The sequence below is a fragment of the Methylosinus sp. is20ea genome (genome assembly GCF_059718135.1).
This window is the reverse complement of record NZ_AP046088.1, coordinates 1,976,635-2,030,427: the sequence shown is the minus strand read 5'-3', so window position 1 is coordinate 2,030,427 and position 53,793 is coordinate 1,976,635. Positions and strand designations below refer to the sequence as shown.

Annotated in this window: 57 protein-coding genes, 1 tRNA gene and 1 other RNA gene (2 of these 59 cut by a window edge); 32 read left to right on the top strand and 27 right to left on the bottom strand. The window is 65.7% G+C overall.

All coding sequences use genetic code 11. The features are described 5' to 3' along the window. Window positions 1-59 carry the end of a glycosyltransferase family protein gene (locus AC6IY7_RS09290; protein ID WP_497778675.1) on the top strand. It extends 640 nt beyond the left edge of the window, so only the last 59 of its 699 coding nucleotides appear in the window; the start codon falls outside the window, past its left edge; its stop codon occupies window positions 57-59. Window positions 60-86: 27 nt separating this feature from the next. Here AC6IY7_RS09290 and AC6IY7_RS09285 read toward each other — a convergent pair whose 3' ends face one another. After that, window positions 87-395: a carboxymuconolactone decarboxylase family protein gene (locus AC6IY7_RS09285; protein WP_497778674.1), complete on the bottom strand. Its 309-nt coding sequence runs from the start codon at window positions 393-395 to the stop codon at window positions 87-89. A gap of 114 nt (window positions 396-509) precedes the next feature. Here AC6IY7_RS09285 and AC6IY7_RS09280 point away from each other — a divergent pair, with 114 nt between their 5' ends. Then, entirely contained in the window at window positions 510-1,061 is a 552-nt protein-coding gene (locus AC6IY7_RS09280) for a TetR/AcrR family transcriptional regulator (RefSeq protein ID WP_497778673.1), read from the top strand. Here AC6IY7_RS09280 and cobU read toward each other — a convergent pair. The 6 genes from cobU to ccrA all read right to left on the bottom strand — a co-directional run bounded on the left by cobU (window position 1,040) and on the right by ccrA (window position 8,372). Further along, window positions 1,040-1,555: a bifunctional adenosylcobinamide kinase/adenosylcobinamide-phosphate guanylyltransferase gene (gene cobU / locus AC6IY7_RS09275; protein WP_497778672.1), complete on the bottom strand. Its 516-nt coding sequence runs from the start codon at window positions 1,553-1,555 to the stop codon at window positions 1,040-1,042. The two genes, AC6IY7_RS09280 and cobU, sit on opposite strands and share 22 nt — an antisense overlap. Before the next feature lie 66 nt (window positions 1,556-1,621). Further along, window positions 1,622-3,088 (bottom strand): DUF3526 domain-containing protein, encoded by a 1,467-nt coding sequence (locus tag AC6IY7_RS09270; protein ID WP_497778671.1) that lies wholly within the window; start codon window positions 3,086-3,088, stop codon window positions 1,622-1,624. Window positions 3,089-3,096: 8 nt separating this feature from the next. Next, window positions 3,097-4,578, bottom strand: coding sequence for an ABC transporter permease subunit (locus AC6IY7_RS09265; RefSeq protein ID WP_497778670.1), 1,482 nt, complete (start codon window positions 4,576-4,578; stop codon window positions 3,097-3,099). Further along, on the bottom strand, window positions 4,575-5,297 hold the full coding sequence (locus tag AC6IY7_RS09260) for an ABC transporter ATP-binding protein (protein WP_497778669.1): 723 nt from the start codon (window positions 5,295-5,297) through the stop codon (window positions 4,575-4,577). Before AC6IY7_RS09260 ends, AC6IY7_RS09265 begins: the two co-directional genes overlap by 4 nt. 235 nt (window positions 5,298-5,532) lie before the next feature. Further along, a complete protein-coding gene (locus tag AC6IY7_RS09255; protein ID WP_497778668.1) occupies window positions 5,533-7,032 on the bottom strand; it encodes an ATP-binding protein in 1,500 nt (499 codons plus the stop codon). Between the two features lie 83 nt (window positions 7,033-7,115). Continuing rightward, window positions 7,116-8,372: a crotonyl-CoA carboxylase/reductase gene (ccrA, locus tag AC6IY7_RS09250; protein WP_497778667.1), complete on the bottom strand. Its 1,257-nt coding sequence runs from the start codon at window positions 8,370-8,372 to the stop codon at window positions 7,116-7,118. A 221-nt stretch (window positions 8,373-8,593) separates the two neighbouring features. Between ccrA and AC6IY7_RS09245 the strand changes: the two genes are divergently transcribed. The 4 genes from AC6IY7_RS09245 to AC6IY7_RS09230 all read left to right on the top strand — a co-directional run bounded on the left by AC6IY7_RS09245 (window position 8,594) and on the right by AC6IY7_RS09230 (window position 11,986). Then, complete coding sequence (locus tag AC6IY7_RS09245; RefSeq protein WP_497778666.1) at window positions 8,594-8,836, top strand: type II toxin-antitoxin system Phd/YefM family antitoxin; 243 nt, start codon at window positions 8,594-8,596, stop codon at window positions 8,834-8,836. Beyond that, window positions 8,833-9,255, top strand: a complete 423-nt coding sequence (locus AC6IY7_RS09240; protein WP_497778665.1) for a type II toxin-antitoxin system VapC family toxin — start codon at window positions 8,833-8,835, stop codon at window positions 9,253-9,255. Before AC6IY7_RS09245 ends, AC6IY7_RS09240 begins: the two co-directional genes overlap by 4 nt. Before the next feature lie 70 nt (window positions 9,256-9,325). Next, window positions 9,326-11,308 (top strand): protein meaA, encoded by a 1,983-nt coding sequence (locus tag AC6IY7_RS09235; RefSeq protein WP_497778664.1) that lies wholly within the window; start codon window positions 9,326-9,328, stop codon window positions 11,306-11,308. Window positions 11,309-11,722: 414 nt separating this feature from the next. Then, window positions 11,723-11,986: a hypothetical protein gene (locus tag AC6IY7_RS09230; RefSeq protein WP_497782815.1), complete on the top strand. Its 264-nt coding sequence runs from the start codon at window positions 11,723-11,725 to the stop codon at window positions 11,984-11,986. An 18-nt stretch (window positions 11,987-12,004) separates the two neighbouring features. Here the strand turns inward: AC6IY7_RS09230 and lysA are convergent, their stop codons facing one another. The 3 genes from lysA to argH all read right to left on the bottom strand — a co-directional run bounded on the left by lysA (window position 12,005) and on the right by argH (window position 15,209). Then, on the bottom strand, window positions 12,005-13,279 hold the full coding sequence (lysA, locus tag AC6IY7_RS09225; RefSeq protein WP_497782749.1) for a diaminopimelate decarboxylase: 1,275 nt from the start codon (window positions 13,277-13,279) through the stop codon (window positions 12,005-12,007). A gap of 10 nt (window positions 13,280-13,289) precedes the next feature. Next, window positions 13,290-13,559 carry an LPS translocon maturation chaperone LptM gene (lptM, locus tag AC6IY7_RS09220; protein ID WP_497782748.1) on the bottom strand — a complete coding sequence of 90 codons (270 nt, stop codon included), beginning with the start codon at window positions 13,557-13,559 and terminating at the stop codon, window positions 13,290-13,292. 264 nt (window positions 13,560-13,823) lie between these two features. Next, on the bottom strand, window positions 13,824-15,209 hold the full coding sequence (gene argH / locus AC6IY7_RS09215; RefSeq protein ID WP_497782747.1) for an argininosuccinate lyase: 1,386 nt from the start codon (window positions 15,207-15,209) through the stop codon (window positions 13,824-13,826). 22 nt (window positions 15,210-15,231) lie between these two features. On the opposite strand from argH, the gene tlpA reads away from it, so the two are divergent. Both tlpA and AC6IY7_RS09205 read left to right on the top strand, forming a co-directional pair. Beyond that, window positions 15,232-15,906: a thiol:disulfide interchange protein TlpA gene (gene tlpA, locus AC6IY7_RS09210; RefSeq protein WP_497782746.1), complete on the top strand. Its 675-nt coding sequence runs from the start codon at window positions 15,232-15,234 to the stop codon at window positions 15,904-15,906. 22 nt (window positions 15,907-15,928) lie between these two features. Continuing rightward, window positions 15,929-16,501: an NUDIX hydrolase gene (locus AC6IY7_RS09205; protein WP_497782745.1), complete on the top strand. Its 573-nt coding sequence runs from the start codon at window positions 15,929-15,931 to the stop codon at window positions 16,499-16,501. 181 nt (window positions 16,502-16,682) lie between these two features. Here the strand turns inward: AC6IY7_RS09205 and grxD are convergent, their stop codons facing one another. The 3 genes from grxD to purL form a co-directional block, all read right to left on the bottom strand. Beyond that, window positions 16,683-17,027: a Grx4 family monothiol glutaredoxin gene (grxD, locus tag AC6IY7_RS09200; protein ID WP_497782744.1), complete on the bottom strand. Its 345-nt coding sequence runs from the start codon at window positions 17,025-17,027 to the stop codon at window positions 16,683-16,685. Window positions 17,028-17,102: 75 nt separating this feature from the next. After that, window positions 17,103-17,333, bottom strand: a complete 231-nt coding sequence (locus AC6IY7_RS09195) for a BolA/IbaG family iron-sulfur metabolism protein (protein ID WP_497782743.1) — start codon at window positions 17,331-17,333, stop codon at window positions 17,103-17,105. Then, window positions 17,314-19,551: a phosphoribosylformylglycinamidine synthase subunit PurL gene (gene purL, locus AC6IY7_RS09190; RefSeq protein WP_497782742.1), complete on the bottom strand. Its 2,238-nt coding sequence runs from the start codon at window positions 19,549-19,551 to the stop codon at window positions 17,314-17,316. Before purL ends, AC6IY7_RS09195 begins: the two co-directional genes overlap by 20 nt. A 366-nt stretch (window positions 19,552-19,917) precedes the next feature. Here purL and AC6IY7_RS09185 point away from each other — a divergent pair, with 366 nt between their 5' ends. Together AC6IY7_RS09185 and AC6IY7_RS09180 are read left to right on the top strand one after the other, a co-directional pair. After that, window positions 19,918-21,639 (top strand): OmpW family outer membrane protein, encoded by a 1,722-nt coding sequence (locus tag AC6IY7_RS09185; protein WP_497782741.1) that lies wholly within the window; start codon window positions 19,918-19,920, stop codon window positions 21,637-21,639. A gap of 183 nt (window positions 21,640-21,822) precedes the next feature. Next, entirely contained in the window at window positions 21,823-22,929 is a 1,107-nt protein-coding gene (locus AC6IY7_RS09180) for a DGQHR domain-containing protein (RefSeq protein WP_497782740.1), read from the top strand. A 72-nt stretch (window positions 22,930-23,001) separates the two neighbouring features. Here AC6IY7_RS09180 and AC6IY7_RS09175 read toward each other — a convergent pair whose 3' ends face one another. From AC6IY7_RS09175 to AC6IY7_RS09145, 7 genes are all read right to left on the bottom strand, one after another. Continuing rightward, entirely contained in the window at window positions 23,002-23,202 is a 201-nt protein-coding gene (locus AC6IY7_RS09175; protein ID WP_497782739.1) for a DUF4169 family protein, read from the bottom strand. 6 nt (window positions 23,203-23,208) lie between these two features. Further along, window positions 23,209-23,766, bottom strand: a complete 558-nt coding sequence (locus tag AC6IY7_RS09170) for an SspB family protein (protein WP_497782738.1) — start codon at window positions 23,764-23,766, stop codon at window positions 23,209-23,211. 45 nt (window positions 23,767-23,811) lie between these two features. Next, window positions 23,812-24,188, bottom strand: a transfer-messenger RNA (tmRNA) gene (gene ssrA / locus AC6IY7_RS09165). Between the two features lie 118 nt (window positions 24,189-24,306). Beyond that, window positions 24,307-24,639, bottom strand: coding sequence for a ComEA family DNA-binding protein (locus AC6IY7_RS09160; protein WP_497782737.1), 333 nt, complete (start codon window positions 24,637-24,639; stop codon window positions 24,307-24,309). A 160-nt stretch (window positions 24,640-24,799) separates the two neighbouring features. Continuing rightward, on the bottom strand, window positions 24,800-25,018 hold the full coding sequence (locus tag AC6IY7_RS09155) for a hypothetical protein (protein WP_497782736.1): 219 nt from the start codon (window positions 25,016-25,018) through the stop codon (window positions 24,800-24,802). Continuing rightward, window positions 25,015-25,620, bottom strand: coding sequence for an aminoacyl-tRNA hydrolase (pth, locus tag AC6IY7_RS09150; RefSeq protein ID WP_497782735.1), 606 nt, complete (start codon window positions 25,618-25,620; stop codon window positions 25,015-25,017). The genes AC6IY7_RS09155 and pth overlap by 4 nt, the downstream gene beginning before the upstream one ends. A 60-nt stretch (window positions 25,621-25,680) precedes the next feature. Continuing rightward, window positions 25,681-26,370 (bottom strand): 50S ribosomal protein L25/general stress protein Ctc, encoded by a 690-nt coding sequence (locus AC6IY7_RS09145; protein ID WP_497782734.1) that lies wholly within the window; start codon window positions 26,368-26,370, stop codon window positions 25,681-25,683. A 244-nt stretch (window positions 26,371-26,614) separates the two neighbouring features. Between AC6IY7_RS09145 and AC6IY7_RS09140 the strand changes: the two genes are divergently transcribed. The 7 genes from AC6IY7_RS09140 (at window position 26,615) to AC6IY7_RS09110 (ending at window position 30,880) form a co-directional block, all read left to right on the top strand. Continuing rightward, window positions 26,615-26,959, top strand: coding sequence for an ArsR/SmtB family transcription factor (locus AC6IY7_RS09140; protein ID WP_497782733.1), 345 nt, complete (start codon window positions 26,615-26,617; stop codon window positions 26,957-26,959). Next, window positions 26,943-27,845, top strand: a complete 903-nt coding sequence (locus tag AC6IY7_RS09135; protein WP_497782732.1) for an SRPBCC family protein — start codon at window positions 26,943-26,945, stop codon at window positions 27,843-27,845. Before AC6IY7_RS09140 ends, AC6IY7_RS09135 begins: the two co-directional genes overlap by 17 nt. Before the next feature lie 9 nt (window positions 27,846-27,854). Further along, window positions 27,855-28,820, top strand: coding sequence for an SRPBCC family protein (locus AC6IY7_RS09130; RefSeq protein WP_497782731.1), 966 nt, complete (start codon window positions 27,855-27,857; stop codon window positions 28,818-28,820). Window positions 28,821-28,856: 36 nt separating this feature from the next. Beyond that, a complete protein-coding gene (locus AC6IY7_RS09125; protein WP_497782730.1) occupies window positions 28,857-29,270 on the top strand; it encodes a VOC family protein in 414 nt (137 codons plus the stop codon). Between the two features lie 114 nt (window positions 29,271-29,384). Further along, entirely contained in the window at window positions 29,385-29,798 is a 414-nt protein-coding gene (locus tag AC6IY7_RS09120) for a VOC family protein (RefSeq protein WP_497782729.1), read from the top strand. Window positions 29,799-29,855: 57 nt separating this feature from the next. Beyond that, window positions 29,856-30,401 carry an SRPBCC family protein gene (locus tag AC6IY7_RS09115; protein ID WP_497782728.1) on the top strand — a complete coding sequence of 182 codons (546 nt, stop codon included), beginning with the start codon at window positions 29,856-29,858 and terminating at the stop codon, window positions 30,399-30,401. Next, window positions 30,398-30,880 (top strand): VOC family protein, encoded by a 483-nt coding sequence (locus AC6IY7_RS09110; protein ID WP_497782727.1) that lies wholly within the window; start codon window positions 30,398-30,400, stop codon window positions 30,878-30,880. The genes AC6IY7_RS09115 and AC6IY7_RS09110 overlap by 4 nt, the downstream gene beginning before the upstream one ends. Here AC6IY7_RS09110 and AC6IY7_RS09105 read toward each other — a convergent pair. Next, entirely contained in the window at window positions 30,865-32,271 is a 1,407-nt protein-coding gene (locus AC6IY7_RS09105) for a cytochrome P450 (protein ID WP_497782726.1), read from the bottom strand. The genes AC6IY7_RS09110 and AC6IY7_RS09105 overlap by 16 nt on opposite strands. A gap of 241 nt (window positions 32,272-32,512) precedes the next feature. On the opposite strand from AC6IY7_RS09105, the gene AC6IY7_RS09100 reads away from it, so the two are divergent. Beyond that, window positions 32,513-34,180 (top strand): acyl-CoA dehydrogenase family protein, encoded by a 1,668-nt coding sequence (locus AC6IY7_RS09100; RefSeq protein ID WP_497782725.1) that lies wholly within the window; start codon window positions 32,513-32,515, stop codon window positions 34,178-34,180. A 628-nt stretch (window positions 34,181-34,808) separates the two neighbouring features. Beyond that, a complete protein-coding gene (locus tag AC6IY7_RS09095; protein ID WP_497782724.1) occupies window positions 34,809-35,168 on the top strand; it encodes a hypothetical protein in 360 nt (119 codons plus the stop codon). A 337-nt stretch (window positions 35,169-35,505) separates the two neighbouring features. Here AC6IY7_RS09095 and AC6IY7_RS09090 read toward each other — a convergent pair whose 3' ends face one another. Next, window positions 35,506-35,709, bottom strand: coding sequence for a helix-turn-helix domain-containing protein (locus tag AC6IY7_RS09090; RefSeq protein ID WP_497782723.1), 204 nt, complete (start codon window positions 35,707-35,709; stop codon window positions 35,506-35,508). A gap of 169 nt (window positions 35,710-35,878) precedes the next feature. Between AC6IY7_RS09090 and AC6IY7_RS09085 the strand changes: the two genes are divergently transcribed. Then, complete coding sequence (locus AC6IY7_RS09085) at window positions 35,879-36,343, top strand: baeRF12 domain-containing protein (protein WP_497782722.1); 465 nt, start codon at window positions 35,879-35,881, stop codon at window positions 36,341-36,343. A 52-nt stretch (window positions 36,344-36,395) separates the two neighbouring features. Here AC6IY7_RS09085 and AC6IY7_RS09080 read toward each other — a convergent pair whose 3' ends face one another. Beyond that, entirely contained in the window at window positions 36,396-37,235 is an 840-nt protein-coding gene (locus AC6IY7_RS09080) for a transporter substrate-binding domain-containing protein (protein WP_497782721.1), read from the bottom strand. Window positions 37,236-37,358: 123 nt separating this feature from the next. Between AC6IY7_RS09080 and AC6IY7_RS09075 the strand changes: the two genes are divergently transcribed. Continuing rightward, complete coding sequence (locus tag AC6IY7_RS09075) at window positions 37,359-39,323, top strand: glycosyltransferase (protein ID WP_497782720.1); 1,965 nt, start codon at window positions 37,359-37,361, stop codon at window positions 39,321-39,323. Next, a complete protein-coding gene (locus AC6IY7_RS09070; RefSeq protein WP_497782719.1) occupies window positions 39,320-39,610 on the top strand; it encodes a ribbon-helix-helix domain-containing protein in 291 nt (96 codons plus the stop codon). Before AC6IY7_RS09075 ends, AC6IY7_RS09070 begins: the two co-directional genes overlap by 4 nt. 145 nt (window positions 39,611-39,755) lie before the next feature. On the opposite strand, the gene AC6IY7_RS09065 is transcribed toward AC6IY7_RS09070, so the two are convergent. Further along, the gene (locus AC6IY7_RS09065) at window positions 39,756-40,691 is read right to left on the bottom strand and encodes an SAM hydrolase/SAM-dependent halogenase family protein (RefSeq protein ID WP_497782718.1); all 936 of its coding nucleotides are present in this window, start codon (window positions 40,689-40,691) and stop codon (window positions 39,756-39,758) included. Between the two features lie 433 nt (window positions 40,692-41,124). Next, window positions 41,125-41,214, bottom strand: a tRNA-Ser gene (locus tag AC6IY7_RS09060). Between the two features lie 632 nt (window positions 41,215-41,846). On the opposite strand from AC6IY7_RS09060, the gene AC6IY7_RS09055 reads away from it, so the two are divergent. The 5 genes from AC6IY7_RS09055 (at window position 41,847) to gor (ending at window position 48,003) form a co-directional block, all read left to right on the top strand. Continuing rightward, window positions 41,847-43,232, top strand: a complete 1,386-nt coding sequence (locus AC6IY7_RS09055) for a M23 family metallopeptidase (protein ID WP_497782717.1) — start codon at window positions 41,847-41,849, stop codon at window positions 43,230-43,232. 97 nt (window positions 43,233-43,329) lie between these two features. Beyond that, window positions 43,330-45,144, top strand: a complete 1,815-nt coding sequence (locus tag AC6IY7_RS09050) for an ABC-F family ATP-binding cassette domain-containing protein (RefSeq protein WP_497782716.1) — start codon at window positions 43,330-43,332, stop codon at window positions 45,142-45,144. A gap of 104 nt (window positions 45,145-45,248) precedes the next feature. Then, complete coding sequence (gene rpiA, locus AC6IY7_RS09045) at window positions 45,249-45,971, top strand: ribose-5-phosphate isomerase RpiA (RefSeq protein WP_497782715.1); 723 nt, start codon at window positions 45,249-45,251, stop codon at window positions 45,969-45,971. A 29-nt stretch (window positions 45,972-46,000) separates the two neighbouring features. Further along, the gene (locus AC6IY7_RS09040; RefSeq protein ID WP_497782714.1) at window positions 46,001-46,558 is read left to right on the top strand and encodes a DUF2059 domain-containing protein; all 558 of its coding nucleotides are present in this window, start codon (window positions 46,001-46,003) and stop codon (window positions 46,556-46,558) included. Window positions 46,559-46,635: 77 nt separating this feature from the next. Next, the gene (gor, locus tag AC6IY7_RS09035) at window positions 46,636-48,003 is read left to right on the top strand and encodes a glutathione-disulfide reductase (protein ID WP_497782713.1); all 1,368 of its coding nucleotides are present in this window, start codon (window positions 46,636-46,638) and stop codon (window positions 48,001-48,003) included. 50 nt (window positions 48,004-48,053) lie between these two features. Here the strand turns inward: gor and AC6IY7_RS09030 are convergent, their stop codons facing one another. Together AC6IY7_RS09030 and AC6IY7_RS09025 are read right to left on the bottom strand one after the other, a co-directional pair. Next, a complete protein-coding gene (locus AC6IY7_RS09030) occupies window positions 48,054-50,573 on the bottom strand; it encodes a TonB-dependent receptor (protein WP_497782712.1) in 2,520 nt (839 codons plus the stop codon). Between the two features lie 80 nt (window positions 50,574-50,653). Further along, a complete protein-coding gene (locus tag AC6IY7_RS09025) occupies window positions 50,654-51,037 on the bottom strand; it encodes a DUF2946 family protein (protein WP_497782711.1) in 384 nt (127 codons plus the stop codon). 139 nt (window positions 51,038-51,176) lie between these two features. Between AC6IY7_RS09025 and AC6IY7_RS09020 the strand changes: the two genes are divergently transcribed. The 5 genes from AC6IY7_RS09020 to AC6IY7_RS09000 all read left to right on the top strand — a co-directional run. Continuing rightward, complete coding sequence (locus AC6IY7_RS09020) at window positions 51,177-51,566, top strand: DUF2946 family protein (protein WP_497782710.1); 390 nt, start codon at window positions 51,177-51,179, stop codon at window positions 51,564-51,566. A 174-nt stretch (window positions 51,567-51,740) separates the two neighbouring features. Further along, entirely contained in the window at window positions 51,741-52,382 is a 642-nt protein-coding gene (locus AC6IY7_RS09015) for a MotA/TolQ/ExbB proton channel family protein (protein WP_497782709.1), read from the top strand. Then, the gene (locus AC6IY7_RS09010; RefSeq protein ID WP_497782708.1) at window positions 52,382-52,885 is read left to right on the top strand and encodes an ExbD/TolR family protein; all 504 of its coding nucleotides are present in this window, start codon (window positions 52,382-52,384) and stop codon (window positions 52,883-52,885) included. Before AC6IY7_RS09015 ends, AC6IY7_RS09010 begins: the two co-directional genes overlap by 1 nt. Continuing rightward, entirely contained in the window at window positions 52,882-53,595 is a 714-nt protein-coding gene (locus tag AC6IY7_RS09005) for a hypothetical protein (RefSeq protein WP_497782707.1), read from the top strand. Before AC6IY7_RS09010 ends, AC6IY7_RS09005 begins: the two co-directional genes overlap by 4 nt. A 180-nt stretch (window positions 53,596-53,775) precedes the next feature. Then, window positions 53,776-53,793, top strand: partial view of an energy transducer TonB gene (locus tag AC6IY7_RS09000; protein WP_497782706.1) — the 5' end (the start) only. Its footprint extends 465 nt past the window's final position; 18 of the gene's 483 nt are visible here — the first part of the coding sequence; it begins with the start codon at window positions 53,776-53,778; its stop codon lies beyond the right edge, outside the window.

Sequence of the window (53,793 nt, the reverse complement as noted above, 5' to 3'; positions counted from 1 at the left end):
GGACGGATTTCACCCTGGCGGAGATACTCGCCGCATCCGATCGGCTCGCAGCGCAGTAACGCAAGCGAAAACAGCCCTAGAAAGCCTCACTCTATTCCGACCACATGCGTCCCGTGGGTGACGGCGGCGCCGGCGCGCAGCGCCGCGGCGATGAAGACAGTCTCGGCGAGTTCGACCTCGGTCGCGCCGGCGGCGAGCGCCTGCTTGCGGTGGATCTCGAGGCAATAGGGGCATTGCGTCGTCAGCGCCACGGCGAGCGCCATCAGCTCCTTGTATTTCTTGGGGATCGCGCCATCGGCCAGCGCCGCGGCGTCGAACTGCTTGAACGCCTCCCAGGCCGAGGGAGCCGCTTCGCCGATCTTCTTCAGCCGCTTCACATTCTCCATATCGTACATGGCCTTGCCTCCTTGCTATGAGAACTTACCTATCAGATGATAGGTTCGACATTGCGCCATTGACGAAGGGCCTGTCAATGGCGCTTCCTCGGGGACCGAGGGGACGGGAACGGAATGACGACGGCGCGACGCGGCGAAGGGACGGCCGCGAAAATTCTCGACAGCGCGGAGGAGCGTCTGTGCCGCTACGGCTATAATGGCGTGAGCTTTCGCGACATCGCCGCCGATGTCGGGGTGAAGAGCGCCAGCGTCCATTATTTTTTCCCCACCAAGCCGGCGCTGGTCGCGGCGGTGGCGCGCCGCTACGCCGATCTCTGCCTCGAGGAGCTCGGCGATCCCGTGAGCCGCGCGCCGGCGGAGGCGATCGGCCTGCTCGCGGAAATGTTCCGCCGCACGGTGGCGGAAAAGAAACGCATGTGCCTCTTCGGCATGCTGGCGGCGGAAATGGGCGGCCTGCCCTCCGAGGTCGGCGCGGAGGCGCGGCGCTTTTTCGCCGAGACTCTTCGCTGGCTGCGCGTCGCTCTGCGCGCGGACGCGGCCTGCGCCGAGGCGATCCTCGCCGCGCTGGAGGGCGGGGTGCTGCTCGCCCGCGCGATGGATGATCCGGCCATGTTGGAGAAGGTGGCGGAGCGCGTGACGGCGCGTCACTTCACCGTGAGCGGATAGCCGGCGACGACGAGATAGACGCGCCCGGCCTGCTTGGCGACTGCCTGATGCAGCTCGCCGGCGGCGTCGCGAAAGCGCCGCGCCAGCGCATTCTCCGGCACGATGGAGAGGCCGACCTCCGAGGAAACCAGCACGGTCGGCGCGCGCCGCGTCGTGAGCGCGGCGAGCAATTCCTCGCGATCGGCGCGCAAATCCGCCTCGGCGAGCAGGCGATTGCTCAGCCAGAGAGTGAGACAGTCGACGAGCAGCGGAAGCTCCGCCGGCGCCTCGCGCGCCGCTTCGGCGAGGCCATGCGGCGCCTCGATCGTGCGCCAATCGCCGGCGCGCCGCTCCTTATGCGCGGCGATGCGACGGCGCATCTCGTCGTCGAAGGCCTGCGCCGTGGCGATGTAGCTCCAGGGGCCGGGCTCGGCGGTCACGAGCCCTTCGGCGAAGGCGCTCTTGCCGGAGCGCGCGCCGCCGAGGACGAAGGTCAGATGCGGATTTTCGGTCATTCCATTCGGATTTCGCGCAGCGCCGGTGGCTCCCACGCCTCGCTGGCGGGGAGTGGGGAACTCCTATCACGCCGCCTTGCAGCGACGAAGCCCACGCCAGGCGAAGACGGCGAGCAGCAGCGCCGGCAGGCCGACGCCGGCCGCGAGCCCGGATGCGACGCCCGCCGGGACGCCCGCCTCGGCCGCCGCAGCGGGGAAGCGCGGCAGAGCGGCGTAATCGGCCTGCGTCAACGGCTGGCCGGCATGGGCGCGCGACCAGAAGAAATCGCGCCATTGGCGATGGAATTCGTCGAGCCGCGCCGAAAATTCCGCGTAGCGGCTGTCGCCCGAGCCGGCGATGTCGGCGACGGAGCGATACATCAGCAGCGCCGGCGAGAGAAAGGACAGTTGATCGGCGAGCGCGCGCTGGCGAGCGAGCTGCGCCTCATGGCGCGCCATCACCTCCTCGACGCGCGCATTGGCCGTCTCCAGCACCGCGAGGCGGCGAATGGTGCGCTCCTCGGCGTCGCCGATCTTCATCTCGGCCGCCTTGGCCTCGGGATGCTCCTCGGCGTAGCGGGCGAGAGCGGCGTCGCGCTCGCGATCGGCGTCGGTCGCAGCGGCGCGCGCGGCGAGCGTCATCTCCGAGCGCGAGGGCGCTGGATAGAGCGCGTCGGCGAGCGTGTTGACCGCGGCGGGCGCGATCATGGTGAAGCCGGCCCAGACGGCGACGAGCGCCAGCGCATTATAGGCGGAGCTTTTCCCGAAGCTGTCGACGACGGCCGCGAGCAGCGCCCAAAAGGCGCCATAGGCGAAGATCGCCGCGACCAGCAGCGCAAAGGCGCGGGACGCGAGCGGCTCGGCGCCGCGCAGCAGGAAGACGCCGGCGCATGTCGCCGCGATCATCGCCAATATCGGCAGGCCCGCCCGCGCCGCGAGCTTGCCGAGCAGAACGGCGGTCGGACTTTCCGCGCTGGCGAGGGTGAGGGCGAGCGTGCCCTTCTCGCGCTCGCCGGCCGCAAGATCGAAGCAGAGCGCGAGAATCGCCAGAGGAAAGACGAAGACCAGCACGAAGGAGAGATCGATCGAGCCGCTGGCGAGATGCGCCGGATTCTCGATCTCATCGGCGAAGAGGAAGGAATCCTTGGTTCCGCTCGTCACTTTGAGCGCCGCCGGAAACAGATCGCTCCGACCCGAGGCCACGATCGCGAGCGGAGCGGGCTCGAGCGCCGCCACCGCCGCCGCCGAGCCGCCGCCGACGAAAACCGCGTTGCGCGGATCGCGAAAGGGCGGCGTCTCGCCCTTGACGCGGCCGGCGGTAAGATCCGCCAGCGCCTTGCGCAGCCCGTCGAGGCGCTGCGTCTCGTCGCGCCGCGCGTCTTCTATCGCGGCCTTTTGCGTCGCGACGCGCTCGGCGCCGTTGAAAAAGGCGAGCGCGCTCATTGTCGTGATCGCCGCGAGCACCGCCCAGGCGGCCGCGTCACGCCGCAGAAGGCGCCATTCGAACCGCCAGGCGGCAAGAAAAGCGGAGAGAGCCGAAGCCGAGAGAGTCATGATGGGCCTCACAGAGGTCTGAGGCGCCGGGCCGCGAAGCCGGCGAGCGCCGCGGTGAGGACGGCCCAGAGGGCGAGCGCGACGAGATCGCCACGCACATGGGAGAAGGCCCAGGAGACGGCCGGCGCGGCATAATCGAAAGAGGGAATGCGGGCCCACATCTGCGGCGAGGCGACATAGCCCGCATCGCCGTAACGCGCATTATTGATCAGGTCCTCGCTCGCTTCCGTCTGAATGCGTCGTCGATGCGCTTCCGCCGCCGTGGCGAAATCATATTGATGCCAGGAGTCCGTTCCCGCGAAGCTCGTCGAGAAAGCCTGCATGGCGAGCATGGGGAAGAGAAATCCCGGCGCGGCGCGCAGCCTGTCCTGCGCATCGAAGGCGGCCTGCAGCGCGCCGAAATGCTTGTCGAAAATGACGAAGCCGTTCTCGTCGTCCTTGCGCAGCGCGAGGCCGCGGAAATTGACCGGCAGATCCTCTATGCGGGTGACGCCATATTGCGTCAGCACGCCGTCGCGAAAGGCGACGAAGGCAGGATGAGATTCGTCATGGCCGAAGGTCTTCTTCTTGTCCGCATCGATGGCGTTGCGGAACTCGAGCGCGGTGGGCAGCGGCGCGGCGCGCTTGGCGACATCGGTCATCACGCGCGGCGCCAGAAAACAATTGGCGAGCCAGAAGGCCAGCAGAGCGACGAGGGCCGTGCGCGTGGATTTGGCGAAAGCCGACACGCCGAGCGCGAGAAAAACGAAGCCACAAAGATAGAAGCCATAGCCGAAAGAGAAGGCGAGAAGACGCTGGAGCTGATCGACGACGGAGAAATCGTGATCGGCGAGAAAGAGCGTCGCCAGAATGGCGAGCGAGAAAGCGGGAATGAGCAGCACCGCCAGAGCGCCGAGCGCGGCGAGCGCCTTGCCGGCGAGAATATCGACGGGCGAAGCGCCGAGGCTCATCAGCTGGCGCAATGTGCCGCGCTCGCGTTCGCCCGCGAAGCCCGCGAAGCCGAGCAGCACGGCGACAAGCGGCATGATTATCTGCAGCACGAAGGCGAAGGAGAGTCCTCCGAGCCGCGCGCCGACCCCGGCGTCGCGCGCCGAGCGAAATTGCGCCTCATTCTGCTTATGCGCCTCCAGCCAGACGGCCTCGCCGACATAGGCGTCGACGCCCGGATCGGCGAGCGCCAGCGGGCTCTGCGGCTTGAAGGCGTATTGGCCGAAATGCGCGGCGGCGTGCGGGTTCTTCGCGCCCTGTCCTGTCCACAGCGCGCGGTCGGTCGCGGCGGCGGCGGCGCGCTCGCGGTCCAGCCGCATATGCTGCGCGGCGCCGAAAGCGAGCGCGCCGAGCATCAGCAGAAAGACGAGGCCGAACAGCCAGGCGAGGCGGCTGTCGCGGCGCAGCTCCGCCCATTCCTTGAGGGCCACGGCGCGGGCGACGCGCCAGCGGCCGGCGGGCGCCTGCGTCGCGGGCGCTTTCGCGACGACGATCTCGCTCATGCGGCCGCTCCTCTGAACTGCTCGAGATAGGCGCGCTCGAGGCCGAGATGATCGACATCATCGGCGCCGAAGACGGAGACGAGCCGGCCCGCCTGCATCACGCCGATGCGCGTGCCGCATTGCTTGGCGAGGAAGAGGTCGTGCGTGACCATCAATATGGCCATGCCCTGCTTGCGCAGCTTCTCGACCAGAGCGGCGAACTCATTGGCGGCGAGCGGATCGAGGCCCGATGTCGGCTCGTCGAGCAGCAGCGCCTGCGCGCGCCGCGCCAGCGCGACGGCGACGCCGACCTTCTGCCGCATGCCCTTGGAATAGCCGGAGACGCGCCTCAGGGCCGCCTCCTCCGCGAGCCCGGCCTCGCCGAGCAGGGCGAGCAATTCCGCGCGCGCGAGGCGCCGGCCGCCGGAAATCTCGGTGAAATATTCGAGATTCTCGAGCCCGCTGAGCGCGCCATAGAGCATGACGGTCTCAGGGATATAGGCGAGGCGCCGACGCGCCTCGAGCGGCTCGCGCGCCGAGTCGACGCCGCCGACGAGCGCCTGGCCGGAGGTCGGCGCGATGAAATTGAGGAAGAGATTGACGGTGGTGGTCTTGCCGGCGCCATTGGGTCCGAGCAGACAGAACGCCTCGCCGCCAGGAATATGCAGATTCAGCCGGTCGAGGGCCGGCTGCTCGGCCCTGCCGTCATATCTCTTGGTCAGCTCGCGCGCTTCCAACATGCGAAATCGCCTCCCGACGCCGAGAGCATTCTCGCAGCTTTCCGCGCATAGCGTGGGAAGTCGTTTCAAAGCGCCCATTCCGACCCGGCATCACATCGGCGCGCGCTCGAACGATACGACAGCGCAGTCACGCCCGATCGGCTGTGCTGGCCTCTGTGCTGTCGTACGCAATTTGTGTGAGCTTTTCATGCTCGTGCCTTCCGTGTCAATGCGCGTCGAACGGAATTGCGATCAGTCAGAAAGTGAGCCACCGCTCGAAATCGGCCATATCGATGCAGAGCATCCCAGCGCGCCCCAACGTCTCTCGCTCGAAGGGCGAGAAAATCGGCGCATACACCGCTTTTTCGATTCTCCAGTCGCGATAGGGTGCGCCGGTCTTCGTCGCCAGAAACCGCGCGACATGTTCCTCGAAAGTCGCGAGCGCTTGCGAGTCATGCGCGCTGGCCGAACGCTTGCAGGAACCGAAACGGATGCGACGATTGGTTTCGTCCAGCGCGATCATATCGATTTCGATGTCGCTGCCGTCGGCCTTGTTCCAATAGCCCGCGACGAGTTCTGTCAGCGGAAAATCGCCGACGCCTTTGCGGGAACATTCCTCGGTGATCTGGCGCACGAGCTTTTCGAAAGAGTAACCCTCGTGGGTTTGGAGGGACACGTCGGCTTTGGCGACGGCCTCCTCGATCGGGCGAATTCGGGCGAGCCGCACATTGCGTTGAATTGCCGCGAGCCATGCGCTCAGAAAGTTATCTGTTATGACATAGCGGGCGTTTCGCTGCTTTTCGGACGAGAGGATTGGGTGGAGCTTTTCCACCATCCCGTATTTTTCATTGAGCACCTTCAGATAGCCGGCGAGCTGATTTTCCTGCGCGGGACCGGTGCGGTCATATTCCGCCCTCAACTGGCCATGCGACAACGGCCCGAGACGCGCCAGGAGAGTCAGGACGGTGTCGTATCGCCCGCGCAGTTCTCGAAGAAACCAATTGTCGGCTTCATCCCTCAGCGGACTCGATCCCTCGAAAAACATGGTCCGAAGAGTCTCGGATCGATAGGAGGCTATCGGCTTCAGCACGCCTTGATCGAAACAGTCACGGTAGAACTTGGGAACTCCTTCGAAGATCGACCACAGAAACAGGCGATGACGAGGATCGGCGATCCCATGAGCGCGAAACATCTCGAACAGGGTTTCGAAATCCCAATGGCCGATGTGCAAGCTGTCGGTGACACGGTTGAAAAGCGGAGAGGCGCGATCCTCGAGAATTGCCGTCATTTCTGTATGGATGGAGCCGAGTGTGAAGAGCCCCCCGCCAATGTCTGAACGCGAACGGGCGAAGTCGACTTCCGACTGCAAATATGACTGGAATTCGACCAGCGACGCCCGGTTGAAATATTGAAACTCGTCGAGCGCGATTATCCATCCCAACGCCCACGAGTCACGCAACAGGACGGCAATCGACTGAAAATCTTTGCAGACTCGCCGCACATCGTCTTGCGGGGCTCCAACGTCTTCGATCGAATCCTCGAATGCTTGGATAACGCCGCGCGGGTCGCTATCGGGAACCTGCACATAGATGGCTTTGTCCGCGAGCCCCCGCCGCCGGATCGCCTCCTGAATCAGCGACGTCTTCCCGATCCGCCGCCGTCCAGAGATCGCGCAAAAGAAAAAGCGTCGGCGCGCCAAGATCTTATCGATCTCGGCGAGCTCGACGCGCCTTCCGTAGAAGCCCCATTCCGCCATCGGCTCTCACTAACATAAAAATTTTTATGTTAGCTAATATAGAGCCGATAGCGCCTTTTTGACAATGCGTTATCGCACGAGGCTCACTTCTTCCCCGCAGCCGCGATCACATCCTCGAGCGAGCGCAGGCCGGTGGTCGGGGCGTTGACCAGCACCGCCATATTGCCGGGGGCGTGCTCGTTCTTCCACATCTTCGTGTGCGCATGCGGGATCTTCGCCCAGGGGAAGACTTCCGACAGGCAGGGATCGACGCGGCGGTCCACGACGAAGCGATTGGCGGCGGCCGCCTGCTTCAGATGCGCGAAATGCGAGCCCTGAATGCGCTTTTGCCGCATCCACACATAGCGGGCGTCGAAGGTGAGGTTGAAGCCCGTCGTGCCGGCGCAGAACACCACCATGCCGCCGCGCTTCACCACCATGCAGGAGAGCGGGAAGGTCTGCTCGCCCGGATGCTCGAAGACGATGTCGACGTCCTTCTTGCCGGTGATGTCCCAGATCGCCTTGCCGAAATTGCGGGCGGCCTTGGACCAGTCGTTGAACTCCGGCGTGTTGACGGTCGGCAGCTGGCCCCAGCAGCCCTTGAAATCCTTGCGGTTGATGACGCCCTTGGCGCCCAGCGAGAGCACATAGTCGCGCTTGCTCTCGTCCGAGATCACGCCGATGGCGTTGGCGCCGGCCGCCGCGCAGAGCTGCACGCCGAACACGCCGAGACCGCCCGAGGCGCCCCAGATCAGCACATTGTCGCTGGGCTTCAGCCGGTGCGGCTCATGGCCGAACAACATGCGATAGGCGGTGGCCAGCGTCAGCGTATAGGAGGCCGACTCTTCCCAGGTGAGATGCCTGGGACGCTCCATGAGCTGGCGGTCCTGCACGCGGCAGAATTGGGCAAAGGAGCCGTCCGGCGTCTCGTAGCCCCAGATGCGCTGCGAGGCGGAGAACATAGGATCGCCGCCATTGCACTCCTCGTCGTCGCCGTCGTCCTGGTTGCAGTGGACGACGACCTCGTCGCCGACCTTCCAGCGCTTCACCTTGGAGCCGACGGCCCAGACGATGCCGGCGGCGTCGGAGCCGGCGATATGATAGGGGAGCTTGTGGACGTCGAGCACGGAGATCGGCTGGCCGAGCGCGGCCCAGACGCCATTGTAGTTGACGCCCGCCGCCATCACCAGAACGAGCACGTCATGGCTGTCGAGCTCCCAGGTGGGCACCACCTCGAGCTGCATCGACTCCTCGGGCGGTCCATGCCGCTCCTTGCGGACGACCCAGGCGTGCATCTTGGCGGGAACATGGCCGAGCGGCGGAATCTCGCCGATGTCGTAGAGGTCTTTCAGTGCGGTCAACGTCGGGCTCCTCGGGAACTCTCTTTCTTGGCCGGCGGCGGGCCGAGGCGGCCATTCATATACGGCCGGCTTTCGGCTGAACAGAGCGATATTCGGGCGGGGCGGAGGCCGCAGAGCGCCGGCCGAGAGCCTCGAGAGGTCGAATCCATGTGGCGACGCCGGCCTTGGTTTCCGAAAGAAACTGCGCTAATTTGGTCATCTGGTTGGTCATGAGGTAAGAGATGAGCGCCGTCACCGTCGCGGAGGCCAAAGCCCATTTGAGCGAGATCGTCGAGCGCGCGGCGCGGGGCGAGACCGTTCGCGTCACGCGCCGCGGCAAGGCGGTCGCCAAGATCGCGCCGCTCGACGAGCCGAAAAAGCGCGTCGATGTGGCCCGTTTGCGGGCGCTCACCGACGCCATGCCGCCCGCGACGGAATCCGCCGGAGAGTTCACGCGCCGGATGCGCGACGAGGACCGCTATTGACGCTCTATCTGGACACGTCGCTGCTCGTCGCGGCGTTGACCAGAGAGGCGGAGACGGATCGCGTCCACTCATGGCTCGGCGAGCAGACCGGCGAGCTGGCGATCAGCGATTGGGTAGTGACGGAATTCTCCTCCGCCCTCTCGATCAAATTGCGCAACCGCCAGATCGGACTTCCGCAGCGGGCCGAGGCTCTGGCCGAGTTCGTGCGGCTCGCGTCCGCGAGCTTCCTGCTTCTGCCGATCGCGCCGCTTCACTTCCGAACCGCCGCCCATTTCTGCGACCAGCACGCCCTCGGCCTGCGCGCCGGCGACGCACTGCATCTCGCCCTCTGCGCAGACCATGGCGCGAAGCTCTGCACGCTCGACCGCCGGCTCGCCGAGGCAGCGCCGGCGCTGGGCGTCGCCGTGCTGGTTCCGTGAACCCCCACGCGCCCGCTTTTGTCCCGCCAGCGTCTTGTGTTATCGCAAGCTTCGGAGGGAGACCGAACACATGACCGAATCCGCACCCCGTCGCGACAAGCCCTGGCTGTTCCGCACCTATGCCGGCCATTCCACGGCCAAGGAGTCGAATCTTCTCTATCGCTCCAACCTCGCCAAGGGCCAGACGGGTCTCTCCATCGCCTTCGATCTGCCGACCCAGACCGGCTATGACAGCGACCACATCCTCTCGCGCGGCGAGGTCGGCAAGGTCGGTGTTCCCGTCTCCCATCTCGGCGACATGCGCACGCTCTTCGACGGCATTCCGATCGCGGATATGAACACGTCGATGACCATCAACGCCACCGCCGTCTGGCTGTTCGCGCTCTACATTGCGGCGGCGGACGAGCAAGGCGCGCCGCGTGGAAAACTGCAGGGCACGACGCAGAACGACATCATCAAGGAATATCTTTCGCGCGGGTCTTATGTGTTTCCGCCGGCGCAATCGCTGCGGCTGACGCAGGACCTCATTCTCTTCACGACGAAGGAATGCCCGAAGTTCAATCCGATGAATGTCTGCTCCTACCATCTGCAGGAGGCCGGCGCGACGCCGGCGCAGGAGCTGGCCTATGCGCTCGCCACGGCTTGCGCCATTCTCGACGGCGTGAAGGCCGCCGGCCTGTCGGACGCCGATTTCTCCGAGGTGGTCGGACGCATCTCCTTCTTCGTCAACGCCGGGATGCGCTTCGTCACCGAGCTATGCAAGATGCGCGCTTTCGTCGAGCTGTGGGACGAGATCACGCGCGACCGCTATGGCGTGCAGGACGAGAAATCCCGCCGCTTCCGCTATGGCGTGCAGGTGAATTCTCTGGGCCTCACCGAGCAGCAGCCGGAGAACAACGTCTATCGCATATTGATCGAGTCGCTGGCCGTCGTTCTGTCCAAGAACGCCCGCGCCCGCGCCGTGCAGCTGCCGGCATGGAACGAGGCGCTCGGCCTGCCGCGGCCCTTCGATCAGCAATGGTCGCTGCGCATGCAGCAGATCATGGCCTATGAGACCGACCTGCTGGAATTTGGCGATATTTTCGACGGCAATCCGGTGATCGCCAAAAAGGTCGCGGCGCTGAAGGAAGAGGCCGTCGCCGAGCTGAAGAAGATCGACGAGCTGGGGGGCGCCGCGGCGGCGGTCGAGCTCGGCTATATGAAGTCGAAGCTGGTCGAATCCAATACAGCGCGGCTCGAGTCGATCGAGGCCGGCGAGCAGATCGTCGTCGGCGTCAATAAATTCACCGAGGGCGAGCCGTCGCCGCTCACTGCGGGCGACAATCAGATCATGGTCGTGCCCGAGCATGTCGAGGCCGAGCAGATCGCGCGTCTGAACGCCTGGCGCGCGCAGCGCGACGCGAAAGCGGCGCAGGCTGCGCTGGACGAGCTGGTCCGCGCGGCGAAGGAAGGCCGCAATATGGTCGAGCCCTCGATCGCCGCCGCCAAGGCCGGGGTGACGACGGGCGAATGGGGCACGGTGCTGCGCGGCGTGTTCGGCGAATATCGCGCGCCGACGGGCGTCTCAGCCACGGCGCGGCAGGTCGGCGGCCAGCTCGACGCGGTGCGCGAGGAGGTGCAGCGCGTCTCCACCAAGATCGGCCAGCGCGCCAAGTTTTTGGTCGGTAAGCCGGGCCTCGACGGCCACTCCAACGGCGCCGAGCAGATCGCCGTGCGCGCCCGCGACGCCGGCTTCGACGTGATCTATGCCGGCATTCGCTCGACGCCCGCGGAGCTGGTCGAGACGGCGCAGAAGGAAGGCGCGCATTGCGTCGGCCTCTCCATCCTCTCCGGCTCGCATGTCACGCTGGCGCATGAAGTGCTGCGGCTGATGAAGGAGAAGGGCCTCGGCGAAGTGCCGCTCGTCGTCGGCGGCATCATCCCGCCCGCGGACGAAAAGCTGCTGCGCGAGAATGGCGTGGCGGCGGTCTACACGCCGAAAAACTACGATCTCAACGCGATCATGACCGACCTCGCGCAGATCATCGAGAAGAGCGTGGAGGGGCGGGCGTAAGGCCGCGTCTCCGACTTACACGTTTATTACAAAGGCTTGCACAACGCCGGCCGCCCCTCTCCCGCGAAGCGGGCTATCGGATTCACAGACACTGCGGCCGTCATGGCCGGGCTTGTCCCGGCCACCCACGCCAAGCAACTGAGAAACCGAAGGAAAGCGCCCGCTATCGACGGATTTCATCCCACGTCGGGCGCCGCCGGAGCTTCGGCCTCACGCCAAATTTCCGAGACGCCTCGGCGCGCGTTGGCGTGGATGGCCGGGACAAGCCCGGCCATGACGTCGCGGGGGCGAGGACGATGTGTGCATTCGATAGCGCGAAGCAGGGAAGGGCCAGGGAGGAGCCTTCGACGCAATCAGGACGAATGTCGTCGCGGGAAAGTTGAACGGAGCCGCCGACATGCTATCTTGTTGGCCATGACCGCTCTGACGATCGACACCCTCGCCATCGTGCAGGTTTTACGCAAGAGAGGCTTCTCGGAAGAGCAGGCCATCGGCGGCGTCGAGGCGTTTCGCGAGATCGACGCCGGCCTTCTTGCGACAAAATCGGACATTCGCGAGGTCGAGGCCAAGATCGAGACCTCCTCCGCCAACCTCAAGGTCGATTTTCTCCGCTGGCTCGTCGTCACGCAAATGGCGCTCGGCGGCTTCCTGCTCGCGGCGCTGAAGTTCCTGCGCTGATCCGCGGCCAGAAACGCCTTATTTCCGCAGCCACTCCGGCACGGCGTCCAGCGCGATGAGTTGCTCCACGCTCGGGCGTTCGCGCACCACGGCCCATTCGGCGCCGTCGACGAGAACCTCCGGCACGAGCGGGCGGCTGTTGTAGGTCCCCGCCTGCACTGCGCCATAGGCGCCGGCCGTCAGAATGGCCAATAGATCACCCTGCGCCGGCTCCGGGATGGAGCGCCCGAGCGCGATATAATCGCCCGTCTCGCAGACCGGCCCGACGACATCGGCGATCATGCGCGGATGCGTCGGCGCAGCCTGCGCGACCGGGATCAGCTCATGCCAGGCGTCATAGAGCGTCGGGCGGACGAGATCATTCATGCCGGCGTCGACGATGACGAAAGACTTGGCCTCGCCCTGCTTCACATAGAGCACGCGCGTGACCAATATTCCCGAATTGCCGACGATGAGCCGCCCCGGCTCGAACAGCAATTTGCACCCCAGCCCCGCCATATGCCGGCGCACGATCTCGGCGTAGCGATCCGGGTGATAGGAGGCCGGGTCCTCGCCCTCGTGATAGGGAATGCCGAGCCCGCCGCCGAGATCGACATGGGAGATTTTGTGCCCATCGGCGCGCAGCCCCGCGACCAGCTCGGCGAGCAGCGAGAAAGCCTCGTCGAAGGGCGAAAGATCGGTGATCTGCGAGCCGATATGCATATCGACGCCCGTGACCTCTATGCCGGGCAGCTTCGCCGCATGGGCGTAGATTTCGCGCGCGCGCGACAGCGGTACGCCGAATTTATTCTCGGCGAGGCCGGTCGAAATCTTGGCGTGGGTCTTGGCGTCGACGTCCGGATTGACGCGCAGCGAAATATGCGCGCGCTTGTCCCTAGCGGAGGCGATGCGGGAGATCTCGGCGAGCTCGGGCTCGGATTCCACATTGAAGCAGAAAATGCCCTCGTCGATCGCGAGCGCGATCTCGGCCTGCGTCTTGCCGACGCCGGAAAAAGTGATCTTGCTCGCCGGAACGCCGGCGGCGCGGGCGCGCTTCAGTTCGCCGCTGGAGACGACGTCCATTCCGGCGCCGAGGCCGGCCAGCAGCGTCAGCACGGCCTGGTTGGAATTGGCCTTCAGCGCATAGCAGACCAGCGCGTCGAGGCCGGCGAAGGCCGCCGAGAAGACCTGGAAATGCCGGCGGATCGTCGTCGCCGAATAGCAATAGAAGGGCGTTCCGACCTGCTCGGCGATCTTCGCCAACGGAACATCGTCGGCGTGCAGCGCGCCGGCGCGATAGTCGAAGTGATGCATGTGGCTCGTTTCAGTCCAGCAGAGGATCGAGGATGAAGGGATATTGCTCCGGCGGCCGATAGCCCGGCGTGCCGGGGATATATTCCACCGCCTTCACATCCTCGGCGACCGGCGTCTTACCGCCGACGGGCGTCAGCGTCGTCTTCTGCACGACCACGGCCTTGGGCCGCGCCGCGACCTCTGGCGGATAGTCGAGCGCGCCGCGCCGCCCGCAACCGGAGAGCGCGAGCGCGAGGATCAGAAGCGTCGCCGCCGAACGCGGCCGGAACAGATCAGCCATAAATCTCATCTCATCGGAGCCGGATCGGGCCGGCACTATAGACGAAAGCGCGCGGATGACGAGACCGCGCGCTCTCACGATTCGGGACGATCGTGAAGGGGCGTCACCTTCGTCCTCATGCCGAGGAGGTCGCAAAGCGACCGTCTCGAAGCACGAAAGCGAGCTCCAGAAGGCCGCGCTGACGGTTTCCCCGTCCTTCGAGACGGGGCCTGCGGCCGCTCCTCAGGATGAGGAAACCTTCACCCGACTAGTCTGCGCTCTCTTCTACTTCTTCGCCAATTGCTTCAGCCAGCGCCGCGCCTGCTTGCGCACATTCTCCGGCGCCGTGCCGCCATAGCTCACCCGGCTCTTCACCGACTTCTCGACGCCGAGCACGCTGAACACATCCGCGGTGATGCGCGGCTCGACCTCCTGCATCGTCTCCAGCGGCAGCTTCTCGAGCCCCACATTGCGCTCGGCCGCGATTCCGACGATGCGGCCCGTCACATGATGCGCCTCGCGGAACGGAAGACCCAGCGCGCGCACCAGCCAATCGGCGAGATCGGTGGCCGTGGCGTAGCCGGCGCCGGCAGCCTTGCGCATGCGCGGACGATCGACGCTCATGTCGCGAATCATGCCGGCCATCGCCGCCACGCAGAGCGCAAAACTGTCGAGCGCGTCGAATGTGCCTTCCTTATCCTCCTGCATATCCTTGGAATAGGCGAGCGGCAGGCCCTTCATCACCACCAGCATCGCCTGCAGCGCGCCGATGATGCGTCCCGTCTTGCCGCGCACCAGCTCGGCCGCGTCGGGATTGCGCTTCTGCGGCATGATGGAGGAGCCGGTGGTGAATTTGTCGGAGAGCGCGACAAAGGCGAATTGCGAGGTCGTCCACAGCACGATCTCCTCCGCGAAACGCGAGAGATGCGTCGCGGCGATCGCCATCGCCGAAAGCGTCTCCAGCACGAAGTCGCGATCGGAGACGCTATCCAAGGAATTCGCCGTCGGCCGCGCGAAGCCGAGCGCCTTGGCCGTCTTCTCGCGATCGATGGGGAAGGAGGTGCCGGCCAGCGCCGCCGCGCCGAGCGGCGATTCGTTCAGCCGCGCGCGGGCGTCGGCAAAGCGGCCGCGGTCGCGCGACAGCATCTCGACATAGGCGAGCAAATGATGCCCGAAAGTGACGGGCTGGGCCGATTGCAGATGGGTGAAGCCGGGCATCACGCTGCCGGCCTCCTCCAGCGCCTTCTCGGCGAGGGCCTGCTGGAGATCGGCGAGCTGCGCGTCTATGTCGTCGATCGCGTCGCGCACATAGAGGCGAAAGTCGGTCGCCACCTGGTCGTTGCGTGAGCGCGCCGTATGCAGCCGTCCGGCCGCCGGGCCGATGAGCTCGGCGAGCCGCGACTCGACATTCATATGAATGTCCTCGAGCGCGCGCGAGAAGATGAAGCGCCCCTCCTCGATTTCGCCGCGGATTTGTTCTAGACCACGTGTGATGGCGGCGGCGTCCTCGGGCGCGACTATGCCGGTTTCGGCCAGCATGGCGACATGCGCGAGCGAGCCTCTCACGTCCTGTGGACCGAGGCGCTTGTCGAAATCGATGGAGACATTGATCGCCTCCAGAATCGCGTCGGTTGCGCTTTGAAAGCGGCCGCCCCATATTTTGCTCGTCATAACTCCTCGCGGAACAGGATCGATGACCGACCAGATGGAAAGCTCCAGCCGAGGCAATCTGCCGAAAATCGCGGGCGCGACTCTCGTCGTCGCCGCCATCGCAGGCGTTCTATACGTGAACGGCGGCGGTAGCGACAAGACGAGCGCGGTGAGTGAGGCCTGCGCCGCCTCCCGCGACACCTCGCAGCGCGTGTCGGCGCTCGCCAAGGGCGAGGTCGCGGCCATGGCCATCGCCAATGCGCCCGAGCCTATGCCGGAGGTGACCTTCACCGGGCCGGACGGCCAACCGCGCAAGCTCGAGGATTTCAAGGGCAAGACCGTGCTGCTCAATCTATGGGCCACATGGTGCGTGCCCTGCCGCAGCGAGATGGCTGCGCTCGACCGTCTTCAGGCGGCGGCCGGCTCGGACAAGTTCGAGGTGGTGACGATCAATGTCGACACCTCGAGGCTCGAGCGGCCCAAGGCCTTCCTCGGCGAAATCGGCGCGAAGAATCTCGCCTATTACGCCGACCCCAAGGCGGAAATCTTCTTCCAGCTGCGCCAGAGCGGTCAGGCGCTGGGCCTGCCGACGACCTTTCTCATCGACGGCTCCGGCTGCCAGATCGGCCTGATGCAGGGCCCGGCCAATTGGGATTCGGAAGAGGGCCGCTCGCTGGTCCTGCGCACGGCGGAGCTCTCCTCGCAGCCGACGCCTTGAGGACGGCCTTGAGGGCGATCGCTTGACCGACGACATCGTGCGGCCATGGGAGGTCCGCTCGTCGCGGACGCTCCTCCGCGACCGCTGGATCAATCTGCGCGCGGACCATTGCGTGACGCGGCGCGGCGTCTCGCTCGATCCCTATTATGTGCTGGAATATGACGACTGGGTCCATGTCGTCGCCCTGGACGACGAAGACCGTCTTTTGATGGTTCGGCAATATCGCCACGGCGTCGGCGCGGCGTCGCTGGAGCTGCCGGGCGGCAAGCTGGACCCACATGAGAGCGACCCTGTGGCCGCCGGCGCGCGCGAATTGCTGGAAGAAACCGGACACGCCGCGCCATCATTGCGACATTTGGCGCGTCTGTCGCCCAATCCGGCGACCCACACCAATTGGATTCATGTCCTCTATGGCGAGGGCGCGAAAGAGAGCGCGCCTTTGAATCTCGATAGCGGCGAGGACATAGTCGTCGAGCGCATTCCTTGGCGCGCGGCGTTGGAGCTGGCCCTCGGCGGCGGGATCGTCAACAGCCAGCATGTCGGGCTGCTGGTCATCGCTTTGGCGCAGGCCAAAGGCGTCAAAATCGGCGGATGACAGCGCGTGTGCGCGCTCTCCTTCTCCCACTCGTGGGAGAAGGTGGCCCGGCGCAGCCGGGTCGGATGAGGGTCCATCCGACCCGCGCACTATTCTCGACGAGCCCTCATCCGACCCTCGCTGACGCGAGGGCCACCTTCTCCCGCGAGCGGGAGAAGGGAGAACACCGAGGCGCCCCCCGTCAGGCCTTGGCCGTCTGGGCGTGGGCGATGCCTTCCTTGTCGAAGAGCGCGACCAGCTCGCCGGACTGGAACATCTCGCGGGTGATGTCGCAGCCGCCGACGAACTCGCCCTTCACATAGAGCTGGGGAATGGTCGGCCATTGCGAATAGGCCTTGATGCCGTCCCGAATGAAGGGGTCGGCGAGCACATTGACGCTCTTGAAGGGAACGCCGACGTGGCCGAGAATCTGGCAGACCTGCATGGAGAAGCCGCATTGCGGAGAGGCGGGCGTGCCCTTCATGAACAGCACGACATCGGCGCTGTCGATCTCGTTCTTGATCGCGGCAGTGGTGGAATCGGACATGGGAGTACCTCGTCTAGCGGAATTCAAGGTTCCGTTGCACGCGGCCCGGCGAGCCCCGCCGGGCGCAGAAACGATTTATAGAGCGATCGTCGTCAACGCCAAAGCGTGCAGCTCGCCGCCGAGGCGCTCGCCGAATGCCTTGTTGACCATCTGATGCTGCTGCACGCGGCTCTTGCCGCGGAACGCCTCCGACTTCACCGAGGCGGCCCAATGATCGCCGTCGTCGGCGAGCGCGGTGATCTCGATCACGGCGTCCGGAATGGCCACCTTGATGAGACGCTCGATTTCAGTTCTTTCCATCGCCATTGCGCTTCGACCTCCTGAAGCCTCGAGCGAAGGCGTCCTCCTTGCCGGCCATATAGGCCGGCAGCGGCGCCTCCTGCGCATGTTGCATATCACAAAGCAATATCGGCGCCTCTCCGGGCAGATGCAACTCGTTTCCGCCGGTCACGCCCAGGGCGAGGACCTCGACCCCCGCCGCCTTCGCATCCTTCTCGATCGCCTCCGCCTCCGCGGGCTCGGCCACGATCAGGAAGCGCGCCTGATCCTCGCCGAAGAGGACCGCATGGGCGGGCCCCGCGGGCAGGCGCGCGATCGTCGCGCCGACGCCGCCGGCGATCGCCATTTCCGCGAGCGCCACGGCGAGCCCGCCATCCGAGAGATCATGCGCGGCGAGCGCCCGCTGCTCGAGCACGAGCGCGCGGACGAAATCGCCATTGCGCTTCTCGGCCGAAAGATCGACCGGCGGCGGCGCGCCGTCGCGGCGACCCGCGAGATCCCGCAGATAGAGCGACTGGCCGAGCCAGCCTCTCGTCGCGCCGACCAGCAGAATCGTCTTGCCGCCCCCGGGCAGAGCGATCGTCGCGGCGAGCGCCACATCGGAGATCACGCCGACGCCGCCGATCGCCGGGGTCGGCAGAATGCCCGTACCCTGCGTCTCATTGTAGAGCGAGACATTGCCGGAGACGATCGGGAAGTCGAGCGCCCGCGCCGCCTCGCCAATGCCTTCGAGGCAGCCGACGAACTGGCCCATGATCTCGGGCTTTTCGGGATTGCCGAAATTGAGATTGTCGGTGAGCGCCAGAGGCTGACCGCCGCGCGCCGAAATATTACGCCAGGCCTCCGCGACAGCTTGGCGGCCGCCCTCTGCCGGATCGGCCGCGCAATAGCGCGCCGTGACGTCAGTGGTCAGCACCAAGCCTTTGCGCCCGTCGCGGATGCGCACGACGGCGGCGTCGCCGCCCGGCGCGCGCACCGTATTGCCGAGGATCAGATGATCATATTGCTCCCACACCCAACGCTTGGAGCAGAGGTCCGGCGTGGCCAGCAGGGCGAGCAGCGCTTGCGCGTTGGAGCCGACCGGCGCGATCGAAGCCGCATCGAGAACCGGCGGCTTGGGCGTCGGGACATGGGGGCGATCGTAGAGCGGAGCCTCGTCGCCGAGCTCCTTGATCGGCAGATCGGCCTCGACGACGCCCTTATGCTTGACGACGAAGCGCAGATTATCTGTGGTCTTGCCGATAATGGCGAAATCGAGGCCCCATTTCACGAAAATGGCCTCGGCCTCTTTCTCCTGCTCGGGCTTCAGCACCATGAGCATGCGCTCCTGGCTCTCCGAGAGCATCATCTCATAGGCGGTCATGCCCGTTTCGCGGCAGGGCAGCGCGTCGAGATCGAGCTCTATGCCGAGATTGCCTTTGGCGCCCATCTCCACGGCGGAGGAGGTGAGGCCGGCCGCGCCCATGTCCTGGATCGCGATGACGGCGCCCGAGGCCATCAGCTCGAGACACGCCTCGAGCAGCAGCTTTTCCGAAAAGGGATCGCCGACCTGCACGGTCGGACGCTTCTCCTCGGCGTCGGCCTCGAAGGAGGCTGAGGCCATGCTGGCGCCGTGAATGCCGTCGCGGCCGGTCTTGGAGCCGAGATAGACGATCGGATTGCCGACGCCCGCCGCCGCCGAATAGAAGATCGAATCCGTGCGGGCGAGACCGACCGCCATGGCGTTGACGAGAATATTGCCGTCATAGGATGCGTCGAATTCGGTCGAGCCGCCCACGGTCGGCACGCCGAAGGAATTGCCATAGCCGCCGACGCCCGCGACGACGCCGGCGACGAGCCGCCGCGTCTTGGGATGCGCCGGCTGGCCGAAGCGCAGCAGATTCAGACAAGCGATCGGCCGCGCGCCCATTGTGAAGACGTCACGCAATATGCCGCCCACGCCCGTCGCCGCGCCTTGATAGGGCTCGATGAAGGAGGGGTGGTTGTGGCTCTCCATCTTGAACACGCAGGCGTCGCCGCCGCCTATGTCGATGACGCCGGCGTTCTCGCCCGGCCCTTTGATGACCCAGGGCGCCTTGGTCGGCAGCTTGCGCAGATGAATGCGCGAAGACTTGTAGGAACAATGCTCGTTCCACATGGCCGAGAATATGCCGAGCTCGGTGAGGCTCGGCGCGCGGCCGATCAGCGCGAGGATGCGCTCATATTCCTCTTGCTTCAGCCCATGCGCCAAGGCCGTTTCGAGCATTGTGTCTCCCCCGCCGGACGCGGCCTCGCCGCGGACTTCGGCTTTCTGATTCTGGCTGTCAAATCGTCGCAGTCTCGACCGAGCTTCTGAGCGGCCGGCGGCGAGCGAATCTGCCGCGATTCTCCCGATTCGGCCCGGAAAGGCCGCAGAATCCGGCGGTTCGCCCTCCGATTAATAGGATCGCCGCGCGATGGCAACAGCGGCGCCCTGTTGCCAAAGAGTCACAGCCGGCGAGAAAGAATTGTGAGACGCTGCAGTCTTTGACCTAGGTCAAGTCCTCCCGTCGAAAATCAGCGCAATTTGTTCGCCGACTCGGACAAGGACGCGCTTGGCGTCGGTCCTAAGAGCAATTGACGGGGGAGCCTGATGAGAAGTGTTTTGCGCGGCGCGCTCGCCGCATCCGTGTTGACCGCAGCGAGCGCTACGGCTCAGGCGGCCGATCTTCCCTCGCTGAAGGGCGCGCCGCTGCCGCCGCCGCCGCCGGCTTTCAGCTGGACCGGTCTCTATGGCGGCATCAACATCGGCTATGGCTTCGGCGACTCCAGCCGGGAGACGGGATCGCTCGGCTATATTTCGCCCGGCTCGCTGGCGCCGGTCACGCCGCTGGGCTCGGCCTGGAACGCCTCGCAAGATCTGCACGGCGTCGTCGGCGGCGGACAGGTCGGCTATAATTATCAGATCTCGCCCTGGCTCGTTCTCGGCCTCGAGGCCGACATTCAGGCCACGGACGTGGAGAGCAAGGCGAAATCGGCGATCGGCGTCTTCGACGCCACCGGCGCGCATCTGCAGACCGCCGATTCGACGAAAGCCGTCGACTGGTTCGGCACTGTCCGCGCCCGCGTCGGCTTCACTCTGCCGTCCATACCCAATCTGCTGATCTATGGCACGGGCGGCTTCGCCTATGGCCAGGTGATCCACAATGTCGGCTTCGCGGATAATTTCGCCGCCGTAGGCGCCGGCTTCGCCGGGGCCGCCGTCGGCCATGGCTATTCCGACGACACGCGCACCGGCTGGACGGCGGGCGGCGGCGTCGAATGGTCGCCCTCGCAATTCCCGGCCTGGTCGATCAAGGCCGAATATCTCTATGTCGATCTCGGCTCGACCAACGCCAATTCTGTCGCGCTGAACGGCGGCACGGCGGCGATCATCGGCACGACGACTCCCGTCTTCGCCGCGACGCAGAATTCGCCGACCCGCTTCCACAATGTGCGCGTCGGCCTCAACTGGCACTTCGATCCCTTCGCGCCCGGCCTCGTCTCCTATTCGGGCGCCGGTCTGCCGTCGCAGAAGGACGCGCCGCCGCCGGCCTTCGTCGACAGCTATCAGCCCTTCCAGGTTCGCCTGAAGGTCGCGGGCGTCGTTCCGCTCGATGGCCATGGCACGGTCTATGATCAGGGCATCGCCCATCCCGCCCTCGGCTCCATCGGCCGTCTCTCGGGCCTCACCGGCGCCAATGGCGTCATCGCGGGCGCGAGCACCAACACCTCGACATCGATCATCCCCATGCTCGATGTGGCCTATTACCTCACCAAAAATTGGGCGATCGAGGCGATCTGCTGCATGGCGCCGCATCACATCCAGGGCACCGGCACGATCGCCAGCGACTTCGCCCGCGCCTGGCTGTTCCCGCCGTCCATCATGGCGCAGTATCACTTCACCAATTTCGGCCAGTTCCAGCCCTATCTCGGCGTTGGCGCGAATTTCACGACATTCTGGGGCACGCGCGTCAACAACGACGTCTGGGGCATCGCCTTCGCGCCGGGCTCGACGCTGGCCGGTCTCGGCCTGCCCGGAGCGCTCGCCACCTTCCAATGGGCGACTGTCGCGCCCTCTTGGGGCGTGGTCGGGCAAGCCGGCTTCGACTATATGTTCACCGAACATTGGGGCGTGAACGTCGACTTCAAATATATCGGACTGCATCCGATGGTTCACTCGACGGCCGTCGCTTTCGTGCCGGGGGCGCCGGCGCTCGGACCGATCTTCGTCCCGGTCAAAGTGTCGCTGCCGATCAATCCCATCGTGATCTCGGCCGGCATCACCTATCGCTTCGGCGGCGGCCTGCTGCAGCCCGTGCTCGCCAAATATTGAGCGGCCCGCAAATCGAGACAAATCAAACCGGCTCCGAAAGGGGCCGGTTTTTTTGTCGGGTAGAATGCGATTCGCCTTGTTCTTTGCCGCCTCCTCGCTAGGATTTGGCCGGTTACGTGTTCGATTCGGTGCAATGCGACGATTCGCCGGCCTATCCGGCGCGTTTTCCCGAAGGACCAGAACATGGAAAATCCGATCGACGCGCCCTCTTCCGATCAGGCCGAGCCGAGCGAGGTCGACCCTGTGCTCGACGCGGCGCTTCCGGACGAGCGCGCCGAGGAGACGGATGCTCCGCGACGGAAGGGCGAGGCGGGCTTCGCCGCGGCCCCCGCCCTGCTCGTCACCCAGGGCCGGCACCGCTTCTACACGCTGGTGCTGCCGAGCGATCTGCTCGCCGCCACCTGCACGGTGGAGGCGCGGCTCGAAAATCCCATAGACGGGTTCCAGCGCCTGCTCGACAAGAAACGCGCGAGAGAGATCGCCGATTATGTCGACAGCGGCTTCGGCAGCGTGCCGAGCGCGATCATTCTCTCCGCGCAGCCGCGCGCGCAGCTTCATTTCGACCGCAAGAGCGGCGAGCTGACCTTCCGCAAGGACCCGCGCTCCTTCCTCATCATCGACGGGCAGCATCGCGTCTATGGCTTCAATCTGGCGGCCAAGAGCGTCAAAGTGCCGGTCGTCGTCTACAACAGGCTGACGCGCGCGCAGGAATGTCAGCTGTTCATGGACATCAACACCAAGCAGCGCCCCGTTCCGCCGGAGCTGCTGCTCGACATTCGCCGCCTCTCCGAATCGGAGACCGAGGCCGACGCGCTGCTGCACAATGTCTTCGACCTGTTCTCGACCGACGAGAAGAGCGTGCTCGCCGGCCTGCTCAGCCCCTCGGAGCGGCGCAAGGGCAAGATCTCGCGCGTGACCTTCAACGCCGCGCTGAAATCCATCGACGGCGCATTCGTCGACGCCGCGGCGCAGGACGTCTATCAGGTGCTCAACGCCTATTTACGGGCCTGCCTCAATGGGTTGCGCTATCATGGCGCGGAGGCGAACATCGCCAATCCTGCTCTGTTCAAGGCGCTGATCCTGCTGTTCGCCAATGTCGCCGAGCGCGTCTCGGACCGCTATGGCGGCCGCTACACGACGCAGAATTTCGAGGATATCGTGGGGCCCTTCTTCCGCAAGCTGAAGAAGAACGAGCTGCCCAAGCCCGCCACCGGCCATTTGGCGCTCTATGAATATTATCGGAAAGCGCTGAGCTCGGGCTTCTCGCTCAAGCAATGGCTGTTCGCCTGACGGGAGGCGCGCCCGAAGGCTCGCGGTCAAAAGCGCGCCGCGGATCGTGGACCGCGAGCTTTCAGGCTCGCGTCACTTCGGCCGAGATTCGGGCGGCGTATTTTCCAGCCGATGCGCGTCGAGTTTTTCTCGCTCGAGACGGGCGCTCGCTTCGCCGAGCTCGCGCTCGGCTTTCGCGCGGCCAAAGGCGATGCGATTGGCGTCGGCCTCCGCCTCTCTGGCGCGCTTGTCCCTGACCTTGCGGGCGCGTCGCAGATTGACGATCTCGCCCATGGCGAATCAGGTCTTCTTGCGGAAAGCGTCGATGGAGACGATCTTGGCGGCCTCGCTGCCGCCCTCCTCCGCCGTGGCGGGCGCCGTTTCCTGCCGCTTCTCGCTGCGGGCGGAACGCGGGCCGGGTCGCGCGGGGGTCGGCTCGCCGCTCTGCTGCGGCCGCGCCGGAAACTGAGTCGGCGCCTCGTCGCGGACGGGGGCGAGCTCGTCCACCTCCCATTTGAGGCCGAAATCGACGGAAGGGTCCGAGAAGACCGTCACCGCCTCGAAGGGCACATAGAGCTGCTCGGGAATGCTGCGAAAGGACAGGCCCACGGAGAAGCCGCGCTCGTCGACGAGGAGATTGGAATATTGATGCTGCAGGATGATCGTCATCTCCTGCGGCCATTGCTCGGCGAGACGCTTGGAGATTCTGACCCCCGGCGCTTTGGTGCGGAAGCTGATGGTGAAATGATGGTCGCCCGGCAGACGGCCGGCGGCCGCCGCATCGGCGAGAACCTTGCGCATGACGCTGCGCAGAGCGTCCTGGACGAGAAGATCGTATCTGATGAGGTCGGTGGACATGACGCGCGCCGAGAACCCCTGTTCGCTCTGCCCCGTCGGGACGAAAGTGGAGGCTTCTGTTGCCAGGCGCCTCCGAGCCCCGCCTAAAGGTGCAACCCCTCAGGACTTGAATCCCAGTACCAGCACCGCATTACGCGGCGACGGCCACCGGAGCATAGTTGTCGTTGGCAACTATAAGGTTTGACCCGATAACGGCGGTATCATGCCGAGCGAAAAAGCACCCTTTACGCCCTCGTCGATCCTATTTCGCCCCCGCCACAGGCCGCCCTGCCGAATGCAGGTCTCGCGTGACGGCCTCTGGTGGAGGCGCCGGGTACCGCCCCCGGGTCCGATAGGTTTATTACGGAGTTCGTTTATCGCCATAGCCGCCCCGAGGGACGGCAGTTCACAATATACGCATTAAGGGCCGATGCGGAAAGGGGCTGCGAGACGAAGCTTCGGCGATCTCCCCCACTTTCTGCCAAAACGGTGAAAACGCCCGCCGAGGATCGACGGGCGTTTCGAAAGGACGCGAGCCGGGGAGGACGCGTTATGCTCGCATCAGTTGTGCTTGACGGTGAGCCCGTCCTTGATCTGGGTGAACAGCGCTTCGGTCAGAATGCGGTTTTTCACCAGCTCATCCGCGGATTTATAGGGCCGGCCCTTGACGATCGCCTCGGCCAGAGTGTGCGTCAGACCCTTGACGCCGGCGAGCTGCTCCACCGTGGCGGAGTTGATGTCGAGCGGCTGGGCGACGGCGACCACCGGCTTGACCGGCGCAGTGACGGCGGCGGCCGGCCCCGCCGGAGGCTTCGCCGCGGGAGCCGTCGCGGTCTGGGCGAAAGCCGGAGCGGAAGCGAAAAGGGCGATGGCGAGAATGGCGTTGGTCTTCATGATGTCTGTCTCCTTGGACCGGGTCGTTTCCCCGATCGACGAGCGCATCATGCCGGCGCCGCGCTGAACCCGCTTTGAATGCGGCGTTCAGCTGAAATTCAGCCGCCGAGGCCGGGTTTTCTCACTTGGTTGCCGGACTTTCACTCGGCTCTCCGGGCTTTCACTTGGCTCTGAGGCAGGCGACGGCGGCGGGAAGGCAGGCCACGCCGACCATGGAGCAGGCCGCCGAGCCATCCTCCTGACGGGCGCAGACGAGGCAGCCGTCGGTCCATTCGAGGCAGGCGGGATGATCCTCGCCATAGGCTTGCGCCGGCTTCTCCTGTGCTGCGGCCGGGCTCGCGCAGAGAAGCACGAGCGCAAAGGCGGCGCGCGCGATCACGCCTCGCCGACCCGCTTGGGCGCGGCGAAGCCCGCAGCCTCTAGGGCGAGATGAATCTTGTTCTGCAGGCCGGCGTCGTCGCGTTTCACGATCAGCGCGGCATTGTCCGCCAGCGCGCCGCAGAGCGCGCGCACCCAGGGCTCCTCGCTCTTGGCGAAGTCGCCCAGCACATAGGAATGCACGCGCGCCTTGTCGCCCGGATGGCCGATGCCGAGCCGCATGCGCTTGAAATCCTGCCCGATATGCGCGCCGATCGAGCGCAGGCCATTGTGTCCGGCCGCGCCGCCGCCGATCTTCACGCGGCATTTGGCGGGCGAAAGATCGAGCTCGTCGTGAAAGACGACGACATCGCCGAGCGCGATCTTGTGAAAGCGCAGCGCCTCGCCGACCGAGCGGCCCGATTCGTTCATGTAAGTATGCGGCAGCAGCGCGAGCACGCGCTCGCCGGCGATCGTCCCCTCGCGGACGAGGCCCGAAAATCGCGCGCGCGGCGCGGAAAAGCCATGCGCGTCGGCGATCTTCTCGACCGCCATGAAGCCGATATTGTGCCGGTTCCCGGCATATTCGCGGCCGGGATTGCCGAGGCCGACGAAGAGCAGCATGGCCGATGGCTCCCAGTGACGCAGGGCGGTCGGCGCAGCGCGCGCCGACCGCCGCTCTCGTTACTTCTTCTTCTCGGGAGCCTTGGCCGGAGCCTTGGCCGGAGCCGCCTTGGCCGGAGCGCCCTTGCCCTTGGCCGGAGCCGCCGCGGCGGCGGCCGCAGCGGCGGCGGTCTCCTCGGCCGAGACCACCGGCGGCGCGATCGAGACGACGGTGAAGTTCTTGTCCGGATTGGTCGGCTTGCAATTCGGCGGCAGAGTGAAGGCCGAGATATGCAGCGCGTCGTTGAAGTCGAGCCCGGTCAGATCGCCGGTGATCGAATCCGGAATATTGTCGGCCGGCACCCACATCTCCACCGAATGGTAGACGATGTTGAGCGCGCCGCCGCGCTTCAGGCCCGGCGCCGCTTCGTGATTGATGAAATGCACCGGAACGTCGACGCGCAGGCGCGAGCCCGCCTTCAGCCGCAGGAAGTCGACATGCAGCGGGAAGTCCTTGACGACATCGAGCTGATAGTCGCGCGGAATGACGCGCTCGGGCTTTCCATCGATGTCGAGCTCGAAGATCGTCGTGAGGAAATGCCCGGCGTAGATGAGCTTGGTCAGCTCTTTCTTGTCGAGCGACAGCGGCGTCGGCGCCTCGCCGCCGCCATAGATGACTCCTGGTATACGGCCCTCACGGCGAACGCTGCGGGCGGCCCCCTTGCCTGTCCCGCTGCGCACCGTGGCCGCGAGCTTCTTGATCTCGGCCATTTCGGTGTCCTTTTTCAATGAGAAATGCGCGCTTTTCGCCTCCAGGGGTGTCGGAAACACAGCGCGCCGCTCGCGGCTTATAGGCGAGCGCAAAATGCGAGGCAAGGCCGGCTCGGCCCTCGCGCCCGTCATGCGCTTCGCGAGATCGTGGTTTTTCACCACCGAGACAGAAGCGCAGGACGCTTGACAGCGATATTCGGTATCAGTTATATAACTAATTAGTTACATATCTCACAGGTAAAATATGTCCGATCCCCTCAGCACGACCCTCGCCGCTCTGGCGGACCCGACGCGGCGGGCGATCCTCGCACGGCTCGCGCAGGGCGAAGCCTCGGTCGGCGAGCTCGCCGCGCCTTTTTCCATCAGCCAGCCGGCGGTCTCGAAGCATCTGAAAGTGCTCGAGCATGCCGGCCTCATCACCCGCGGCCGCGCCGCGCAATCGCGTCCCTGCAAGCTGGATGCGGCGCGGCTGCGCGAAGTTTCCGACTGGCTCGAGACCTATCGGCGTTTCTGGGACGAGAGCTTCGACCGGCTCGACGCCTATCTCGCGCAATTGCAAAAGGGCGACCCCGATGCTCCGAAGAACTGACGAACCCATCCCGCCGCTCGTGATCACGCGCCGCTTCACGGCTCCGCCGGCGCTCCTCTTCGACGCCTGGCTCGACCCTAAAGCCGTCGGCAGCTGGTTGTTTCGCACGCCCTCTGGACAATGCGCGCATGTCGAGATCGACGCGCGCGTCGGCGGCGGCTTCGCCATTCACGAGACGCGCGGCGAAATTCTCGCCACGCATTTCGGCGAATATATCGAGATCGAGCGCCCGGGGCGTCTCGTCTTCACCTTCGGCGTTCAGCGCGAAGGCCCTTTCACGCGCGTCGAAATCGACATTCGCCCCGACGGCGCCGGAAGCCTGCTGACGTTGACGCAATATCTGACGCCGGAATGGGCGCCGAAATCCTTCGCTTTCCGTTCGGGCTGGACCGGATGCCTCGAAGGCCTCGCGCGCGAGCTGGGCGAAGCGGATGCGCCGCATCGGCTCATCCTGCTGCGCACATTCGAGGCGCCGCGCGCGCTGGTCTTCAAATGCTGGACCGAGCCGCAGCATATGATGCGCTGGCTCTGCCCGGCGACATTCAGCGTGCTCTTCGTCGAGAATGAATTGCGCGTCGGCGGCAAATGGCGCGCCGGAATGCGCTCGCCCGAGGGCGAGGAGTTCATCCATCACGGCGAATATCTCGAGATCGAGACGCCCGCGCGACTCGTGCTGACGCATGAATGGGAGCGCAATCACCTCGAGCCGAAAGCGCTGACGACGATCGAGGTGGAGCTCACGGAGCTGAACGGCAAGACCGACATGATCTTCGTGCAGAGTGGCCTCGCAACGGCGGAGTCTGCAGCTTCGCACCAGCATGGCTGGACCGGCGCATTCGATTATCTCGCCGAGCTCGCGCGCGAGCTCGGAGCGAAAGATCATTGAGGAGACGTCATGTCCGACGATGTTCGTATCTCGGCTCCATCGGATGTTCCCGAGATTTCCGGGACGCGCCTCTTCGACGCGCCGCGCGCGCTCGTCTTCGACGCCTTCTCCTCGGCCGATCGGCTCGCGCGATGGTTCGGGCCGAAGGGTTTTTCGCTCACGACGCAAGCCTTCGAATTCGCTCCCGGCGGAGTCTGGCGCTTCGTGATGCACGGCCCGGACGGACGCGATTACGAGAACAAGATCGTCTTTGGCGAGATACAGCGGCCGGAACGCATCGCCTATGTCCATCCGGGCGAAGACGCTGGGGATATTTCGAGGAAAGAAACGACGATCTCCTTCTTTCAGGAGGGCGAGAAGACGCGCATCGACTGGCGTATGCGCTTCCCGACGCTCGTCGAGCGCGATCGCGCCGCACGCGAATATGGCGTCGCGATCGGCCTTTCCGAAAATCTCGAACGTCTCGGCGATTTCGTCGAGGAATCGGCAGGTCCCGTCTTCGTCGCCTCGCGGCGCTTCGCCGTTCCGCGCGACCTTCTGTGGAAAGCGCTCACCGAGCCCGAGCGCATGGCGCAATGGTTCGGGCCGAAGGGCGTTCCGGTCATCGCCGCGCAAATGGATTTTCGTCCCGGCGGCTCCTATCACTATGGGCTGCGGACGCCAGACGGCGGCGCCATGTGGGGCCTCTTCGCCTATCGCGAGATCGAGGCGCCGGCGCGCATCACGCTCATCGCCTCCTTCGCCGATGAGAATCGCGGGCTCGCACGGCATCCGCTCAGCGAGACCTGGCCGCTGAAGGTCGAGACGACCTATCGATTCACGGAAAGCGACGGCGCCAGCGAGCTGACGCTGCGCGCGCGGCCCTTCGAGGCGAGCCCGGAAGAGATCGCGACTTTCGCCGGCGCGCTCGACGCCATGAGCAATGGCTGGGCCGGAACATTCGAGCAGCTCGAGAACTATCTCGTCCAGGGCTGAACGCGCCCGTCATCTTTTAATGCAAGGGAGCATCCAATGACGATAAAGCCTTATCTCTTCTTCTCGGGCCGCGCCGACGAAGCCATCGCCTTCTACCAGCAAGCGCTCGGCGCCGAGGTTCTGTTCCTCATGCGCTACGACGAAAGCCCCGAGCCGCCGCCGCCGGGCGTGCTCGCTCCCGGCTGGGAGCACAAGATCATGCATTCCTCGATCAAGATCGGCGATTCGGAAGTGTTCTTGTCGGATGGCTGTGGCAATCTCTCTCCCGGCTTCAACGGCTTCGGCGTCTCCATAGAGGCCAAGAGCGCGGCCGAGGCCGAGCGCATCTATGGCGCGCTCGCGGATGGCGGCGAAGCGCGCATGCCGCTCGGCGAGACCTTCTTCGCGGTGAGCTTCGGCATGGCGGTCGATCGCTTCGGCGTGCTGTGGATGGTCGTCGTTCCCAAGTAATGTCGTCGACCCCAAGTAATGTCATCGACGACGGTTGACGAAGCGCTTCGCGCGGACATGATCTCCCCCCACGAAACGGGCGCCCGTCCGCGGCGCTCGCAGGGGAGAGATATCATGACCGTTCAACCCTATCTGGTCTTCGACGGCCGCGCCGAAGAAGCCGCCGCCTTCTATGAGACAGCGATCGGAGCGCAGATTCAGATGCTGATGCGCTACAAGGATTCGCCTCTGGCTCCGCCGGTGGACATGATGCCGCCGGGCTGGAACGCCAAGGTGATGCATATGGCGCTGAAGATCGGCGACTCCATCGTCTTCGGCTCGGATGGCGACGGCGCCGAGAGCAGCGGCTTCAAAGGCTTCTCGCTCTCCTATGGCGCCAAGACTCTCGAGGAGGCCGAACGCGTCTTCGCGGCGCTCGCCGATGGCGGCGAGACGCAGATGCGTTTGACCAAGACCTTCTTCTCACCCGCCTTCGGCATACTCACCGATCGCTTCGGCGTTCCCTGGATGGTGGTCGTGCCGCAATGACGGCGCGCGGCGCCTGCGTGAAAGCAGGCGCCGCTCCGCCCCTTCACGAGGTTCGAAATGTTGGAAATCATCGGCGCCGGCGTCGCCCTCATCATCGCCGTCTTTCTCGTGCTGGCGGCGCGCCAGCCGGATGTCTGCCACATCGCCCGCTCCATCTTCGTCGCGGCGCCGCCGGAGCGCGTTTTCCCGCTCGTCGACGATCTGCGCGCGATGAACGAATGGAACCCCTTCGCGAAACAGCCGAGCGTGCGCAATGTGTACAGCGGGCCGGAGCGCGGCGTCGGCGCTGCCGATGATTTTTCGGGTGACGCCGGCTCCGGCTCGGGCCGCATCGAGATCGTCGAATCGATCGAGCCTGCCAAGGTCGCTCTGGCCTTGCGCATGGATCGGCCGATGAAATGCAGCAATCGCGTCGAGTTCACCATTGCGCCGCAGAACGGCGGCTCGCTCGTCACCTGGGACATGAAAGGGCGCCAGCCCTTTATCGGCAAGCTGTTCAGCCTCGTCATGAAGCCGGAAAAAATGGTCGGCGGCGCTTTCGAGCGAGGCCTCGCCGATCTCAAGACGCTCGTCGAGACGGCGCGCGAGGAGGCGGCGCAATGATCACGGCATCGAAGATCAAGCCCTGCCTCTGGTTCGACCGCGAGGGGGAAGAAGCGGCCAATTTCTATGTCTCGCTGTTCCCCGATTCGCGCGTCACCGGCGTGTCTCGCTATAGCGAGGCCGGCCCCGGAGAGCCGGGCTCGGCGATGGTCGTGACATTCGAGCTCTCCGGCCTGCCTTTCATGGCGCTGAACGGCGGCCCGGTCTTCCAATTCACGGAGGCCATCTCGCTCTCTGTCGATTGCGCGGATCAGGCCGAGGTCGACCATTATTGGGAGGCGCTCGGCGCGGGCGGCGAATATAGCCGCTGCGGCTGGCTGAAGGATCGCTACGGCCTCTCCTGGCAGATCACGCCGCGCCGCCTGCCCGAGCTGCTGAGCAGCGCCGACAGGGCCGGCGCCGCGCGCGCGATGCGCGCCATGATGGGCATGGCGAAGATCGACATTGCGGCGATCGAGGCCGCCTATGCCGAGAGCTGACGCTCCGTCCGGGCGACCGGGGCCTTTCGAGAGAGGCGCGTGACGCGCAGCGGCAGCGGCCCCTTCGGCCGCGTCGCGAAGGTCGGCGCCAGCTCCAGCCGATGGCCGGGGACCGTCTCGAAGCGAAATTCACGCAGCAGCGTCGCGACGATGGTCGCCATCTCCGTCAGCGCGAAGCCCATGCCGACGCAGATGCGCGGCCCGGCGCCGAAGGGCAGAAAGGCGTAGCGATGGCGCGCCTTCACCTGCTCCGGCGCGAAACGGTCGGGGTCGAAGCCGGTGGGATCGTCCCAGAGCTTCTCGTGCCGATGCAGGCACCAGGTCAGCACATAGATCGGCTCCTTGGCGGCGACGCGATAGGGGCCGAGCGTCGTATCCTCGCGCGGCTGGCGGCCGAGCGCCGCGAAAGGCGGGAAGAGGCGCATCGATTCCTGCAGGACCTGCCGCGTGAAGGCGAGATTTTCGACAGTCTCCGGCGTGATCTCGCCGTCGCCAGCGACGCGCTCCGCCTCCTCGCGGGCGCGCTCCTGCGTCGCCTGATCCTTGGCCAGCAGCCAGAAGGTCCAGGCCAGCGCGACGGCGGAGGTCTCGTGGCCGGCGAGCAGAAAGCCGTGGAGATTGGCGACGAGCTCGGCGTCGGTCATGACGCGCCCGCTCTCCGGGTCCTTGGCCGAGAGCAGGAGGCCGAGAATATCGCGCGTCTCCTCTTTCCGGGCGCGGCGCTCGGCGAGCAGCTTCACCGTCTCCTCATGCACGAAACGCGAGCCGGCGCGGGCGGCGAGCAGGCCCGGATAGGGCGTCCAATCCGGCGGCAGGTGGAACATCACCGCCAGCATTCGCCAGGCGAAGCTGCCGAGCACCGGCCGCAGCGCCGCGATGAAACGCTCGCCGTCGAAATTCTCCGAGGCGCCGAACACGGCCTTCTCGATGACGGCGAATGTCGTGCGCGACATGGCCTCTGTGATCTCCACCTCGGCGCCGTCGCCGAGGCGGCGCCATTCCTGCGCCTGCGCCTGCGCGCAGCGGACGAAATGGGGAACGAGCGCCAGAATATTGTCATAGCGAAAGGCCGGCGAGATGGCGCGCCGCTGCCATTTCCATTCCGCGCCTTCCGAGAAGAACAGCGTCTCGCCCTCGACCGGCCCGCGCAGCGCCTTGGCGGCGATGTCGTCGCGGCGAAAAGCGTCGGCGCGCGTGACCAGCAGCTCCTCGATCAGCTCGGGACTGACGACATAATGCATGCGCGGGAGGAGCGGCCAAACCGCATTGGCGGAGAAGAAATCGGTCCGATAGGCCTCGGGCGCATAATTCTCGAGGTAATTGCGCGACACCGCCAGATAGGACGGCTTCTCGCGCGGCGTGAAGGGGGTGAAATCGGGATCGTGAAACATGAGGCCTCCGCAATGGTCGAGCTCGGCGCCCGATGCTATCGCGGCAAAATTCGCTTTTTCTGTGATCTGGGCGCTTCTGTGATCTGACCGCCCACCCCCGTCCCGCGGGAGCGCGAATCCCGCCTCTCCGGCCCCGCCGACGCGAGCGGCGGTTGCGTCCTCCCGCAATTGGCGGCATTTAGAAAAAATCCTGTCATCCCCCCGGCCCCGCCGGGCCCGTCTTTAGAAAGAGCGAGAGAGAATGAGCGCTGCGACCGAGACCACCTCCACGACCTGGCTGCCCGAGGCGCAGGCGGCCTTCGCCTCCGTGGAGGCGCTCTATGGGCAAGCGCTCGACGCCGTCCGCGCCCGCGTCACCAAGGACGGCAAGCTCTCCAATGAGCTGATCGAGACCGAGCAGCACGCCGCCCACGGCCTCTCCTGGTTCGCCACCTATGTGCAGGGCCTGCGCGAGCTGCTCGCCTACGCCGATCGGCTCCAGGCCGAGGGCGCCTATGGCGAGGTGGAGAATCTCCTCACCCGCATCGGCTTCGCCGAATATCTGGCGCAGGTCTTCGGCGGCATTCCGATGAGCCAGGGCGAATTCGTCCGCCTCTCGGATTTCGGCCTTACGCCGGAGCAGGTCGCCGCCCGCCGCATTGCCGAGGTCGACCGGCTGATCGCCTCCGGCAACACCGCGCCCAACCGCGCCCGCCTCGCCGAGCTGATCGACCATAATGGCGCCGCCGAGACGATCGGCGCCACCGGCCTCGACGAGACGCTGGAGGCGATCCGCAGCGAGATGCGCAAATTCGCCTCCGACACTGTGACGCCCCATGCCCATGAATGGCATTTGAAGAACGATTATATTCCGCTCGAGGTGATCACTGGCCTCGCGGAGCTGGGCGTCTTCGGCCTCACCATTCCCGAGGAATATGGCGGCTCGGGCCTCGGCAAGATCGCCATGTGCGTCGTCTCCGAGGAGCTGTCCCGCGCCTATATCGGCGTCGGCTCGCTCGGCACGCGCTCGGAGATCGCGGGCGAATTGATCCTCGTCGGCGGCACGGAGGAGCAGAAGCACAAATATCTGCCCAAGATCGCCACCGGCGAAATCCTCCCCACCGCCGTCTTCACCGAGCCGAACAATGGCTCCGACCTCGCCAATCTGCGCACCCGCGCGACGCGCGAAGGCGATGTCTACAAGGTCGTCGGCAATAAGACCTGGATCACCCATCCGGTGCGCGCCGATGTGATGACGCTGCTGGTCCGCACCAATCCGAACGAGAAGGGCTATAAGGGCCTCTCCATGCTGCTGGCCGAGAAGCCGCGCGGCACGGATGAGAATCCCTTCCCGGCCAAGGGCATGACCGGCGGCGAGATCGAGGTGCTCGGCTATCGCGGCATGAAGGAATTCGAGATCGGCTTCGATAATTTCGAGGTGCCGGCCGAGAATCTTCTCGGCGGCGAGGAGGGCAAGGGCTTCAAGCAGCTCATGGAGACCTTCGAATCCGCCCGCATTCAGACGGCGGCGCGCGCGCTCGGCGTCGCCCAGGCGGCGCTCGATCTCGGCCTGCGCTACGCCAAGGAGCGCGTGCAATTCGGCAAGCCGCTGTTCGCTTTCCCACGCGTCTTCGACAAGATCGTCACAATGGCGATCGAGATTCACATCGCCCGCCAGATCACCTATTTCGCCGCCCGCGAGAAGGACGAGGGCAAGCGCTGCGATCTCGAGGCCGGCATGGCCAAGCTGCTCGGCGCGCGCGTCGCCTGGGCGGCGGCGGACAATGCGCTGCAGATTCACGGCGGCAATGGCTTCGCGCTGGAATATCCGGTCTCCCGCGTGCTCTGCGATGCGCGCATCCTCAATATTTTCGAGGGCGCGGCGGAGATTCAGGCGCAGGTGATCGCACGCCGTCTGCTGGAAGGCTGAGGCGGCGCATTGGTGGCGAGGCGGCCGCGAACCGTCTGCCTCGCCCCGGCCCCCTCGTCCAAGGAGCCCGCGCAGCGGGCGTCTCGAAGGACGGGCCAAGGGCGAACTCGTCGGCTCTTTTCCCACTCTGCTCCAGCGCTGAAACGCGGTATTATGCAGCAAACGCACTTCGTGATTTTTCAGGCATTTGGATAGCTTCTTTTGAATGACGGATTTTTAGTTCTGAATCTGCGGAAACGCATTTCATATTTTATATCGCAATGCGCAAAGACGCGCTTCGGTGCGATTCTCATATCATTTCGTGGCGTTCATTTGATGTATGTTTTTTGCCCGATGGAATCGCGCGACATTCTGATGAAATGCCAATGATAGCTCACACGTATTTTATGCGATGAATTCGCCATCCTCATTTCGAGGCAGATATGATGAGGGCCTTAGCTGATGCATATATGTCTGGAATATCCCGTGATGATCCCCTGATTATCCCTTATTTTCCTTGATATTCTAGTCGCGATGCCGCTTACCGCCTCGGCGGCCCGAATCTCCGAAAATATATGGCCGCCATACACAGGGTCCTTGACGATCAATGACCGCCCTGTTACCTCACTATAAGGAAAGGATTCGTCAAATGAGCGACCCGCTCTCGCGCGCCGTGGCAGACCTTGAGAAAAAGGTATCTGCTATGACGGAGTTGCAATCCGAAATCGATCGGCTGCGTTCGTTTATTTCGATGTATCGAAATTATGAGGGCGGCGCGAGAGAGTTAGAGGAAAAGCGAGCGAAGAAGGACATTATCGGCGACGCGGCGGCCACTATCATCAAAGAAAAAGGACCGATGGTGCTTTCCGAACTCTTCACAGCGATAGAAGCGCAGGGAATTGAGATAGGGACGCAAAACCCGAAACAATATCTCTCGACAACTCTCAATAGGGACGGGCGGTTCATATCAATCGAAGGGAAGGGCTGGTCATTAGCTCATAAACGATGAAAGCTCCGAGCTTTCGCTGCGGAGCTTTCATATGAGATTGGGGGTGCACAGTGCAGGGCTCGGCTTTCCATCCATCGCCCCGCGGGTGCAAGTCCCGCTACCTCCACCTTTCCACCGTCAGAGGGCCAATCTTGGCCGAGCAACCCTCTGGCTAATCGTCAACCCCACACGTGCGACCTTCAGCGCTTCAGTCTGAAGGAGACATAGGAGCATCCCGATGTGGCAAGCCGTCAGAAGAGTTCAGGCGGGTAGCGCCCGCTCTATCTGAAGCTTTGCTGAGCGCTCCGATTTGAGCGCTCAGCAATATTTGCTTACCAGAATCGAGAGATTCTGTCCACTACGCTTTGCCTGTTTGAGGCTCGGCGTAAAGGACCCCCCATGTCCCGCTATCGTCCCGGTCAACAATCCGAACGCCTCGAGATTCAAGGGCAGCTCGTATTGCCGCTAGATTGTTTCCAATCGGAACGCGTCGCCCTTTCTCGAAATCCCTCACCGTCGAAAGCCCGACGTTCGCGGCTTTCGCAAGCTCGTCTTGCGACATATCAAGAAATCCGCGAGCGGCGCGGCATTGAGCAGGAATCATGTCTAGAATCTACGCCCTCGTCTTTCGCGCGCCCGCCCGCCTGAAGCGCGGCAATCGACCGCGGTTGTCGTCGCCCCTCGGCGTTCCCAAATGGAGTCCTGTGGGTCTTCAACGAAAGACGAAAAACATGACCAATATTGCCGTTCACAATGGGGCCTGGGTTCTGGTCGGCGACGGCCGCAGGGCCCTGTTTCTGCAAAATCACGGCGATCCCGATCTGCTCGACCTGCGCGTCGTCGAGGCGCGGGTGGACGAAAATCCCGCGACGCGCGACCAGGGCAGCGATGCGCCGGGCCGCGTTTACGGCACCAGCGGAGCGCCGCGCAGCGCCGTCGAGAACGCCGATTGGCACGAGCTGGAGAAGGAGCATTTCGCCAAAACGATCGCCGAGCGCATCAATGTCGCCGCCGAGGCCGGCGAATTGAGCGAGATCGTCATCATCGCCCCGCCGCGCGTGCTCGGCGAGCTGCGCCAGGAGCTGTCGCCCAAGGCCAAGAGCAAGGTGAGGGGCGAGATGGACAAGGATCTGACGCGCCATCCCCTGCCCGAGATCGAGAAGGCCCTCGCGCGCGAGTTCCGCGCGGAAGGATGAGGCTTCGCTCCCCGCCCCTCCCCGCTCACGCGGGTAACGGAGCGGGGGCTTTTCAATAAGGCCCCAGCGGAAAATATTTCAGATAGATTTCCGTATAGACGCCCTTCTGGGCGACGCGCGCCAGCGCGTAATCGAGAGCGCGGCGCAGAACGACATTGTTCCTCTTCACCGCTATGCCGACGCCGTCGCCGAAAAAGGTCGGATCGGAATAGGGCCCGTCCTTGAACATGCAGCAATCGGCCGCGTCCGCGCCATTGAGCCAGAAGGCGAGCGAGATCGCGTCGCCGAACATCGCATGGGCGCGGCCCTCTCTCAGAGCGGTGCGCGCCTGCTGTGCGCTGGGATAGGTGGCAATGGTCGAGGCGGGGAAGAATTTCCGCAGAAAAGCCTCATGCGCGCTGTCGGCGGCCACCGCAATGGTGCGCTCGGCGAGCGAGGCCGGCGTCGCGCCGGGCAGCACCGAATCCTTGCGCACGACGAAACGGCCGGGCGTCGTGTAATAGGGCGAGGTGAAATCCGCTTTCTTGCGCGCCTCGGCGGTGATGGCGAAAGAGGCGATGGCGGCGTCGCCGGCGTTCTCGTCCAGCGCGGCGACGAGCGTGTCCCAGCGGCGGCGCTGAATGGTGCAGGGAAGCTCCAGCTCCTCGCAAATGGCGCGCGCCAGATCGACGTTGAAGCCGGCGATCGCGCCGTCCGGCAGCGCGAAATCGAAGGGCGGGTAATCATCCTCGGTGAGAAAGCGGATCTGCTTGATCGCGGTAAGGTCGGGCTTGTCCATCTTGCGGGCCGGGTCCCAGAAGGAGGGAGCGGCGGCGACGGCCGTTTCCGCCGCGCCCGCCGGCGCGACCGCAATCAGCGGCGTAAAGACGAACAGCGCCGAGACGAACGGCACAAAGCAGAAGCTTGTCAAAATTTCGCTTCTGCGCCAAGCTTCAGCCACAGTTCTTTTCTCGCAGATCATTCGAGGCCTCGCAGCCGCCCGGCGCGGCGGGAGCCGCGTGGCGGAGATTAGCGTATGAGCGTGAATCCGGTCGATAGGGTTTCGCCGTATCCGCCGGTTCCGCATCGCGACGACAGCGCCGGCTTCGCGCGCCGGCGCGAGACCTCGCCCGAGGCCGCGCTCGCCCGCCAGCGCGCCCGCCCGGGGCCGGAGACGCTCGCGCCCGGCGCCGGCCGGCCGCTTCCGCCCGAGATCGCCTTTCTCGCCGCCCATGGCGCGCCGCTGGTCATGCTGCAATATGGCGCGACCATCGCCCGGCGTCAGGGAGCCAGGGCCGACGCCGTGCTGATCGCCGAGGGGATGATCTCCGAGGAGCGCTTCTATCGCATTTTGGCGACGGAGCTGCGGGTCCCCTATCTCGAGGCGCCGCCTGCGCTCGAGCCCTCGGCGAGCCTCGAGCTGGACGTCGCCCGCGGCTACGCCCGCCTCGCCGAGGAGCCGCGGGGTCTGCGCTGGCTGTTCGCGCCGCGCGGCGAGGAGATCGCGCGGCTCCTCGGCGTGACGCGCTCTTCCGCCGGGCGGCCGCTGTTCGCCATCACCGCCCCGTCCTGCTTCGAGGAGGCGCTGCGCCGCTCCTCCGCGCGCCGGCTGGCCGAGGCCGCCGCCTATTCGGTGGAGCGCGTCGCGCCGGAGCTCGCGGCGCGGCGGGCGCTCGGCGGTGGCGCTCCGAGCGCCTTCGTCCTCGGCAATCTCGTCCTGCTCGCGGCCTGGCTGTCGCCCATCTCGACGCTCTCGCTGAGCGTCTCGACGCTGCTCGCCCTGCTGTTTCTCTCCAATATCGGCCTGCGTCTCTATCTCTGCGCGATGCGCGGACGCGCGGGAGAGGCGGCGCCCGCGCTCGGGGAGCGCGATCTGCCGCTCTACTCCATCGTCGTGGCGCTGTATGACGAGGCCGGGGTCGTCCCGCAATTGACCGGAGCGCTCGACGCGATCGACTATCCGCGCGCCAAGCTCGACGTCAAATTCGTCGTCGAATGCGACGACGCCGCGACGACCGCCGCCTTGCGCGCCGCGCGTCTGCGGCCGGGATGGGAGATCATCGTCGCGCCGCCCGGCGAGCCGCGCACCAAGCCGCGCGCGCTCAATGTGGCGACGCCCTTTCTGCGCGGCGCGCTGGTCGCCGTCTTCGACGCCGAGGACCTGCCCGAGCGCGACCAGCTGCGCGACGCCGCGGCGCTGTTCGCCGCCGCCGACGAAAAGCTCGCCTGCCTGCAGGCGAGCCTCTTCATCCACAATCATCGGCGTAACTGGGCGACGGCCATGTTCTGCATCGATTACGCCGTCTTGTTCGATGTGTTCAACAAGGGCGCCGCGGCGGCCGGCCTGCCCTTTTTCCTCGGCGGCTCCTCCAATCATTTTCGCCTGTCGGCGCTGCGCGCGGTGGGCGCCTGGGACGCCTATAATGTGACCGAGGACGCCGATCTCGGCCTGCGGCTGGCGCGCCGCGGCTATGCGATCCGCACCTTTCCCTCGCGCACGCAGGAGCAGGCGCCGACGCGCTTTTCCGCGCTGGTGGCGCAGCGCAGCCGCTGGATGAAGGGCTGGATGCAGACCGCGCTGGTCCATTGCCGCGACCCTTCCGCCTATTTCGCCGATCTCGGCGCGGCGCGCGGAGCGGCGGCTCTGGCGATCTTCGCAGGCGGCTTTCTCGCACCGCTCCATGCGCCGATCTTCCTTTGCTTTCTGATCTACGATTCCGCCTTCGGCGCGCTGCTGGCGCCCGCGACGCTCGGCGACGGGCTTTCCAGCGGGCTTTTTTGTCTCGTCGCCTCCAGCGGCGTCGCGGCGGGCGCCTGGCCGCGCTTCGTCGCCATGGAAGAGGCGGATATTCTGTGGCTCTGGCCGACGCTGCTGCGCTGGCCGTTGTGGAGCCTGATGCTGGCCCTGGCCTCCTGGCGCGCCTTGCGCGACCTCTGCGTCCGGCCATTCTATTGGGACAAGACGGAGCATTTTCCGATCGCGGGAGCGCGGAACGGATGAACCGCAGACGCGCGCGCGCGCCGTCGCCGACGGCTCCGACATCCGATCCGTCGGAGGCCGACAAGGCCTCGACGGTCGCCAAGCATTCGCTGGTCATCGCCGGCCACAGCACCAGCGTGTCGCTCGAGCGCATCTTCTGGGAGGCGCTGAAGGCGGCCGCCGAGGAGCAGGGCTGCTCGCTCGCCGGCCTCGTCGCGCGCATAGACGCAGAGCGCGGCCGCGCCAATCTCTCCTCGGCGCTGCGCGTCTACGCCATGGAGCGGGCGCTCGGCCGCGATCGCGGCTGACGCCGGCGCGAGCGTCTCGGGCGCCGGACGGGGCCGCGCATCGGCGCCCGTCCCGCAGAGCCGCGGCGCCGCCATGGCGGGAACGCCGGCCGCGGCGAGGACGCAGAAAATCGCCCATTGGCGAAGCCGCGCGCGCATCGGCCGATCAAGGACGTTCGCGCGTGAGATCGATCGTCCAGTCGGGACCCGATTCGACGCCATAGCTCTTGGCGAAATCGGCGAGATTGAGCGCGACGGCCATATCGAAGAGGCTGTCGACATAGACGAGCGGCCGTCCCTGCGGGACATCGCCGAACGTGCGCCGATAGGGAGCGACGAGATCGGCGACGAGCCGATCGCCATGATGAATTCGCACGCGAATATTGTCGCCGAGCGCGACCTTCAATTCATCGAAGAGAGATTTCGGAATATTCGTCCAGACGTTCCCGAAATGCGAGTCGAGCACGGGAATGACGCCGGCGACCACATCGCCTTTGCGCTCCGCCGCGCGATAGGGAATCGTGACCAGGATTTCGGGCGGCAGCCTGCGCCCGATCTGCTCGAAGGATTGGACGCCCGCCGCCAGCCGCGCCCCGGCATAAACGAAAATGTCGCGGCCGTGGAAAGTGTGGGACTCCTCGGAGCCGGGCCTGCGGTTCACGCTCTCGTCGATCTCACGCACCTCTTTCACGCCCTCGCGCTCGGCGATGAAAGTGAGCAGCCCATTGTTGGGCGCGAGAAAAAAGCGGCCGCTCAGCGTCTCGAGCGCAATGGCCAGCCGCCCCGTTCCGACCCCGGGATCGACGACGGCGACGAAGACCGATCCCTTCGGCCAATAGGGCTCGGCTTGATAGAGACGGAACGCGCCGGCGAATATGCTCCCCGGATCTTCGTGAGAGAGGTCGGCGACCAGGAGATCCTGCGAGATGGAATAGGCGACGCCCTTCATGGCGGCGACGGCGCCGTCCGCCGTCCCGAAATCCGTGAGCAGCACGAGCGGCGCGCGCGCCAGGACGACGCCGCAGGAGAGACAGAAAAAGAGCGCGACGGCGATCGAGCGATATATCGAGCGACACTTGGAGCGATACTTGGAGCGATACATGGACTTTCCTCTTCCGACCGGAGAGGCCGAGCCCCCTTCGCGCGACCTTCACTCTCGAACGATGTGACGGAAGGGACGTGGGGTGAGGACGAATTCGCTCGCTGGCGCGGCCTCCATGACCGCCCATTCTCTAACATGACTATTTTTGTCGAAAAATCCGAAACACACGCCGAGTGGAATCAGCGCGCCCGCGACGTCTCGAACCGCGCGCGAGCGGGAGAAAAACGATCGCGCTCGCGACGGCGACCGCCCTCGTTCCGCATGGGTCATGATTCGATTTCGGATTTTCTCGCGCGTCGCCGACTCGTCCCTCGCGCGGTCGATTCGAGGCAGGATGGGCGCCGAGGCGATGGCCGTGTCCACGCCGATCCGTCGCCCGATCACGAGGGACCAGCGCCGGCCGCCCGTCAAATAGTCCTGAAATGTCGAATAGTGGCGGAGAGGGAGGGATTTGAACCCCCGATACGGTTGCCCGTATGCCGCATTTCGAGTGCGGTGCTTTCAACCACTCAGCCACCTCTCCGGAGGCGAAAGCGAGGACTTGCCTCGCTCGCGGCGAAGCGCCCAATAGCACGCGTTCGCCTCGGCGATCAAGGCTCGAAACCACGATCCCCAGGGCGATCGGGTGAAGGTTTCCTCATCCTGAGGAGCCGCGAAGCGGCGTCTCGAAGGACGAGGAAACCTTCATGCGCGGCCATCTGGAGCTCCCCCTCGTGCTTCGAGACGGCTCCTGCGGAGCCTCCTCAGCATGAGGGGGAGGATTGTTGGCCTTCACCCGATCGCCCTGCCACAATCCCTGGGCCCCGAATTCGGGTTAACGAGCAGACATGTTCCAGCGTCATGGCCGCGCTCGTCGCGGCCATCCACGCCGCGACGACACGGAAAGCCGAGAACATGAGCGGAACAACGCCGCTTCTTCTCCCCTCGTGTCGCAATGTCCTGGCGTGGATGGCCGCGACGAGCGCGGCCATGACGTGGCTGTGTAGGGTTTGTCAACCTGGATTCGCAGCCCTGACCACGATCCTTCGCCCAGCCTCGCTGAGGCCCGCGCGGCAGATTTGCCGATCGTTAACCTTAATAATGTCTAACAGAACGCAGCCGGCCTCTCCTCGCGCGTTCGCGGCCTCGCGCGCGGGGCCCTCTGGAACAATGCGCATGCCGAAAGCCAACGATCTCAGACCGCGAAAAAAGCGGCTTCCCTTCGTCGTCGAATTCTCGCTCGGCTCGCGTCGGCGGCGCGTGGAGCTCTCCACTCCGACGCTCGTCGTGGTGGGCGTCGCCGCCGTCGCGGCCGGGCTCCTCGCCCCCTGCGCCGCCGCCTATCTCGCCTTTCGCGACGATATGCTCGCCGAGCTCGTCGATCGCCAGACGCAGATGCGCTACGCCTATGAGGATCGCCTCGCCTCTTTGCGGCTGCGGCTCGATCAGGCGACGAGCCGGCAATTCCTCGATCAGGGCGACGTCGAAAGCAAAGTGCAGACGCTCGTCGCCCGCCAGGCCAAGCTGGAGACGCGCGCGGCGCTGGTCGCGCGGCTCGTCGAGGGCGTCGCCGCCAAGGACACGGGCGCGACCGCTCCCGCGCAACGCCGCGCGCCGGCCGCCACAGCCGGATTGCCCGCCGGCGCGAGCGCCTATGCGCCGGCGCCCGACGAGCGGCCGGAGCCTTTCGCCGGCTTCGACAAGCCGCAGCCAGAAGGCCTCGAGCTGAGGCTCCGACGCGACGACGACAGCCCCGCGCGACCCGCCGAGCGGGGCGGCGCCGCCGGCCTGACACAGAACGAATCGCCCCGGCAATCCGGCGAAGCGAGCCTGCCGCTGCAATCGCGCCTCGACCATCTGGAAGCCTCGCTCGATCACGCCGAGCGGGAGCAGACCCAGCGCCTCGGCCGGCTCGTCGAGCCGATTCGGGCGGCGGCGGGGCGGCTGCGACGCGCCTTCGACGTCGCCGGCCTGCCGGTCGAGCGCTACCTCTCCAAAGGCGGCCGCGCCCGCGCCGAGACTTTCGCCGGCGGGCCCTTCGTGCCGGCGGACGCCCAGACCGGCGACCTTCTTTTCGAGCGCGAACTCACCGCCGCGCAGAGCGCCGCCACCGCGCTCGAGGGCCTGCGCAGCGCGCTGCCGAGCGTGCCTTTGCGCAAGCCGCTGGCCGGCGCGCCGGAGACGACCTCCAGCTTCGGCTATCGCACCGACCCCTTCTTCGGCCGGCCGGCGCTGCATACGGGCGTCGATCTTCGCGATGATTACGGCTCGCCCGTGCGCGCCACGGCGGGCGGCGTCGTCGTCTCGGCGGGGCCGAGCGGCGGCTATGGGCAGATGGTGGAGATCGATCACGGCTCCGGTCTCGCCACGCGCTATGCGCATCTCTCCGCCATTTCCGTAGCCGTCGGACAGGAGGTGGCTCCCGGCGAGACGGTCGGCCGCCTCGGCTCGACCGGCCGCTCCACCGGGCCGCATCTTCACTACGAGGTGCGGGTGGACGGCGAGCCGGTCGATCCCACGCGCTTCCTGCGCGCCGCTTCGACGCTCGCCGAGAGCCGATGAGCGGGCGGATGAGGCCCCGGCGGGGTGGCGTTCCGGGGCGAGTGCGATAAAAGAGCCGCGAGCCGGCCGCGTCGCCGGCGCGCACATATCGGACCCCATGGCCCCGCCTCCCCTTCTGACGCTCCAGAACGTCGGCCTGACGCTCGGCGGCACGCCGCTGTTCGAATCGGCCGATCTCTCCGTCTCGCCCGGCGAGCGCCTGTGCCTCGTCGGCCGCAACGGCTCGGGCAAATCGACTCTGCTGCGCATCGCCGCCGGCGAGGTGGAGGCGGATTCGGGAACGCGCTTCCTACAGCCGGGCGCGAGCCTGCGCTATCTGCCGCAGGAGCCCGATCTCTCCGGCTTTGCGACGACGCTCGACTATGTCGTCGCCGGCCTCGGCCCGACCGACGATCCGCATGTCGCCAAGGCGCTGCTGCTCGAGCTCGGCCTCACGGGGGAGGAAAATCCCCGCAGCCTCTCGGGCGGCGAGGGAAGACGGGCGGCGCTCGCCCGCGCGCTCGCGCCAGAGCCCGATGTGCTGCTGCTCGACGAGCCGACCAACCATCTCGATCTGCCGGCGATCATCTGGCTCGAGGAGCGGCTCGCGGGGCTGCGCTCGGCGATCGTCGTCATCAGCCACGACCGCCGCTTCCTGCAGGATCTGACCCGCGCCACAGTCTGGCTCGATCGCGGGCGGACGCGGTATTTATCGCGCGGCTTCAAGGATTTCGAGGCCTGGCGCGACCGCGAGTTCGAGGAAGAGGAAAAGCAGCAGCACAAGATCGACCGCAAGATCGTGGCCGAGGAGCATTGGGTGCGCTATGGCGTGACCGGCCGGCGCAAGCGCAACCAGAAGCGGCTGTCCGATCTCCACGAGATGCGCGCGACGCGGCGCCGGCACGTCGGGCCGGTGGGCGACATCAAGCTCGATGTCGCCGAGGCGCAGGCCTCTGGAACACTGGTCGTCGAGGCGCGCGGAATTTCCAAATCCTTCGGCGAGCGCGTGATCGTCGACAATTTCTCGACGCGGGTGATGCGCGGCGATCGGCTCGGCATCGTGGGCGCGAATGGCGCCGGCAAGACCACGCTGGTCAAGCTGGTGACGGGGACGCTGGCGCCCGACGGCGGCCATGTGCGGCTGGGCGCATCCGTCGAGATGGCGACGCTCGACCAGAGCCGGGCGAGCCTCGATCCGCAGACGACGCTGAAGGACGCGCTGACCGGCGGCGGCTCCGATTTCGTCGACATCAACGGCCAGCGCAAGCATGTCATCGGCTATATGAGGGACTTTCTCTTCGGCCCCGAGCAGGCGAGGACGCCGATCGGCCGTCTCTCGGGCGGGGAACGCGGGCGGCTGCTGCTCGCCCGCGCGCTGGCGCAGCCCTCCAATCTTCTGGTGCTGGACGAGCCGACCAACGATCTCGATCTCGAGACGCTCGATCTGCTCGAGGAAATGCTCGCCGACTATCCCGGCACGCTGATCGTGGTGAGCCACGATCGCGATTTTCTCGATCGCGTCGCCACTTCGGTCCTGATGTGCGATGGCGGGGGCCGCTGGATCGAATATGCCGGCGGCTATTCGGACATGGTGACGCAGCGCGGCGAAGGCGTGCAGGCGAGAGGCGCCGCCGCCGCGCCGCGCGAGGAGAAGACGAAAGCCGCTGCGGCGCCGCGGCCGAAAACCGCCGCCAAGCCGCGGCTCAGCTTCTCCGAGCAACATGCGCTGACGACGCTGCCGGCGAAAATGGAGGAATTACGCGGCAAGCGGGCGAAGCTGCAAAAGGTCTTGGACGATCCCGGACTCTATGCGCGCGATCCGGCGAAATTCGCCGAGGCCAGCAAGCTCTTCGCGAAACTGGAGGCGGAGCTCGCCACGGCGGAGGAGAGCTGGCTGGAGCTCGAGATCAAGCGGGAGGAGATCGGCGGGTAGAGTGGTCGCCGCTCTCGACGTTCGGCCCCTGCCCCGCCGTTGCTTTCGGCCCGCGAAACGACTATCCGCCTCTTTCCCCTTTCGACCGACCGAGGACGTCGCCCATGTCCGCCCCCTCCGCCGACGAGCTGAAACGACAGGCCGCCGCCGTGGCCCTCGAGGCGGTCGAGCCGGGAATGCGGCTCGGCCTCGGCACGGGCTCGACGGCCGCGCATTTCGTCGATCTGCTCGGGGCAAAGGTGAAGGCGGGGCTCGATGTGCTCTGCGTGCCGACCTCCGAGCGCACGCGCGCGCAGGCGCAGGCGCTGGGCATTCCCCTGGCGACGCTGGAGGAGGCGCCGGAGCTGGACCTCACTGTCGACGGCGCCGATGAGTTCGACGCCGATCTGCGCCTCATAAAGGGCGCCGGCGGCGCGCTATTGCGCGAGAAGATCGTCGCTGCGGCGTCCAGGCGTTTCATCGTCATCACCGACGAATCGAAAAAAGTCGCGACGCTCGGCGCCTTTCCGCTACCCGTCGAGATCGACCCCTTCGGCGCCAGGGCGACGCGGCTGCATGTGGAGCGTGCGGCAAAAAACCTCGGCCTTATCGGGACCATCAGCACGCGACTGAAGGCGGACGGCCATGTTTTCGTCACCGACGGCGGCCATTTGATCCTCGATTGCGCATTCGGCGCGATTTCCGATCCCGACGCGCTGGCCGACCGTCTCTCCGCCATTCCCGGCGTCGTCGAGCACGGATTATTCATCGGCCTGGCCACGGCCGTCGTCGTCGCGGGTCGCGACGGCGTCGAGACGCATGGCCGGCTCGGCCGGACGACGCGCTGAAAAATCCTTTCACGAGGAGAAAGCCCGAAGTGTTTTTTCGTCCGACGATCCGTCTCGCCGCTCTCATTCTGGCGACCGCCGCCTCGGCCGGCGAGCAGCGGCCCGGCGCCGCCCCGGCGGCCGCAGTGGCGCCGCCCATCGCCTCCGTTCCGCCTTTGGCCGCCGCCGCCTCGCCGGCGCAGCTGGCGCTGGCGCGCACCATCGTCGTCGATTCCGGCATCGCCTCGTCTTTCCGGCTCATCATTCCGCAATATCTCGAGCAGATCGCCCTTTCGGTGACGCGCACGCGGCCCGAAATGGTGCCGGACCTCAATCTCGTCCTCGCCGCCGTGCGGCCGGAATTCGACAAAAAGGTCGAGGAGATGATCGACAGCGCCGCGCAGCTCTATACGCAGCGCTTCTCGCCAAAGGAGCTCGAGGATGTCGCGGCTTTCTTCAAGAGCGCCTCGGGCCGCAAATATGTCGGCATGCAGCCCGTGCTGATGAGCGACATGTTCGTCGCCATGCAGGCGTGGTCGCAGAAGATTTCCGTCGACATGATGTCGCGCGTGCGCGAAGAGATGCGCAAGAAGGGCCACGAGCTCTAGCCGCCCCCTCGAGCGGGAGAACTCTGGCGGGACCCGGGCGGGCCTTCGCCCCCGGGTCGGAAACTCCGGGGTTCCAAATGACGCAATATGATTATGATCTCGTCGTGATCGGCGCCGGCTCGGGCGGCGTGCGGGCGGCGCGCATCGCGGCCGGCCATGGCGCGAAAGTCGCGATCTGCGAGGAGTTCCGCATCGGCGGCACCTGCGTGATCCGCGGCTGCGTGCCGAAAAAGCTCTATGTGATGGCGAGCCGCTTCCGCGATGATTTCGAGGACGCCGCCGGCTTCGGCTGGCGCGTCGGCGAGATCGAATTCGACTGGAAAGCGCTGGTCGCCGCCAAAGAGGCGGAGATCACCCGCCTCTCCGGCCTCTATGCGCAAAATCTCGAAAAATCGGGCGTCGAGGTCATTCGCGAGCGCGGCGTCATCGCCGGGCCGAATGACGTGTCCTTCGCCGGCGGCAAGCGCGTCTCGACGCGCTACATACTCGTCGCCACGGGCGGCGCGCCCGTGCTGCGGCCGGAGATTCCGGGCCTCGATCTCGCGATCTCCTCCAATGAGATTTTCGACCTGCCGGAACTGCCGAAGAGTCTGCTGGTCGTCGGCGGCGGCTATATCGCTGTGGAATTCGCCAGCGTCTTCGCGCGATTGGGCTCCAAGGTCCATTTGTCGCTGCGCGCCGATCTGCCCTTGCGCGGCTTCGACGAGAATCTGCGCCGCCTGCTCGACGAGGGCCTCGTCAATGCGGGCATAGAGATTCACCGCGGCGCTCTGCCCACCAAGCTCGAGAAGACAGCGAGCGGACTCGTCGCGACGCTGCAGAATGGCGCGCGTCTCGATATCGACGCCGCGCTGCTGGCGACGGGCCGCACGCCGCTGACGCAGGGCCTCGGGCTCGAGGCGGCGGGCGTCGCGATGAAGGAGAGCGGCGCGATCATCGTCGACGCCTATTCGCGCACGAACATTCCGTCCATCTACGCCGTCGGCGATGTGACCGACCGCATCAATCTGACGCCCGTCGCCATTCGCGAGGGCCATGCCTTCGCCGATACGGTATTCGGCGGAAAGGACATCGCCGTCGATCACGATCTGGTGCCGACGGCGGTGTTCACCACGCCGGAGATCGGCACAGTGGGGCTCACGGAAGCCGAGGCCCATGCGAGATACGGCCGCATTCTCGTCTTCGAGGCGAGCTTCCGGCCGATGCGGGCGACGCTGTCGAAACGCGCCGAGAAAGTCTTCATGAAGATATTGGTCGAGGGCGCCAGCGATCTCGTCGTCGGCGTGCATATTCTGGGGCCGGAGGCGGGAGAGATGGCGCAGCTTCTCGCCATTTCGCTGCGGCTCGGCGCGCGCAAGGCGGATTTCGACGCCACAATGGCGCTGCATCCGACGCTCGCCGAAGAGCTGGTGACGATGCGCGCACCGAGCCGCGTCATCGAATAGAGATAAGACGACGAGGCGATCCGCAATCGCGGATCGCCTCGCCCTCGCGATTACTTCACGAAGGACACGTCGAACAACGGCGGCTCGTCGCCTTCGAAGAAGACGCCGCGCTCGCCCTTGTCGCGCCCAAACTCATATTTGCCCGAGATCACGAAAGTGCGCTGCGGGAACGGGTGGAACAGGAAATATTTGTAGTTCCCGATATTGTCGACGCCGAAGTCGAAGCTGACGTGCTTGTTCCATTTGTAATGGATCTTCGTGTCGACGACGAAGAAGCGGTCGAAGCTTCCATAGACGCCATGGGCGATGTCGTTGTTGGCGAGCGTCGTCCACATCTGCCCTTGATAGCGCGCCGCGACGGTGAAGGCCCAATGATCGTCCGGCCGATAGGTCGCCTCCATCGTCGCGCGCCAGTCGGGCACGTTCGGGACCCGCTTGCCGGCGACGGACAGCGCCCAATTGTCATAGTTCGCGCCGCCGGACGGCGCCCATTTGCTGTCGGAGATCACGCGGGCATTGAGATAAGTCACGCTACCGATGAGCTCGAGGCCCTGGATGCCGACATTGTCCTTGCGCGCGGCGAGCTCGACCCCGCTGTTGCGGACGCGATCGACATTGGTGGTCTGCGAGGTCGTGAAGGTCTGATTGGTGACGAAAGTGCTCTGCGAGATGATCGCGTCGCGCACCTCCTCGTCGAACAGAGAGACGCGCACCGAGCCGTCCGCGCCGATCTTGCGCTCGACCGAGAGCTCCTTGCTGAGCGCCACTTCCGGCCGCAGATTGGGATTGGGATTGGCAACAGTTCCCGTCGCGCCGGGAAGCGTCGTCAGATTATAGAGCTCTTTGGCGGTCGGGAAGCGATTGGCGAGGCCGATCGAGCCGGTGACCGTCCAATCCTCGTCCGGCGTCCATTGCAGCGAGCCCTTGGGCGAAAAGCGCGTGTGATAGAGATTGGGCTGATAGAGCGGCGCCATGCTCGCGGCGCTCGCCGTCGAGCCGAAGCCCGTCGCGGCGATGGCGCTGGTGGTGAGCGCCTGATTATAGCCATCCGTCGCCGCCCAATGTTCCCAACGGCCGCCGACGGTGAATTTGAGCTCCTTCGAGATTTTCCACGCGTCCTGCGCCCAAAGAGCCTGGGTGCGCGTCGTGCCATCGCCGATCGAGGCGACGACGCCATAGGACGAGGCCATGCCGCTCGTCCAATTGGTGGTGAGCCAGGTGGGATTGTTCAGATGGAACTGGTCGCCATGCAGGCCGAAGCTGATGTCGTGGCCAGTGAGAGCGCCGTCCGGCCGCAAAATACCTTTGAGGTCGAGCAGCGTCCAATAGGTGCCGTTATAGCGGACGTCCTTGCCGGTGGAGGAATAGCCCAGCGGCGCCGCAGTATAGGGCGAGCGCTGATCGGATTGCAGATAGGTGAAATGCGAGGCGGAGACCTCGAAGTCGAAGGGTCCGCCGCTGTTGGATTTCAGCGCCAGCGCATTGGTGAGCATCTTCTCCTGGATGCGGTAATAGCCGCCGCCGAAGCTCTGCATCGCCGAGGAGCCGATGGAGCCCGTCCCGCTCGTCGCGCCAAAGGCCTGCGAGCCTCCCGAGATATAGGACTGTGGAATCGAGACGCCGTCATTGCTCCAGAAGCCGAGCGTATAGGTCGCGCGAACCGTCGGCGTGAAATCATAGGCTAGCTTCAGCTTGGCGTTGATCTGGTCGTTCTCGAGATTGCCGAGCGAGCCGAGAACGGTCGCGGGCGCGCCGAATTTGGTGTTGGCGAAATAGGCGCCCGGATAGCCGTAGAGATTGCTGTTGGCGGCCGTCGCATAAGTGAGCGGCTGCGCTGTTCCATGGGCGTAATTGCCGGTGAGGAACCACGAGAAGTCGCCGATCTTGTCGCCGATGGAGGCGCTCGTCTCCTCGGTGTGGAACAGCCTGCTCGTTCCATAGAGCGAGAAGTCCTGCAGCGATTGGGTCTGCTTGGCGGTGACTTCCAGCTTGTCCGGCATGCGGGTGGTGATCTGCAGCACGCCGCCCATGGAGTTGCCCGGATATTGCGCCGAGAACGGCCCGTAGAGCATGTCGACGCGCTCGATCTCCTCCGGCGCGACGAGGCCCCAGCGCGGGGCGCCGATGCTGTTGTCGTTGCCGATGAGGGCGGTGAGCAGCAGATCGTCGGCGTAGACGAGGCTTCGAGCGCTGGATGCGACGCCCCAGGTGCGCGTCTGCAGCACGGCCTGGGTGTCGCCATTGTTGCGTTTGCGCAGGAAGAGGCTCGGCAGATATTTGACCACGTCCTCCGTGTCGATGACGTTGATCGTCTCGTCGATCTGCTTGCGGGTGACGCTGGAGACGGTGTTCGGCAACTGGAATTTCTCCACGAAGGCCGGCTTGCCGTCGGGAAGCGTCGGCGACCAGACGGAGGTCGGGGCCGGCCGCCGCGATTGCGCAGGCTGTCCTTCGCCACTGATGTCGATCGTCGGCAGCGCCTCCTGGGCGCGGGCCGGGAGAATCGCGGTGGAGCAGACGACGAAGAGAGCGCCGGCGGAAACGCCGCGCAGCAAATGATGGCGATGCATAGTCTGATGTCCTTCCCCTGACGCCCTCTCCGGAGGGCGCGCGTCGACTTGCGGCGAAACGGCGCCGCGGCGGTGTCGCGTCAGGAGAGGAAGGGCGGCGCGCGCGTCGGCGCGTTATTGTCGTCACGGGAGAAGGGAACGCCGGCGAAGACGATGGAGACGCGGGCGTCCTCTGCGCGGAGCGCAAGAGCGGCGACCCATCCCGCCAGCGCGAGAAGCGGCGGTCCGCCCATGCCGAACGCGCAGAAGGCGCAATCGGCGTGACGGTGAGATTGATCGCTCTTGGGGGCCTGCTGGGCGCGATCGCCGACGCCGGTCGAAGCGCTCGCCTCGGCATGGGCGACGACGCAGAAGATCCGCGCCGCCTCGCCGCTCGCGGCATGCGTTCGCCAGCCGCCGGCAGGCGCCGACAGCGCGTGGCTCAGCAGGGCGAGAAGGAAGAGGAACTTGCCGATCGCCGCCATCGCGCGCGTTAACTCTATCGATAAACCAGCTGCGAATTAGCGCGCTCCGCCAAATAAATCCAAGACCCCGCAGATTGTCAGAAGTTAAAAAATCCGTTAAGAGACATTTATGTCACAGACGGGGGGACAGCGCAGAGAAATGCGTGCGATCTGCGCGATCGCCGCCATTTGCGCGCTTGTTTTCGCTCTCCTCGTTTCCGGCGCGCCGCACCGGCTTTCGAGCGCGGGCGCCGATGGACGCGCGGGCGAGCGGATCGCCGCCCGCAGCATGTGCCACGAGACGCTCTCCGACACGCGCGACGGAACGCCGGACAGTCCCGTCAAGAAAGGCGCGAGCTGCCCCTGCTGCCTCGCCGCGCATTCGGGTCCGGCCGTGCTTCCCGATCGCATCTCGGTCGCCCTGCGCCGCGAGACCTCCGCGCGGCCCGCCGTCTATCGCGCCTTCGCCGCCGCGCCGCCGCCTTTCGCTTTGTCGCAAGCGGTCAATGGCGCCCGAGCGCCGCCCGCCGCCGGCCGCGCTCTCTCCTGACGACAGGCCAATTCCGCGCCGATGGCGCGCGGGAGCGGGCAAAAGAGTTTCGACGGCGCCTCCCCCCTTTGAGCGGGACGCCGCCGCCGGGCGAACAAAATCCTAAGCAACAACAAACTGCTGATCCGCGGCGGCCGCCGCGCGATCGGGGAACCCCAAGCGCGAGTGCGTCCCATGGATTACGGCTCAATTTCTCCTGTCACCATGTTCCTGAACGCCGGGCCCGTAGGCAAGGTGGTCATGGCCGTCCTGCTGCTGGCGTCGGTCTGGACCTGGGTGCTGATCGTCGAGGGCGTCGTCGCCGTCGTGCGCATCGGCAAATCGGCGCGCGCCGCGCGCTCGGGCGGGCCGGCGGGTCTGCTCGCGCCGATCGAGGCCGCCGGCGAGCACGCCGCGGGCTTCGATCTGCCGGGCGAGTCGATCGGCGAAAAGCGTGAGCGCGTCGCCGAGATCATGAGCCGCGTCGGCCGCGAGCTGATGACCAAGGCCGAGGGCGGCCTGCCCAATCTGGCCGTCATCTCCTCCGTCGCCCCCTTCATCGGCCTGTTCGGCACGGTGTGGGGCATTATGACGAGCTTCGCCGGCATCGCCCAATCGCAGGACACCAGCCTCGCGGTCGTCGCGCCGGGCATTGCGGAGGCGCTCGCCGCCACCGCCTATGGCCTCGCGGCGGCCATTCCCGCCTCGGTCGGCTATAACCGCATCGGCGCCGCCTTTGCGCGCACCGGCCAGCAGGTCGCCCATTATATCGAGGACAAGGCGCTCGCCATCACCAGCGGCCATCTGTCCGCGACGAGAAAGCGGGAGGCTGCGTGATGGCCGGACTTCCGACGCGCTTCAAGAATGGCGACAGCCTCTATCAGCCGCTCGCCGACATCAATGTGACGCCGCTCGTCGACGTCATGCTGGTGCTGCTCATCATCTTCATGGTGACGGCGCCCCTGCTCGCCAAAGGCATGAAGGTCAATCTTCCGCAGGCCAAGGCGGCGCAGCCGCTCAATCCCAAGGAGCCGATCGTCGTCGCCGTCTCCAAGGACGGCAAGGTCGCGCTCGGCGCCGATGAAGTGTCGCCCGAAGCGCTCGTCGACGGGATCAAGGCGATGATGGGCGCCGACACGAGCCGCGTCGTCCATGTGCGCGGCGACAAGGAGGCCAATTACGGCGAGGTGATCGCCGTGATGGACAAATTGGCGACCAATGGCATCACCCATATCGCCATCCTCACCGACTCGCGCGCGAAAGGCGCGGCCACACCCGCTGCGGCGGCGCCCGCTGCGGCGCCTGCGTCGGCCGCTCCCGCGGGAGGGGTGGCGAAATGACGGATGCGATCTTCTCCTCCTTCGAGCATAGCGGAACGCCCATAGGCGCGCCGCCGCCCGTCAAGCCGGCCTGGCTGCGACCGGCGAGCATCGCCGGCGTCGTCGTCGCCCATGCGGCGGTCGGATGGCTGCTGCTGAAAATGGCCATCCCCCAGATCGCCAGCCTCGATTCCGTCAGCATGGAGCTCATCCCGCAAGGCGAATATTTCGAGTCGCAGGAAGTGGCCGCCGCGGAGGAAGAGCCGCCGCCGCCGGAAGAGATCGAGACCCCCGATCTCGCCATTCCACCGCCGCAAGTGATGGCGCCCGAGGCGCCCCCGCTGCCGCAGCAGAAGGAATTGGTCGACAAAAAGAAGAAGGTCGTCGAGAAGAAGAAGGATGTCGACCGCGACAAAAAGCGCGAGGCCATCGCCCAGCGTCGACTGGGCGCGCCGGAAGGGCAGTCGCAGAGCGATGGAATGTCGCAGAGCGCCTATAAGGCGCTTCTCGCGGCGGCGATCCGCAGCCACACGCCCGGCAGCTCCGCGCTCGGCGAGGGCACGGCGCATTGCACCTTCAATGTGACCGCCGGCGGCGGCATCGCCAGCATTTCCGCTTCCGGCTCGTCGCCCGCTCATGCTGCGCTGGCGAGGCGCATTTTGGCCTCGGTTCACGCGCCGCCGCCTCCGGGCGGATCGTTCACCGCAACTCAGAGCTTCCATTTCCACTGACCCGCATCGATCCCGATCCTTCGGCCGACGATACGGAAACGAGGCTTGTCGCGGCTCACGCGCTGGCGGCGCGGGCGGGGATGATGGTCTACACGGCTTCCACCGCCTCGGCGGGGGCTTCGCGGTCTGAAAGAGTTTCACTTTTACCGAGCGTATCAAAATAGATCGAGGAACGTCCGAATGAAGAGAACCACTCTA

What these genes read in the sequence shown, in the direction of transcription:
- AC6IY7_RS09025 (WP_497782711.1), bottom strand. Translation starts at nt 51,037, where the DNA reads ATGGCGGCGATCGGCAAGTTCCTCTTCCTTCTCGCCCTGCTGAGCCAC.
- AC6IY7_RS09245 (WP_497778666.1), top strand. Translation starts at nt 8,594, where the DNA reads ATGAGCGCCGTCACCGTCGCGGAGGCCAAAGCCCATTTGAGCGAGATC.
- AC6IY7_RS09100 (WP_497782725.1), top strand. Translation starts at nt 32,513, where the DNA reads ATGAGCGCTGCGACCGAGACCACCTCCACGACCTGGCTGCCCGAGGCG.
- AC6IY7_RS09020 (WP_497782710.1), top strand. Translation starts at nt 51,177, where the DNA reads ATGCGTGCGATCTGCGCGATCGCCGCCATTTGCGCGCTTGTTTTCGCT.
- purL (WP_497782742.1), bottom strand. Translation starts at nt 19,551, where the DNA reads ATGCTCGAAACGGCCTTGGCGCATGGGCTGAAGCAAGAGGAATATGAG.
- AC6IY7_RS09235 (WP_497778664.1), top strand. Translation starts at nt 9,326, where the DNA reads ATGACCGAATCCGCACCCCGTCGCGACAAGCCCTGGCTGTTCCGCACC.
- AC6IY7_RS09180 (WP_497782740.1), top strand. Translation starts at nt 21,823, where the DNA reads ATGGAAAATCCGATCGACGCGCCCTCTTCCGATCAGGCCGAGCCGAGC.
- AC6IY7_RS09140 (WP_497782733.1), top strand. Translation starts at nt 26,615, where the DNA reads ATGTCCGATCCCCTCAGCACGACCCTCGCCGCTCTGGCGGACCCGACG.
- AC6IY7_RS09270 (WP_497778671.1), bottom strand. Translation starts at nt 3,088, where the DNA reads ATGACTCTCTCGGCTTCGGCTCTCTCCGCTTTTCTTGCCGCCTGGCGG.
- AC6IY7_RS09070 (WP_497782719.1), top strand. Translation starts at nt 39,320, where the DNA reads ATGAACCGCAGACGCGCGCGCGCGCCGTCGCCGACGGCTCCGACATCC.
- AC6IY7_RS09075 (WP_497782720.1), top strand. Translation starts at nt 37,359, where the DNA reads ATGAGCGTGAATCCGGTCGATAGGGTTTCGCCGTATCCGCCGGTTCCG.
- AC6IY7_RS09135 (WP_497782732.1), top strand. Translation starts at nt 26,943, where the DNA reads ATGCTCCGAAGAACTGACGAACCCATCCCGCCGCTCGTGATCACGCGC.
- argH (WP_497782747.1), bottom strand. Translation starts at nt 15,209, where the DNA reads ATGACGAGCAAAATATGGGGCGGCCGCTTTCAAAGCGCAACCGACGCG.
- gor (WP_497782713.1), top strand. Translation starts at nt 46,636, where the DNA reads ATGACGCAATATGATTATGATCTCGTCGTGATCGGCGCCGGCTCGGGC.
- AC6IY7_RS09265 (WP_497778670.1), bottom strand. Translation starts at nt 4,578, where the DNA reads ATGAGCGAGATCGTCGTCGCGAAAGCGCCCGCGACGCAGGCGCCCGCC.
- AC6IY7_RS09005 (WP_497782707.1), top strand. Translation starts at nt 52,882, where the DNA reads ATGACGGATGCGATCTTCTCCTCCTTCGAGCATAGCGGAACGCCCATA.
- grxD (WP_497782744.1), bottom strand. Translation starts at nt 17,027, where the DNA reads ATGTCCGATTCCACCACTGCCGCGATCAAGAACGAGATCGACAGCGCC.
- lptM (WP_497782748.1), bottom strand. Translation starts at nt 13,559, where the DNA reads ATGGCTGATCTGTTCCGGCCGCGTTCGGCGGCGACGCTTCTGATCCTC.
- AC6IY7_RS09195 (WP_497782743.1), bottom strand. Translation starts at nt 17,333, where the DNA reads ATGGCGATGGAAAGAACTGAAATCGAGCGTCTCATCAAGGTGGCCATT.
- AC6IY7_RS09010 (WP_497782708.1), top strand. Translation starts at nt 52,382, where the DNA reads ATGGCCGGACTTCCGACGCGCTTCAAGAATGGCGACAGCCTCTATCAG.
- AC6IY7_RS09170 (WP_497782738.1), bottom strand. Translation starts at nt 23,766, where the DNA reads ATGTCCACCGACCTCATCAGATACGATCTTCTCGTCCAGGACGCTCTG.
- AC6IY7_RS09175 (WP_497782739.1), bottom strand. Translation starts at nt 23,202, where the DNA reads ATGGGCGAGATCGTCAATCTGCGACGCGCCCGCAAGGTCAGGGACAAG.
- AC6IY7_RS09125 (WP_497782730.1), top strand. Translation starts at nt 28,857, where the DNA reads ATGACGATAAAGCCTTATCTCTTCTTCTCGGGCCGCGCCGACGAAGCC.
- AC6IY7_RS09065 (WP_497782718.1), bottom strand. Translation starts at nt 40,691, where the DNA reads ATGTATCGCTCCAAGTATCGCTCCAAGTGTCGCTCGATATATCGCTCG.
- AC6IY7_RS09115 (WP_497782728.1), top strand. Translation starts at nt 29,856, where the DNA reads ATGTTGGAAATCATCGGCGCCGGCGTCGCCCTCATCATCGCCGTCTTT.
- AC6IY7_RS09280 (WP_497778673.1), top strand. Translation starts at nt 510, where the DNA reads ATGACGACGGCGCGACGCGGCGAAGGGACGGCCGCGAAAATTCTCGAC.
- AC6IY7_RS09090 (WP_497782723.1), bottom strand. Translation starts at nt 35,709, where the DNA reads ATGTCGCAAGACGAGCTTGCGAAAGCCGCGAACGTCGGGCTTTCGACG.
- AC6IY7_RS09185 (WP_497782741.1), top strand. Translation starts at nt 19,918, where the DNA reads ATGAGAAGTGTTTTGCGCGGCGCGCTCGCCGCATCCGTGTTGACCGCA.
- AC6IY7_RS09050 (WP_497782716.1), top strand. Translation starts at nt 43,330, where the DNA reads ATGGCCCCGCCTCCCCTTCTGACGCTCCAGAACGTCGGCCTGACGCTC.
- AC6IY7_RS09230 (WP_497782815.1), top strand. Translation starts at nt 11,723, where the DNA reads ATGACCGCTCTGACGATCGACACCCTCGCCATCGTGCAGGTTTTACGC.
- cobU (WP_497778672.1), bottom strand. Translation starts at nt 1,555, where the DNA reads ATGACCGAAAATCCGCATCTGACCTTCGTCCTCGGCGGCGCGCGCTCC.
- AC6IY7_RS09130 (WP_497782731.1), top strand. Translation starts at nt 27,855, where the DNA reads ATGTCCGACGATGTTCGTATCTCGGCTCCATCGGATGTTCCCGAGATT.
- lysA (WP_497782749.1), bottom strand. Translation starts at nt 13,279, where the DNA reads ATGCATCACTTCGACTATCGCGCCGGCGCGCTGCACGCCGACGATGTT.
- AC6IY7_RS09160 (WP_497782737.1), bottom strand. Translation starts at nt 24,639, where the DNA reads ATGAAGACCAACGCCATTCTCGCCATCGCCCTTTTCGCTTCCGCTCCG.
- AC6IY7_RS09285 (WP_497778674.1), bottom strand. Translation starts at nt 395, where the DNA reads ATGTACGATATGGAGAATGTGAAGCGGCTGAAGAAGATCGGCGAAGCG.
- AC6IY7_RS09110 (WP_497782727.1), top strand. Translation starts at nt 30,398, where the DNA reads ATGATCACGGCATCGAAGATCAAGCCCTGCCTCTGGTTCGACCGCGAG.
- AC6IY7_RS09145 (WP_497782734.1), bottom strand. Translation starts at nt 26,370, where the DNA reads ATGGCCGAGATCAAGAAGCTCGCGGCCACGGTGCGCAGCGGGACAGGC.
- AC6IY7_RS09095 (WP_497782724.1), top strand. Translation starts at nt 34,809, where the DNA reads ATGAGCGACCCGCTCTCGCGCGCCGTGGCAGACCTTGAGAAAAAGGTA.
- tlpA (WP_497782746.1), top strand. Translation starts at nt 15,232, where the DNA reads ATGACCGACCAGATGGAAAGCTCCAGCCGAGGCAATCTGCCGAAAATC.
- rpiA (WP_497782715.1), top strand. Translation starts at nt 45,249, where the DNA reads ATGTCCGCCCCCTCCGCCGACGAGCTGAAACGACAGGCCGCCGCCGTG.
- AC6IY7_RS09055 (WP_497782717.1), top strand. Translation starts at nt 41,847, where the DNA reads ATGCCGAAAGCCAACGATCTCAGACCGCGAAAAAAGCGGCTTCCCTTC.
- AC6IY7_RS09105 (WP_497782726.1), bottom strand. Translation starts at nt 32,271, where the DNA reads ATGTTTCACGATCCCGATTTCACCCCCTTCACGCCGCGCGAGAAGCCG.
- AC6IY7_RS09015 (WP_497782709.1), top strand. Translation starts at nt 51,741, where the DNA reads ATGGATTACGGCTCAATTTCTCCTGTCACCATGTTCCTGAACGCCGGG.
- pth (WP_497782735.1), bottom strand. Translation starts at nt 25,620, where the DNA reads ATGCTGCTCTTCGTCGGCCTCGGCAATCCCGGCCGCGAATATGCCGGG.
- AC6IY7_RS09085 (WP_497782722.1), top strand. Translation starts at nt 35,879, where the DNA reads ATGACCAATATTGCCGTTCACAATGGGGCCTGGGTTCTGGTCGGCGAC.
- AC6IY7_RS09120 (WP_497782729.1), top strand. Translation starts at nt 29,385, where the DNA reads ATGACCGTTCAACCCTATCTGGTCTTCGACGGCCGCGCCGAAGAAGCC.
- AC6IY7_RS09260 (WP_497778669.1), bottom strand. Translation starts at nt 5,297, where the DNA reads ATGTTGGAAGCGCGCGAGCTGACCAAGAGATATGACGGCAGGGCCGAG.
- AC6IY7_RS09030 (WP_497782712.1), bottom strand. Translation starts at nt 50,573, where the DNA reads ATGCATCGCCATCATTTGCTGCGCGGCGTTTCCGCCGGCGCTCTCTTC.
- AC6IY7_RS09255 (WP_497778668.1), bottom strand. Translation starts at nt 7,032, where the DNA reads ATGGCGGAATGGGGCTTCTACGGAAGGCGCGTCGAGCTCGCCGAGATC.